Origin of the sequence: Allomuricauda sp. MMSF_3307, from assembly GCF_030733585.1 — a bacterium.
Classification (GTDB): Bacteria; Bacteroidota; Bacteroidia; order Flavobacteriales; family Flavobacteriaceae; genus Flagellimonas.
Map to the genome: position 1 here is coordinate 460,093 of NZ_JASHIQ010000002.1, position 57,671 is coordinate 517,763.

At 44.0% G+C, this 57,671-nt stretch carries 51 protein-coding genes (2 of these 51 only partly in view); 16 read left to right on the top strand and 35 right to left on the bottom strand.

From position 1 onward, the window contains the following. The 7 genes from RBB12_RS06445 to purL all read right to left on the bottom strand — a co-directional run. A protein-coding gene (locus RBB12_RS06445) for an acyl-CoA dehydrogenase family protein (protein ID WP_306013202.1) crosses the window boundary here: on the bottom strand, window positions 1–506 show its beginning. Its footprint begins 1,306 nt before the window's first position; only the first 506 of its 1,812 coding nucleotides appear in the window; it begins with the start codon at window positions 504–506; its stop codon lies beyond the left edge, outside the window. 40 nt (window positions 507–546) lie between these two features. Next, on the bottom strand, window positions 547–906 hold the full coding sequence (locus tag RBB12_RS06450; RefSeq protein WP_313882851.1) for a four helix bundle protein: 360 nt from the start codon (window positions 904–906) through the stop codon (window positions 547–549). Window positions 907–941: 35 nt separating this feature from the next. Continuing rightward, window positions 942–2,132, bottom strand: a complete 1,191-nt coding sequence (locus RBB12_RS06455; RefSeq protein WP_306013201.1) for an acetyl-CoA C-acyltransferase — start codon at window positions 2,130–2,132, stop codon at window positions 942–944. Between the two features lie 78 nt (window positions 2,133–2,210). Beyond that, the gene (locus RBB12_RS06460) at window positions 2,211–4,616 is read right to left on the bottom strand and encodes a 3-hydroxyacyl-CoA dehydrogenase/enoyl-CoA hydratase family protein (protein ID WP_306013200.1); all 2,406 of its coding nucleotides are present in this window, start codon (window positions 4,614–4,616) and stop codon (window positions 2,211–2,213) included. A 15-nt stretch (window positions 4,617–4,631) separates the two neighbouring features. Further along, window positions 4,632–5,081 (bottom strand): MarR family winged helix-turn-helix transcriptional regulator, encoded by a 450-nt coding sequence (locus RBB12_RS06465; protein WP_293282168.1) that lies wholly within the window; start codon window positions 5,079–5,081, stop codon window positions 4,632–4,634. A 457-nt stretch (window positions 5,082–5,538) separates the two neighbouring features. Continuing rightward, complete coding sequence (locus tag RBB12_RS06470; RefSeq protein WP_306013199.1) at window positions 5,539–7,308, bottom strand: AMP-dependent synthetase/ligase; 1,770 nt, start codon at window positions 7,306–7,308, stop codon at window positions 5,539–5,541. Between the two features lie 126 nt (window positions 7,309–7,434). Continuing rightward, on the bottom strand, window positions 7,435–11,106 hold the full coding sequence (gene purL, locus RBB12_RS06475; RefSeq protein ID WP_306013198.1) for a phosphoribosylformylglycinamidine synthase: 3,672 nt from the start codon (window positions 11,104–11,106) through the stop codon (window positions 7,435–7,437). Window positions 11,107–11,301: 195 nt separating this feature from the next. Here purL and RBB12_RS06480 point away from each other — a divergent pair, with 195 nt between their 5' ends. Beyond that, window positions 11,302–11,460, top strand: coding sequence for a hypothetical protein (locus tag RBB12_RS06480; RefSeq protein ID WP_306013197.1), 159 nt, complete (start codon window positions 11,302–11,304; stop codon window positions 11,458–11,460). A 74-nt stretch (window positions 11,461–11,534) separates the two neighbouring features. Continuing rightward, window positions 11,535–13,127, top strand: a complete 1,593-nt coding sequence (locus RBB12_RS06485; RefSeq protein ID WP_306013196.1) for an amidohydrolase — start codon at window positions 11,535–11,537, stop codon at window positions 13,125–13,127. 379 nt (window positions 13,128–13,506) lie between these two features. Here RBB12_RS06485 and RBB12_RS06490 read toward each other — a convergent pair whose 3' ends face one another. Continuing rightward, on the bottom strand, window positions 13,507–14,721 hold the full coding sequence (locus RBB12_RS06490) for an RsmB/NOP family class I SAM-dependent RNA methyltransferase (protein WP_306013466.1): 1,215 nt from the start codon (window positions 14,719–14,721) through the stop codon (window positions 13,507–13,509). A 59-nt stretch (window positions 14,722–14,780) separates the two neighbouring features. Here RBB12_RS06490 and RBB12_RS06495 point away from each other — a divergent pair, with 59 nt between their 5' ends. Beyond that, window positions 14,781–15,815 carry an oxidoreductase gene (locus RBB12_RS06495; protein ID WP_306013195.1) on the top strand — a complete coding sequence of 345 codons (1,035 nt, stop codon included), beginning with the start codon at window positions 14,781–14,783 and terminating at the stop codon, window positions 15,813–15,815. 11 nt (window positions 15,816–15,826) lie between these two features. On the opposite strand, the gene RBB12_RS06500 is transcribed toward RBB12_RS06495, so the two are convergent. The 7 genes from RBB12_RS06500 to RBB12_RS06530 all read right to left on the bottom strand — a co-directional run bounded on the left by RBB12_RS06500 (window position 15,827) and on the right by RBB12_RS06530 (window position 22,841). Beyond that, window positions 15,827–16,270: a hypothetical protein gene (locus RBB12_RS06500; RefSeq protein WP_306013194.1), complete on the bottom strand. Its 444-nt coding sequence runs from the start codon at window positions 16,268–16,270 to the stop codon at window positions 15,827–15,829. Beyond that, the gene (locus RBB12_RS06505) at window positions 16,267–16,794 is read right to left on the bottom strand and encodes a hypothetical protein (protein ID WP_306013193.1); all 528 of its coding nucleotides are present in this window, start codon (window positions 16,792–16,794) and stop codon (window positions 16,267–16,269) included. Before RBB12_RS06505 ends, RBB12_RS06500 begins: the two co-directional genes overlap by 4 nt. Window positions 16,795–16,827: 33 nt before the next feature. Beyond that, window positions 16,828–17,370 (bottom strand): RNA polymerase sigma factor, encoded by a 543-nt coding sequence (locus RBB12_RS06510; RefSeq protein ID WP_306013192.1) that lies wholly within the window; start codon window positions 17,368–17,370, stop codon window positions 16,828–16,830. Window positions 17,371–17,723: 353 nt separating this feature from the next. Further along, a complete protein-coding gene (locus RBB12_RS06515; RefSeq protein WP_306013191.1) occupies window positions 17,724–19,550 on the bottom strand; it encodes an ABC transporter ATP-binding protein in 1,827 nt (608 codons plus the stop codon). 4 nt (window positions 19,551–19,554) lie between these two features. Then, the gene (locus RBB12_RS06520; protein WP_306013190.1) at window positions 19,555–21,261 is read right to left on the bottom strand and encodes a phospho-sugar mutase; all 1,707 of its coding nucleotides are present in this window, start codon (window positions 21,259–21,261) and stop codon (window positions 19,555–19,557) included. Window positions 21,262–21,319: 58 nt separating this feature from the next. Next, on the bottom strand, window positions 21,320–22,267 hold the full coding sequence (locus RBB12_RS06525) for a glycosyltransferase family 2 protein (protein WP_306013189.1): 948 nt from the start codon (window positions 22,265–22,267) through the stop codon (window positions 21,320–21,322). Window positions 22,268–22,310: 43 nt separating this feature from the next. Further along, window positions 22,311–22,841, bottom strand: coding sequence for a DUF4199 domain-containing protein (locus RBB12_RS06530; RefSeq protein ID WP_306013188.1), 531 nt, complete (start codon window positions 22,839–22,841; stop codon window positions 22,311–22,313). Between the two features lie 158 nt (window positions 22,842–22,999). Between RBB12_RS06530 and RBB12_RS06535 the strand changes: the two genes are divergently transcribed. Then, entirely contained in the window at window positions 23,000–23,269 is a 270-nt protein-coding gene (locus RBB12_RS06535) for a type B 50S ribosomal protein L31 (protein WP_166522010.1), read from the top strand. A gap of 80 nt (window positions 23,270–23,349) precedes the next feature. Beyond that, the gene (locus RBB12_RS06540; protein WP_306013187.1) at window positions 23,350–24,531 is read left to right on the top strand and encodes a GlmU family protein; all 1,182 of its coding nucleotides are present in this window, start codon (window positions 23,350–23,352) and stop codon (window positions 24,529–24,531) included. An 81-nt stretch (window positions 24,532–24,612) separates the two neighbouring features. Here RBB12_RS06540 and RBB12_RS06545 read toward each other — a convergent pair whose 3' ends face one another. From RBB12_RS06545 to RBB12_RS06585, 9 genes are all read right to left on the bottom strand, one after another. After that, window positions 24,613–25,323 (bottom strand): hypothetical protein, encoded by a 711-nt coding sequence (locus RBB12_RS06545; protein WP_306013186.1) that lies wholly within the window; start codon window positions 25,321–25,323, stop codon window positions 24,613–24,615. Window positions 25,324–25,390: 67 nt separating this feature from the next. Then, window positions 25,391–26,470: a family 16 glycoside hydrolase gene (locus tag RBB12_RS06550; protein ID WP_306013185.1), complete on the bottom strand. Its 1,080-nt coding sequence runs from the start codon at window positions 26,468–26,470 to the stop codon at window positions 25,391–25,393. Between the two features lie 194 nt (window positions 26,471–26,664). Further along, window positions 26,665–27,744 (bottom strand): sensor histidine kinase, encoded by a 1,080-nt coding sequence (locus RBB12_RS06555; RefSeq protein ID WP_306013184.1) that lies wholly within the window; start codon window positions 27,742–27,744, stop codon window positions 26,665–26,667. Further along, entirely contained in the window at window positions 27,741–28,439 is a 699-nt protein-coding gene (locus tag RBB12_RS06560; protein ID WP_306013183.1) for a hypothetical protein, read from the bottom strand. The genes RBB12_RS06555 and RBB12_RS06560 overlap by 4 nt, the downstream gene beginning before the upstream one ends. Window positions 28,440–28,638: 199 nt before the next feature. After that, a complete protein-coding gene (locus tag RBB12_RS06565) occupies window positions 28,639–29,130 on the bottom strand; it encodes a VOC family protein (protein WP_306013182.1) in 492 nt (163 codons plus the stop codon). 231 nt (window positions 29,131–29,361) lie between these two features. Further along, entirely contained in the window at window positions 29,362–29,652 is a 291-nt protein-coding gene (locus RBB12_RS06570) for a helix-turn-helix domain-containing protein (RefSeq protein WP_306013181.1), read from the bottom strand. Between the two features lies 1 nt (window position 29,653). After that, window positions 29,654–29,992, bottom strand: coding sequence for a type II toxin-antitoxin system RelE/ParE family toxin (locus RBB12_RS06575; RefSeq protein ID WP_306013180.1), 339 nt, complete (start codon window positions 29,990–29,992; stop codon window positions 29,654–29,656). Window positions 29,993–30,190: 198 nt separating this feature from the next. Further along, window positions 30,191–32,236 carry an amidohydrolase family protein gene (locus tag RBB12_RS06580; protein WP_306013179.1) on the bottom strand — a complete coding sequence of 682 codons (2,046 nt, stop codon included), beginning with the start codon at window positions 32,234–32,236 and terminating at the stop codon, window positions 30,191–30,193. Between the two features lie 73 nt (window positions 32,237–32,309). Further along, window positions 32,310–33,419: a hypothetical protein gene (locus RBB12_RS06585; protein ID WP_306013178.1), complete on the bottom strand. Its 1,110-nt coding sequence runs from the start codon at window positions 33,417–33,419 to the stop codon at window positions 32,310–32,312. Window positions 33,420–33,621: 202 nt separating this feature from the next. Here RBB12_RS06585 and mtaB point away from each other — a divergent pair, with 202 nt between their 5' ends. Further along, on the top strand, window positions 33,622–34,950 hold the full coding sequence (gene mtaB, locus RBB12_RS06590; protein ID WP_306013177.1) for a tRNA (N(6)-L-threonylcarbamoyladenosine(37)-C(2))-methylthiotransferase MtaB: 1,329 nt from the start codon (window positions 33,622–33,624) through the stop codon (window positions 34,948–34,950). 48 nt (window positions 34,951–34,998) lie between these two features. Here mtaB and RBB12_RS06595 read toward each other — a convergent pair whose 3' ends face one another. Next, window positions 34,999–35,292: a GNAT family N-acetyltransferase gene (locus tag RBB12_RS06595; protein WP_179384006.1), complete on the bottom strand. Its 294-nt coding sequence runs from the start codon at window positions 35,290–35,292 to the stop codon at window positions 34,999–35,001. Window positions 35,293–35,457: 165 nt separating this feature from the next. Between RBB12_RS06595 and RBB12_RS06600 the strand changes: the two genes are divergently transcribed. Both RBB12_RS06600 and RBB12_RS06605 read left to right on the top strand, forming a co-directional pair. Then, window positions 35,458–36,120 carry an alpha/beta fold hydrolase gene (locus tag RBB12_RS06600; protein WP_306013176.1) on the top strand — a complete coding sequence of 221 codons (663 nt, stop codon included), beginning with the start codon at window positions 35,458–35,460 and terminating at the stop codon, window positions 36,118–36,120. 48 nt (window positions 36,121–36,168) lie between these two features. Then, window positions 36,169–37,137, top strand: a complete 969-nt coding sequence (locus tag RBB12_RS06605) for a lytic transglycosylase domain-containing protein (RefSeq protein ID WP_293289475.1) — start codon at window positions 36,169–36,171, stop codon at window positions 37,135–37,137. Window positions 37,138–37,144: 7 nt separating this feature from the next. Here the strand turns inward: RBB12_RS06605 and RBB12_RS06610 are convergent, their stop codons facing one another. The 3 genes from RBB12_RS06610 to RBB12_RS06620 all read right to left on the bottom strand — a co-directional run bounded on the left by RBB12_RS06610 (window position 37,145) and on the right by RBB12_RS06620 (window position 39,031). Further along, entirely contained in the window at window positions 37,145–37,804 is a 660-nt protein-coding gene (locus RBB12_RS06610) for a peptidoglycan DD-metalloendopeptidase family protein (protein WP_306013175.1), read from the bottom strand. Window positions 37,805–37,848: 44 nt separating this feature from the next. Continuing rightward, a complete protein-coding gene (locus tag RBB12_RS06615) occupies window positions 37,849–38,355 on the bottom strand; it encodes an N-acetyltransferase (RefSeq protein ID WP_306013174.1) in 507 nt (168 codons plus the stop codon). Between the two features lie 160 nt (window positions 38,356–38,515). Next, window positions 38,516–39,031, bottom strand: coding sequence for a DUF2892 domain-containing protein (locus RBB12_RS06620; RefSeq protein ID WP_179384002.1), 516 nt, complete (start codon window positions 39,029–39,031; stop codon window positions 38,516–38,518). Window positions 39,032–39,197: 166 nt separating this feature from the next. Between RBB12_RS06620 and rpmH the strand changes: the two genes are divergently transcribed. Further along, window positions 39,198–39,356, top strand: coding sequence for a 50S ribosomal protein L34 (gene rpmH, locus RBB12_RS06625; protein WP_072882462.1), 159 nt, complete (start codon window positions 39,198–39,200; stop codon window positions 39,354–39,356). A gap of 95 nt (window positions 39,357–39,451) precedes the next feature. Then, the gene (carB, locus tag RBB12_RS06630) at window positions 39,452–42,304 is read left to right on the top strand and encodes a carbamoyl-phosphate synthase large subunit (RefSeq protein ID WP_306013173.1); all 2,853 of its coding nucleotides are present in this window, start codon (window positions 39,452–39,454) and stop codon (window positions 42,302–42,304) included. 38 nt (window positions 42,305–42,342) lie between these two features. Here the strand turns inward: carB and RBB12_RS06635 are convergent, their stop codons facing one another. Beyond that, on the bottom strand, window positions 42,343–42,957 hold the full coding sequence (locus tag RBB12_RS06635; protein ID WP_306013172.1) for a hypothetical protein: 615 nt from the start codon (window positions 42,955–42,957) through the stop codon (window positions 42,343–42,345). A 190-nt stretch (window positions 42,958–43,147) separates the two neighbouring features. Between RBB12_RS06635 and RBB12_RS06640 the strand changes: the two genes are divergently transcribed. From RBB12_RS06640 to RBB12_RS06655, 4 genes are all read left to right on the top strand, one after another. Beyond that, window positions 43,148–43,549: a hypothetical protein gene (locus RBB12_RS06640; protein WP_179383999.1), complete on the top strand. Its 402-nt coding sequence runs from the start codon at window positions 43,148–43,150 to the stop codon at window positions 43,547–43,549. A gap of 140 nt (window positions 43,550–43,689) precedes the next feature. Further along, a complete protein-coding gene (locus RBB12_RS06645; protein WP_306013171.1) occupies window positions 43,690–44,772 on the top strand; it encodes an efflux RND transporter periplasmic adaptor subunit in 1,083 nt (360 codons plus the stop codon). Window positions 44,773–44,792: 20 nt separating this feature from the next. Then, on the top strand, window positions 44,793–48,065 hold the full coding sequence (locus tag RBB12_RS06650; protein WP_306013170.1) for an efflux RND transporter permease subunit: 3,273 nt from the start codon (window positions 44,793–44,795) through the stop codon (window positions 48,063–48,065). Then, a complete protein-coding gene (locus RBB12_RS06655) occupies window positions 48,055–49,482 on the top strand; it encodes a TolC family protein (protein WP_306013169.1) in 1,428 nt (475 codons plus the stop codon). The genes RBB12_RS06650 and RBB12_RS06655 overlap by 11 nt, the downstream gene beginning before the upstream one ends. Window positions 49,483–49,674: 192 nt before the next feature. Here the strand turns inward: RBB12_RS06655 and RBB12_RS06660 are convergent, their stop codons facing one another. From RBB12_RS06660 to gndA, 6 genes are all read right to left on the bottom strand, one after another. Further along, window positions 49,675–50,847, bottom strand: a complete 1,173-nt coding sequence (locus RBB12_RS06660) for an amidohydrolase family protein (RefSeq protein WP_306013168.1) — start codon at window positions 50,845–50,847, stop codon at window positions 49,675–49,677. Window positions 50,848–50,959: 112 nt separating this feature from the next. Further along, window positions 50,960–51,490: a YybH family protein gene (locus RBB12_RS06665; RefSeq protein ID WP_306013167.1), complete on the bottom strand. Its 531-nt coding sequence runs from the start codon at window positions 51,488–51,490 to the stop codon at window positions 50,960–50,962. A gap of 29 nt (window positions 51,491–51,519) precedes the next feature. Then, the gene (locus tag RBB12_RS06670; protein WP_306013166.1) at window positions 51,520–52,554 is read right to left on the bottom strand and encodes an amidohydrolase family protein; all 1,035 of its coding nucleotides are present in this window, start codon (window positions 52,552–52,554) and stop codon (window positions 51,520–51,522) included. A 30-nt stretch (window positions 52,555–52,584) separates the two neighbouring features. Continuing rightward, window positions 52,585–53,073 carry a DUF4440 domain-containing protein gene (locus tag RBB12_RS06675; RefSeq protein ID WP_306013165.1) on the bottom strand — a complete coding sequence of 163 codons (489 nt, stop codon included), beginning with the start codon at window positions 53,071–53,073 and terminating at the stop codon, window positions 52,585–52,587. Window positions 53,074–53,190: 117 nt separating this feature from the next. Then, window positions 53,191–54,042 carry a ChaN family lipoprotein gene (locus tag RBB12_RS06680; RefSeq protein ID WP_306013164.1) on the bottom strand — a complete coding sequence of 284 codons (852 nt, stop codon included), beginning with the start codon at window positions 54,040–54,042 and terminating at the stop codon, window positions 53,191–53,193. Window positions 54,043–54,052: 10 nt separating this feature from the next. Continuing rightward, window positions 54,053–55,462: an NADP-dependent phosphogluconate dehydrogenase gene (gene gndA / locus RBB12_RS06685; protein ID WP_306013163.1), complete on the bottom strand. Its 1,410-nt coding sequence runs from the start codon at window positions 55,460–55,462 to the stop codon at window positions 54,053–54,055. A gap of 160 nt (window positions 55,463–55,622) precedes the next feature. Between gndA and zwf the strand changes: the two genes are divergently transcribed. Both zwf and pgl read left to right on the top strand, forming a co-directional pair. Further along, window positions 55,623–57,155, top strand: coding sequence for a glucose-6-phosphate dehydrogenase (gene zwf, locus RBB12_RS06690; protein WP_306013162.1), 1,533 nt, complete (start codon window positions 55,623–55,625; stop codon window positions 57,153–57,155). A gap of 101 nt (window positions 57,156–57,256) precedes the next feature. Next, window positions 57,257–57,671, top strand: the 5' portion of a protein-coding gene (gene pgl / locus RBB12_RS06695) for a 6-phosphogluconolactonase (RefSeq protein WP_306013161.1). It continues 311 nt past the right edge of the window; 415 of the gene's 726 nt are visible here — the first part of the coding sequence; it begins with the start codon at window positions 57,257–57,259; the stop codon falls past the right edge of the window.

Consider the following 57,671-nt stretch of genomic DNA (forward strand, 5'->3'; position numbering starts at 1 on the left):
GCTTTGGTTTTACCGGAGTTGGCATCCGAACCTGCTCCTGGTTCTGTTAAGCAATAGGCGCCAAACCACTCACCGCTGGCCAATTTGGGAACGTATTTTTGTTTTTGCTCCTCAGTTCCATATAGGGTTATTGGCATAGTTCCAATTCCGGTGTGCGCTCCAAATGCTGTGCTGAATGACCCTGTGGCCCCAGAAATGTAGTCACACACCAACATGGTGGACACAAAGCCCATTCCCATACCACCATACGATTCTGGTACGGCTACGCTCAGCAGACCTAGCTCACCTGCTTTTCGCATGCATTCTTCGGTGTAGGCGTAGTCTTTTTTCTCAAAACGCTCCCAGTGTGCCCATAGCTCTCTGTCTACGAACTCCTTGGTGCTTTCGCGCATCATCTTTTGCTCTTCATTGAGGTCTTCAAGGGTGAAAACGTCCTCACATTTGGTCTCTTTGACCAAAAATTGACCACCCCTTAAAATTTCTTTGTTTATTGTTTCTGTGCTCATACTTTATAAGATTTAAGATTCAGGAGACAAGAATCAGGACTTACTTTAAACCATCTTGAAACCTTGAAATCATTTTCTGTAGTTGTTGAATTTTAGATTCTAAAAGTTCAAATTTTTCTTTTGAAATATAATTCTGACCCGATGCAACAATTAATTGCGTTTCCCACTCAAAACTAGAACCAAGGCTATTCTCAATATATTTGTTGAAATGCTTGTTTGTTGATTTACTGGTTCCCTCGGCTATATTTGAAGGAATAGAAACAGCGCAACGAATTAATTGTGAAGAAAGGTTGAATCTTTCCACATCGGGAAATTCATCAATGATTTTATAGGTTTCCTTCACCAGGTCCATTGCTTCTTGCCAGATTTTGAGTTTTTTGAAATTATGTCTTCCCATCATCTTGGTTCTTGTTTCTTGACTCCTGGTTCTCGCGATTAGTTCAAAAACTCAAATATTCCCGCCGCTCCTTGGCCAGTACCCACGCACATGGTTACCATGCCATACTTTCCTTTCATGTCGCGTTTTCGCATCTCATCAAAAAGTTGAACGGATAATTTGGCCCCAGTACAACCAAGGGGATGACCTAGTGCTATGGCTCCACCGTTAACGTTTACGATGTCTTGGTTGAGTCCCAACTCGCGAATTACCGCCAAGGATTGTGAAGCGAAGGCTTCGTTCAATTCGATAAGGTCTATTTGGTCTTGTTTCAATCCAGCCTGTTTTAGGGCCTTTGGAATAGCTTTTACGGGGCCAATTCCCATAATTCTTGGTTCCACACCTGCAGCGGCATAATTCACCAATCGGGCAACAGGTTCTAGATTCAGCTCTTTTACCATTTCCTCGCTCATCACCATTACAAAGGCCGCGCCATCGCTCATTTGGGATGAATTACCTGCCGTAACGCTTCCACCTTCGGCAAATACGGGTCTCAATTTGTTCAAGGTTGGGATGTTAGTCCCTTTCCTTGGACCTTCATCTTTGTTGACCGTGTAGGTCTTTGTCTCTTTCTTTCCTGCCTCGTTCACAAAGGTGTGTTCCACCTCAATGGGCACGATTTGGTCCTGAAAACGATTTTCCTCCTGTGCTTTCAGCGCTTTCATATGGGAGTTGAAGGCGAATTCGTCTTGGTCTTCACGGGAAACTTTGAATTGCTGGGCCACAGCTTCGGCTGTAAGTCCCATGCCCCAGTAGTAATCCTCATGACCTGCCTTAGCAGTAGCGTAATCCGGGGTAGGTTTGTAACCTCCCATGGGAATGTAGCTCATGCTTTCTGCACCACCTGCAATGATGCAATCCGCCATTCCTGATTGGATTTTCGCCGTAGCAATGCCAATGGTCTCCAATCCAGATGCGCAATAGCGATTCACGGTCACCCCGGGGACATCTTCGATGTTCAATCCCATCAGGGAGATGAGCCGTCCCATGTTCAAACCTTGTTCGGCTTCGGGCATGGCATTTCCAACGATAACGTCATCAATACGCTTTTTGTCGAGCTGGGGCAGCTCGTTCATCATGTACTCGATGGTTTCGGCGGCCAGTTCGTCAGGTCGCTTAAACCGAAACAGTCCCTTTGGCGCTTTGCCCACGGCTGTTCTATATCCTTTTACTATGTATGCTGTTTTCATTCTTTCTTTTTGATTTTTAGATTCAAGAACCAAGAGTCAGGATTTTAGGTCTTGGCTCTTTTGTCTTGATTCTTGTGTCTAATTTCTCAAGGGTTTCCCCGTTTTCAACATGTGCTGGATGCGTTCCAATGTTTTTCTTTCGGTACAAAGGGATAAAAAGGCTTCCCGTTCCAAATCTAAAAGATATTGTTCGCTTACCATTGTCGCTTCGGAGAGGTCGCCGCCAGCCATGACGTAGGCCAATTTATCGGCAATTTTTTTGTCGTGTTCCGAAATGTAGTGTCCCGCTTCCATAGAATCGGTACCTACCAAGAACATACCTAAAGCTTGTTTTCCAAGCACTTTGACATCCTTGCGCTTCACAGGTTTGGTGTAGCCTGCATCAGCCATGATTTTCGCATAGGCTTTTGCTGTTGCTATCTGACGGTCTTTATTGACCACAACCACGTCTTTTCCTTTTTGAAGGATACCCAAATCGAAGGCTTCGTAGGCCGAGGTAGATACTTTGGCCATACCGATGGTCAAGAAATACTCCTGAAGCACATTGAGCTCCACATCATTTTTTCGGAAGGTATCCGATGCACGGAGCGCCATTTCTTTGGAACCGCCGCCACCTGGAATCACGCCCACACCAAATTCCACTAATCCAATATAGGTTTCGGCCGCGGCCACTACCTTATCAGCATGAAGCGAAAGTTCGCAGCCTCCTCCCAGGCACATACCGTGGGGAGCAGCTACGGTTGGAATGGAACTGTAGCGCATGCGCATCATCGTATCTTGGAACATTTTGATGGCCATATTGAGCTCATCGTATTCCTGTTCCACAGCCATCATAAAAATCATTCCGATGTTGGCGCCAACGGAGAAATTGGCCGCTTGGTTTCCGATAACCAAACCTGCAAAATCCTTTTCGGCAAGGTCTACCGCTTTGTTCAAACCGGCGAGTACGTCGCCACCAATGGTGTTCATTTTGGACTGGAATTCACAGTTTAGGATGCCATCACCCAAATCCTCAATAACCACACCGCTATTTTTAAAGACCTCCTTGGTTTTTCGGATATTGTCCAAAATAATAAAGGCATCCTGACCTGGAACTTTCTCCATAGTCTTCGTGGGAATATCGTAGAAATAGGTGTTGCCTTCTTTAACGGTGTAGAAGGAATCCATTCCCGCTGCTTTCATCTCCGCTACCCAAGGGGCTGCTTCCAGACCTTCTGCCTTGATAAATTCCAAACCTTTGTCGAGTCCCACAGCATCCCAAATTTGGAATGGCCCGTGTTCCCAACCAAAGCCGGCTTTCATGGCGTCATCTATTTTGTATAATTCGTCCGTAATTTCTGGAATACGGTGGGTCACGTAGGCGAATAGGGCTCCAAAGCTCTTACGATAGAATTCTCCGGCCTTGTCCTTACCATCAACCAATACAGGAAAACGGTCTATGACCTTATCAATGGTCTTGGTGAGTTCCAAGGTTGCAAATTTTGCACTCTTTTTGGAACGGTAATCCATGGTATCCAAATCCAAGGTCAGGATTTCACTCTTGCCATTGTCTCCTTTTACCTTTTTGTAGAATCCTTGTCCGGATTTACTGCCCAACCATTTATTGTCCATCATGGTTTGGATAAAATCGGGCAGCTGGAACAGTTCATGGCGTTCATCGTCCTTGCAGTTCTCATAAATACCATTGGCCACATGCACAAGAGTGTCGAGTCCAACTACATCAACCGTACGGAAGGTGGCGGATTTGGGTCGACCAATAACTGGACCTGTCAGCTTATCCACTTCCTCCACCGTCATGCCCATTTCCTTAACGGCATGGAACAGACTTTGTATACTGAATATTCCGATTCGGTTACCGATAAAAGCTGGGGTGTCCTTGGCAACCACTGAGGTTTTGCCCAAGAATTGTTCCCCATACCCATTTAAGAAGTCCAATACATCGGCCGATGTTTTTGGTCCAGGTATGATTTCGAAAAGTTTAAGGTAACGTGCGGGATTGAAAAAGTGGGTGCCGCAGAAGTGTTTTTGGAAATCCTCGCTTCTTCCTTCGCTCATGAATCGAATCGGGATTCCCGAAGTGTTGGAAGTAATCAGCGTTCCCGGTGTACGGTGCTTGTCCAAGGTTTCGAATACTTGTTTTTTAATGTCCAAGCGCTCCACGACCACCTCGATGATCCAATCTACATCCGCTACTTTGGAAATATCGTCTTCCAAATTCCCGGTAGAGATACGATCTGCAAATTTTTTATGGTAAATAGGGGAGGGTTTGGATTTGAGGGCGGAAGCCAAGGAATCGTTTACCAATCGATTACGGACCACCTTATCTTCCAAGGTAAGTCCTTTGGCCTTTTCTTGGTCGTTGATTTCACGGGGAACAATGTCCAAGAGCAATACCTCGACCCCGATGTTCGCAAAATGGCACGCTATGCCACTTCCCATAATTCCGGAACCGATTACGGCAACTTTGTTTATATGCCTTTTCATGTGCGCGTTTGAAATTTAATTATTAGTTGTTTTTAGATAGATTTTCTTGTCTGAAATGAGTTTGTTGATGGTTTCTATAACTTTAAAGAAACCCGATAGGTCCTCTTGCGAGGTATGTTCTTTGACAACCTTGTTAAAACGTAGTACCACTTCTTTGGACTCTTCCCTTTTTTCCAGTCCCAGCGGCGTCAAGTAAATTAGGACTCCACGTCCGTCGTTAGGGTTACGTTTTCGTTGTATGTATCCTTTCTCTTCAATATTTTTCAATATTCTGGACAAACTGGTCGCTTCCATCCCCATTTTTGGTCCCAAGGTGGTACTGGGCGTCCCACCTTTAGGATCAATGCTCAACAGCGTAAAGCCTATGGCCATGGTGAGCCCATAGTTTTTGGCCTCTTCGTTGTACATTTTACTGACAGCTTGCCAAGTAGCCCTAAGGGCGTGATCAATGGTCAAATCTTTCATGGAACTGGTTTGGTGTTCTCAAATATATAAAAATTTATTATGCATGCATAATAAATTTAGGTTAAGTGCAACTAAATTTTCTTCCAAATGGAAGCATGGTATATCAGATATTATTTTTGAGATACTCTGATTGACACCATCGTTTTGAAAACTCTAGACGAACTAAGGCTAAATCACCTGTTTAATTTGGTTCAAAGCGTCGCTATAAGTTGATAAGATCGCATGGATTCAAACTAAAAAACCAACGGATTTCCGTTGGTTTTTTTATTACTGGCAACTATCATTTGAGAGATGCTTCATCCCGATAGCTTTCGGGACGTTCAGAATGACAGTCATTTTTGGAACCTTCTTTATTGAATATAATAACGGTACATGAGATTTCTCACATTCGTTCGAAATGACAATTAATCAGTAATTATTGCTCACTGCTCACTGCTCACTGCTCACTGTTAACTGATCAATGTCCGTAAATATCGTTGTAAAGTTCGAGGTACATTTCCTTGATAGGCTTACGCTTGAGCTTCATGGTTGGGGTTAGGTGTCCATCTTCCACGGTCCAAATATCGGGGGTGAGCCTAAATTGCTTTACCTTTTCCCATTTGGCAAACTCTTGGTTTGCCCAATCCACTTCTTCTTGGAAACGTTCAATCACCTTTTCATTTTTCACAATATCGGCATTGGAACCCAGTTCCAATTTATGCCGCTTGGCCCATTCCTTGACAAAGTCAAAATTGGGCTGGATAAGGGCAGCAGGCATTTTTTCACCTTCGCCCACGACCATGATTTGCTCTATAAAACGGGATTGCTTAAATCGATTCTCCAACAACTGCGGAGCTACGTATTTACCACCAGAGGTTTTGAACATTTCTTTTTTGCGGTCCGTGATGCGCAAAAAGCCTTCGGTATCTATCTCACCGATATCCCCGGTATGGAAATACTCCCCGGTCATCACTTCCGCTGTTTTTTCAGGATCTTTGTAGTAGCCCATCATCACATTGGGCCCCTTGCACAGGATTTCACCGTCTTCGGCAATTTTCACCTCTACACCATCAATAATTTTTCCAACCGTGCCTATCTTCCAACCTTTGTTGCGCTGATCGTTCACGGCAATTACGGGAGATGTCTCGGTGAGTCCGTAGCCTTCCATGACGGGCATGTCGGCAGCAGCAAAAACCCGTGCAAGACGCGCTTGCAGGGCTGCGCTTCCAGAAACCATTACGGAAAGGTTGCCTCCCAAACCTTCTTTCCATTTGCTGAAAATAAGTTTGCGTGCCAATCCCAATTTCTTTTCGTACCACCAACCATTGGCACCGTAAGGCTCAAATTTAAGCCCGGTTTCCACAGCCCAGAAAAACAATTTCTTTTTGATTCCGGTAAGTGCTGCCCCTTTTGCAATAATAGCGTCGTAAACCTTTTCCAAAAGTCGGGGCACAACGGTCATCACGTCCGGTTTTACTTCTTTTACGTTGTCACTGATCTTATCCAGACCCTCGGCAAAGTGAATCTCAATACCGCAATATTGGTATAGGTAAAGAATCATACGTTCAAAAATGTGGCAAACTGGCAAAAAGCTCAATGCGGTGCCCCCGGTTTCAAAAGGTACCCTCACTTCGCTCGATATTACATTGGATACAATATTGTTGTGGGAGAGCATTACGCCCTTGGGTCTACCCGTAGTTCCCGAAGTATAGATCAAGGTGGCCAAATCTTCGGCCTTAACGGCTTTCTTTAATGCTTCCACTTCATCCTGATTGGAGGTATCACTCCCCATTTCAAGCACTTCTTTCCAATTTTTGCAATCCTTCAGTTCGTCAAAAGAAAAGACTTCCTTCAGATTTTTTGCCTTGGATTGGATGGACTTTACCTTTTCAAAAACCTCTTCGCAGGAGACAAAACATAACTTAGCCTCTGAATGGTTCAAAATGTACTCATAATCATCTTCGGAAATGGTGGGATAAATAGGTACGTTCTGTGCCCCGATTTGAAGAATGCCAATATCAATAATGTTCCATTCCGTTCGATTGGTCATGGAAATGATGGCAACCTTGTCGTTGGGTTTAATGCCCATCCGCAGCAAAGCGCGGCTAACCGCATTGGCCTTATCCACATATTCCTGTGTGGAGGTCGCTATCCATTTACCGTCACTTTTGGTGACCAATGATTTTGCTAAGGGATACTTCTCAAGTTGATAGTATGGGAAATCAAATAATCGGGTAACAGTTTGCATAGTAAGTTTGTGTAAAGCGTTTGCAAAATAGCAAATCAGACTTTAAGAATGAAACAGATTTAACAATTACCTAAGGTAAATTTTACCAATTTCCCAATTTATTGCCGAAAGTAACCCTGTGGATTTTTAATCTTCCAAGTTCTCCAACCAAACTCTCGCATTCACAAATGCTTGAAGCCAAGGTGAAACCACATCCGTTCTATCCTTTGGATAGTGGGCCCAATTCCAGGGGAAGGTAGACCGTTCAATATGGGGCATGGTCACCAAGTGCCTACCTGTTTTGTCGCAAAGCATGGCCGTATTGTAATCACTTCCATTGGGATTCGCCGGGTAGCCCTCGTAGCCATATTTGGCCACAATGTGATATTGGTCCTCTGCATGTGGCAAACTGAACTTGCCTTCACCATGGCTTATCCAGACACCCAAGGTAGTACCCGCCAAATTGGACAGCATCACCGAATTGTTTTCTTGGATTTTGACAGAGGTGAAGTTGCTCTCGTGCTTGTGCGAATCATTGTAGGTCATTCTACCATGGGTTCCGTGTTCCGGGTTGATGAGGTCCAGCTCCATGAACAATTGGCAACCATTGCAGATTCCCACCGATAGCGTATCAGGTCTCGCAAAGAAATATTTAAGGGCTTTGTTGGCCTTTTCATTGTATTTAAAGGCACCTGCCCATCCTTTGGCACTTCCCAATACATCGGAGTTGGAGAAACCGCCCACAGCACCAATAAACTGGATGTCTTCCAAAGTTTCACGGCCTGTAATCAGGTCGGTCATATGCACATCCTTCACATCAAAACCTGCCAAGAACATGGCGTTGGCCATTTCGCGCTCGGAATTGCTTCCTTTTTCGCGGAGAATGGCTGCTTTGGGTCGATGACTGAGCGTAGTCGAAGTCATCGGGAACTTGCCGTCAAAATCTTTTGGAAAAACATATTGGAGCGGCTGCTCTTTATAATTGTCGTAGCGATTTTTGGCCAAACCGTTGGCAGTTTGTTTGTTGTCCAACAGGTAGGAGGTTTTGAACCAAGTATCCCTCAAAGAAGCAATGTTCAGTCCTATTTCAACGCCGTTGTTTTTGATGTTCAAGGTGTTTTCCGATGTTGGTATACCGATTTTGGTAAATTCAATACCTGCAGCTTTCAGTTCATCTTCCACCGAATCATCTTTGGCTTGGAACACCACACCACTGTTTTCTGAGAACAGAAGTTTGATGATGTCAGCTTCGCCCAAACTGGACAAATCCAAATCAGCTCCCAAATCAGTATCTGCAAAGCAAAGTTCCAACAGGGTGGTAATCAAACCACCTGAGGCTACATCGTGACCAGCCAAAACCTGACCGTTTTTAATAAGCTTTTGCAAGGTGTTGAAAGCACTCTTCAAGTAGTTGGCATCCAGAACAGAAGGTGCTTCATCGCCAATTCCGTTCAAAATTTGGGCGAACGATGAACCGCCTAATTTATGGCTGTCCTTGGACAGGTTGATGTAATAAATGTCACCGCCATTCTTTTGCAGCACAGGCTCTACCACTTGGTTGATGTTGTCGCAATGGGCCGCAGCGGAGATGATGACAGTCCCCGGGGACAATACTTCCTCATCCTTATATTTTTGTTTCATGGAGAGGGAATCCTTTCCAGTGGGCACGTTGATGCCCAAATCGATGGCAAATTGCGATAAGGATTCGACCGCGGCATACAATCGGGCATCCTCACCTTCGTTTCTGCAGGGCCACATCCAGTTTGCGGATAGCGAAACAGATGTAAGACCATTCTGTAAAGGTGCCCAAACAATATTGGTCAAGGATTCCGCTACGCTGTTTCTGCTTCCTGCCACCGGGTCGATCAACGCAGAAATAGGGGAGTGCCCAATACTCGTCGCAATACCTTCTTTTCCTTTAAAATCGAGGGCCATCACACCACAATTGTTTAAGGGCAACTGCAATGGTCCCGCACATTGTTGCTTTGCAACGCGACCGCCCACACAACGGTCAACCTTATTGGTCAACCAATCCTTGCAGGCTACGGCCTCCAATTGCAATACTTGCTCCAAATACTCATGGAAATGCTCCAAGGAGTAGGCCAGGGCCGGATATTTTTGTTGGGAGGTCTTGTCCGCCATGATGGTTTTTGGCGAACTCCCGAACATATCGGAAAGTTCTAAATTCATCGGGGTTTCGCCCGTGGTCCCTGAGGTAAATTTAAAGGTATGGTCGCCCGTAACCTCGCCTACATTGTACATGGGAGAACGCTCCCGGGCCGAAATTCGGTCCAAAAGGTCTAGGTCTTTCTCTCCGATGACCAAGCCCATTCGCTCTTGGGATTCATTGCCGATCAATTCCTTTTTGGAAAGGGTAGGGTCGCCCACAGGCAATTTATCGGTATCGATGGTGCCTCCTGTTTCCTCTACCAATTCGGATAGACAGTTCAAATGTCCGCCAGCACCGTGATCGTGAATGGAAACAATGGGGTTATCGTGACTTTCAAACAAGCCTCGGACAGCGTTCGAAGCTCTTTTTTGCATTTCTGGGTTGGAGCGTTGCACGGCGTTCAATTCGATGGCGGAGCTGAATTCCCCGGTATCTGCGCTAGATACGGCAGCACCGCCCATCCCGATGCGGTAGTTGTCCCCACCTAGAACGACTATTCTGTCTCCTTTGCTTGGGGTATCTTTTAAAGCTTGGTCGGTTTTTCCATAACCAATACCACCCGCCATCATGATCACTTTGTCGAAGCCCAACTTTCTGGCCTCTTCTTGATGCTCAAACGTCAATACTGAACCTGCAATCAATGGTTGACCGAATTTGTTGCCAAAATCGGATGCCCCATTGGAAGCTTTGATCAAAATATCCATGGGTGTTTGGTACAGCCAATCCCGCTCTTTCATCGCTTTTTCCCATGGACGATTTTCTTCTAAACGGGAATAGGAAGTCATGTAAACCGCGGTTCCCGCCAAAGGCAATGATCCTTTTCCGCCTGCTAAACGGTCCCTGATTTCCCCACCAGAACCTGTTGCAGCACCATTGAAAGGCTCTACGGTAGTCGGGAAATTGTGGGTTTCGGCTTTTAGGGATAAAACGGAATCAAATTCCTTTTCTTCGTAAAAGTCAGGTTTGTCTGCACTTTTTGGTGCAAACTGAATAGCTTTTGGACCTTTGATGAAGGCCACGTTGTCTTTATAGGCCGAAACAATATCGTTGGGGTTGGCTTCTGATGTTTTTTTGATCAGCTTGAACAGGGATGAAGGTTTCTCAACCCCATCGATCACAAAAGTGCCATTGAAAATCTTGTGGCGGCAGTGCTCGGAATTTACCTGACTGAAGCCAAAGACTTCGGAATCCGTCAACTTGCGTCCTAATTTCTTCGCCAATCCTTCCAGATAGGCCACCTCTTCCTCGCTGAGTGCCAATCCTTCTTTTTCGTTGTACGCTGCAATATCATCAATCTCCATAATAGGCTCAGGAACAATGTTGATGGTGAAAATATCCTGGCCCAAACTGGCGTATTTTTGGGAGAGCATCGGGTCAAAATCGGTATAATCTGCTGAAACAGCGCGGAATTCCTCAATTCGGATAATCCCCGAGATGCCCATGTTTTGGGTGATTTCGGTAGCGTTGGTACTCCATGGCGTAACCATAGCGGCACGTGGGCCAACAAAAAAGGCGTCGAGTGACGCCGCTTCAATCTTAGGCTGGTTGCCAAACAACCATGTCAGTTTGTTCGTGTCTTCCTGAGTGATTTCCTGAGCGGTTTGGACGGCAAAAACCTTGGTCGCCTTGTCCCCAAAAAAATGGATCATACAATCTTTGCGTTGAACGGTTTAAGAAAGTGCAAAAATACGATTTTACGGCGTAATTCGAGATACCAAAGGCGGGTTTTGTTAACGAACCGCTGTTGATAGCGCATCCGTCAGATCAAAAGGGGCATCCGTCAATTCATCGTCCCAAAAACCCATTGATTTTCATACGTTTGATTTTGGTTCAACGAAATTGACATGAAATCCATCAAAAAAACGAAGTTTTCGGACAGGTTCATAGTAGGCATTTTGCTATTGATTTTGGGAGGTATTCTTTTGATGCTTCTGGATGATGACCCCAACTGGGTGGTTTTTTTCAAACATTTGATCAAAAATATCCTTCGGAATGTATTCTGATAGTCCATGAGGAAGGAAAGATTAAAGTTGTTTCACTATCTTAGAAGCATTATAGCTAACTCAAAACCAACCTTATGAAAACGACCAACCTCCTATTGTGCGGGATACTTCTTTTCGCAGGCATAATGACTGCCACAGCACAAAAAAAATACTCTAAAAGTCAGATTAAAAAGTTAAAGGCCGAAGTGGAAGCCCTTGTGGAAGCGAATCACAAGCAAACACAGGTCATGGTGGACAAAATTTTCAGTTTTGCGGAGCTTGGTTTCCAAGAAGAGGAAAGCTCCAAATACCTTACGGGCATTTTGGAAGAAAATGGTTTTACCATTGAACATTCCATTTCCAATATTCCCACGGCATGGTTTGCTACGTGGAGCAACGGCGAAGGCCCCGTGATTGCTCTGGGAAGTGATGTAGACTGTATCCCAAAGGCCTCACAGTATCCAGGTGTGGCCTATCATAAACCCATTGTGGAAGGCGCCCCGGGGCATGGTGAGGGCCATAATGCAGGTATTCCGTTGAACATCACCTCCGCTTTAGCGGTTAAGCAAGTGATGGAGCGGGAAGGTATCGGGGGAACCTTGGTGGTTTGGCCCGGTATCGCCGAGGAATTGGTCGCAGCCAAGGCTTGGTATGTGCGTGATGGTCTTTTTGATGATATCGATATGTGCATTTTTACCCACGTGAGCAGCAATTTGAGCGTTTCATGGGGACCTACCCGTGGTACGGGCCTAATTTCTGTGGAATATTTGTTTGAAGGCGAAGCAGCACATTCGGCCGGAGCTCCATGGCGAGGTCGTAGCGCCCTTGATGCAGCGGAGTTGATGAATATTGGATGGAACTACAAAAGGGAGCATCTGCACCCATTGAAGCGTTCCCATTCCATTTTTACGGATGCGGGCGACCAGCCCAATGTGGTACCTTCCAAAGCAGCTATTTGGTTCTATTTTAGGGACGTCACCTACGAAGGCATTATGGAAATGTATGCCGAAGCCAACGATATCGCCAAAGGTGCAGCTCTAATGACCGGCACAACCATGACCTCCCGCGTGTTGGGAACCGCTTGGCCAAGACATTTTAATAAGGTAATCGCCGAGACCATGTATGAAAATATCAAACAAGTGGGGCTGCCCAATTGGTCCGAAGCTGACCAAAAACTGGCCAAGGCCGTTCAAACGGAAATGAAGTCCAAAAAAATCGAGGGCTTGCCCACTGAATTATCAGAAATTGGACTGCCTGTCTTGGAACCCGTGAGTGGAGGTTCGGACGATATCGGGGATATATCTTGGAAAGTGCCTACGGTTACCATGCGTTTTCCGTCCAACATTCCTGGACTGCCGGGTCACCATTGGGCCAATGCCATTGCCATGGCGACCCCCATTGCACACAAAGGGGTAACTGCCGGTGCCAAAGCGGAGGCCATGACCGTGATGGATTTTCTGTTGAAACCGGAATTGCTCACCCAAGCTTGGGACTATTTCAATAATGAACAGACCAAGGAAACCAAATACGAGCCCATGATTGCTGCGGATGATATGCCGCCCACCTATTTGAACAAGGATAAGCAGGATATGTTTAGGCCCGCTTTGGAGGAATTCTACTATGACGAAACCAAGTACGATACCTATTTGGAGCAGTTGGGCGTGGAATACCCTACGGTGAAACAATAAGTAAATCATTTGTCATATCGAGCGCAGTCGAGATTTTAAAAGCGTTCTCGACTGCGCCTGTCTGACGACAAAGGCAGGTTCGAACTGACGAGTTAGATGTAAAGCGTGGTGCGGAACTGGTTTTGACATGAGCAACATGGTTGCGATTGAGAAATCTTATTTTCTAATTGGTTCTTGTAGATTTCTCACGCTCCCGTTTGGTGTGTTCGAGTGTTTACGGAGGGAACCTATCGAGAACTTTTTTCAGCAATCCATTTCCGAGCAAAGTTTAAATCACTTCTCGATACAATTTTGACTTCGTCAAAACCACTCGAAGTGACAAACAGTGCTAACCTGACAATCCGCACTAGATGCGTAATCCATGTTAGTCAGCCGTTCATCATGCCTTTTTCTTCAACAAAGCCATGTAAAACCCATCAAAACCGGTTTCTGAAGCGTAGATATTTCGTTCTTTGATGAACTCGAAATCCTTTCCATTTTCGGATTCCAAAAAGGTTTTGACTTGTTCGGAATTTTCTTGTGGAAGAATGGAACAGGTGGCGTAGACCATCTGTCCGCCTTTTTTGACCATTTTGCTGTAATTCTGGAGGATGTCCTGCTGCACGCCCATAATGCGTTCCACAAATTCGGGTTCCAATTTCCATTTGGAGTCAGGGTTCCTTTTAATGACTCCCAATCCAGAACAGGGCGCATCCAGTAGTAATCGGTCTGCGCTGTTATGCAATTTTTTGATGACCTTATTGGAATCGATGACCCGGGTTTCCATATTGTGTACCCCATTGCGACGTGCTCTTTTCTTCAGTTTTTTCAATTTACTTTCATAAATATCCAAAGCGATCAATTGCCCTTTGTTCTGCATTTGGGCTGCCAAGTGAAGGGTTTTTCCGCCTGCTCCGGCGCAGGCATCTACCACCCGCTGGCCCGGTTCCACTTCCAAAAAGGGGGCGACCAGTTGGGAAGAAGCATCCTGAACTTCAAACAATCCATCCTTGAAGGCTTGGGTAACGAAAACATTTTGGCGCTCAACGAGTTTTAGGGCATCGGGATAACCTTCAATAAATTCAGTGGCAATATCCTCCTTGGCCAAGAAGCTCTTCAACTGTGGTTTGGGAACTTTTAGGGTATTGGTGCGGAGAATGACATCGGCTTGCTGATTTTGAGCTGCAATTTCTTTGGTCCATAACTCACTGCCCAGTGATTTTTCTCCCAATTCATCCATCCAATCCGGGACGGATTCCCTGAACTTTCGGATTTTGGACAATTCATCAAACCGACCTTTTATGCGACGCTCCGGTGTGCCTTCCAATTGTTTCCAATCCGGGATGCGAATCCCGCGAAGCACACACCAAACCCCGAACAAACGGAACAAATGCTCTCTGCTATACGGCTCGTGCACTTCGGCAATTTCAGAGTACAGGCGTTTCCATCGAACAATTTCATAGGTGGTCTCTGCGATAAAGCCACGGTCGCGGGAGCCCCAGCGTTTATCATAGCGCAATACTTTTTCAATCACCTTATCGGCATATTCCCCCTCATTAAAAATCATATGGAGGGCATCAATTACGGCAAATACCAAGTTTCTGTGTAAACGCATCATCTTAAATAAGGTTGCAAAGGTATGATTTCTGCGTACTTTTAAGGAAAATAAATACCATGAGAGCCATTCTTTCCCTTTTTGTTGCCTTACTTATTATTTCTTGCGCAGAAGAACGCAAGGAGCAACCGTTTCAATCGGTAACGGTAACTCCTGTTTTTGAGGATTCGGTGAGTATCCGGGCCATTACGTTTCTGGATGGAAGAACCTTGGCATTTGCTGGTAGCAATGGAATATACGGCACGGTGGATGTAAATTCCAACAAAGTGCGAACCAATACGCAGTATTACGATTCCATCACCCCAAGTTTTAGGGCTGTGGGAGGCACCACTGAAGACTTTTTTATGCTTTCTGTGGAAAGTCCGGCGTTGTTGTACAAAACAGGGGAACAGGGCAAAATGGAATTGGTGTACACCGAAGCGGGCGAGGGTGTATTTTATGATAGCATGGCTTTTTGGAACGATTTGGAAGGCATTGCCGTGGGGGATACGGTAGATGGTTGTCTTTCCATCATCATCACTAGGGATAGAGGCAAAACATGGGGTAAATTAAGCTGCTCTGAGCTACCGGAGGGTATTGAGGGTGAAGGGGCCTTCGCAGCCAGCAACAGCAATATTGTGACGAAAGGGGATAAGGTTTGGATAGGCACCACAGCCGGCCGCGTGTATTTCTCCGGTGATAAAGGTGCAACTTGGTCCATCCAACAAACTCCCATTGTTTCTGCTGAACCGACCCAAGGGATCTATTCCATGGACTTTTTTGATGAAGAAGTTGGATTTGCCATTGGAGGCGATTACACCCAACCTGAATCCAATGTTGCCAACAAAATAAAAACCACAGATGGTGGGCAAACATGGCAGTTGATAGCTGATGGTGAAGAACCGGGCTACAAAAGTTGTGTGCAGTTTGTGCCCAATTCCGAAGGTAAGGGCCTTGTGGCCATTGGGTTTACGGGAATTTCATATTCATTTAATGGGGGTGAAACGTGGCGGGAACTAAGCGAAGAATCCTTTTTCACGCTACGCTTTCTTAACGATTCCACTGCTTATGCCGCAGGCAGCAAACGAATTGCGCGATTGGATTTTAAAAAATAGCAAACACATTTTTATCCGCCACCACGCCGTTTTCGGAATTCTTGAATCATTTGCCGCTTAAAGTCTTCTTCGGCCTTGACCAATAGGAGAACCTTTTTGGCGGGAATCACGGTTCTTAGTTTGGATAAAAACTCTTGGTCTACCTTTTGTTTTTCAAATTGTAGTTCGAGCAATCTGTCCAACAATCGTTCAGAATCAGTGTTGGAAAGGTCCTGTGCCCGTGCGATATTGACCTCTAATTCCGCACGTTCTTTGCGTCGGATTTCTTCCAGGTTATCCTCGTGTTCGTTGTAAATGGGCCAAAATTGTTGGGCTTCTTCGCTGGTCAACCCCACCCGTTCCGTAATAAAGGCCACTTTTAGGGTTTTGATGCGGTCTCGCACAGGCCCTTGTGCATGCATTAGAAAAGAGAAAAGCAATAGGGTGCAGCTTATGAGTGTTCGTTTTGTCATCATGGGGTCGCTTCTAAGTTTAATTCTTCAATATCTTCCACATTTTCATCCAAATAATCCATAAGGATGTCATCTTCCAAATCATCGGTCAACACATCGTTGAGTTGAATATCCGTTACGGAAACCACTTCGGCTATTTCATAGGAACTCATTTCTAGGTCGGTCTGTTCAAAATAGGCCTCTATTTCTGCATTGGCCAGATCATCAAAACTGATGGGCTCGGTATTTGGATTCCAGTTGATGCCAAACAACAGCACCATTAAGGCAGCAACGGCTGCGGCTCCGTAATAAAATTTACGGTTAGGCTTGAACGAAATCACCTTTGGCTCCTTCTCAACGGACTTGGACAAAATAGTTGGGGTAAGCCCATCCAAATAGCCATTGGGAATCACAAAACCATCGGTTTTGGGAATACGGCTTTCCGCTTCTTTCACCTCTTGGTCGTGGATTCTATCCATCAAACGGTCGTTGAAGCTTTCGAAGTAGCCCTCGGGAGTTTGAAAATTATTTTTTTTGTCCTTTTTCATATCGTTGTTTTGACTGCTGAATGTGCCAAAGGTTTAATTTTCCTTAAGATACGTTTCTATTTTTTTAACCGCCAAATGGTAGGAGGTCTTCAATGCGCCCACAGAGGTCTCCAAGGCTTCCGAAATATCTGTATACTTCATTTCCTGAAAATACTTCATGGTAAACACCAATTTTTGCTTATCAGGTAGGGTAGAAAGCGCTTTTTGCAGTTTCAGCTGTATCTCATCACCTTCAAAATACACATCTGCCTGCAGGTTTTCCACCATTCTGTCCTTCAATTCTTGGTCGCTGATTCCAATTTTCTTCGACCGTTGCTTCAAAAATGTCAAGGATTCGTTGGTCGCAATGCGGTACATCCACGAATAGAGCTTGCTGTCTCCCTTAAATTGGTCGATGTTCCGGTAGACCTTGATAAAAGTGTTCTGGAGCACATCGTCCGTATCGTCATGATTGAGTACAATCCTTCGGATATGCCAATACAAACGTTCTTTGTAAGTGTTTACCAACACCTCAAAGGCTTTTGCACGGCTGGCTTCCTGCTGGAGCTCTTGGACCAAAGTTTCCTCAGCGATCAATATTCTTATGTTTTGATGCTTAGACTAAGGTACAAGGAAAAGGTTTAATTCTTCAATGAACAATTTTCAATGAGCAATAAACAATAAGCAATTAACAATCTGCAATGGTTAAGGGATAAAGGGTAAAGGATTCAAAGGTGGGGCAATTGTCATTTCGAGCGCAGTCGAGAAATTTTTTGTTTGGGAGACAGAATAAAGGGTTCCGGGTATTTAGGAATATAAGAACTCCCTTTTTGACCTTAATTTCATGGATTATTGCGAATAAACACCTCTCGGTATTAAATCTAACAGGGGGCATTCTGAGCGAAAGGACGTTAAGAGTCAGAAATCCAAAAACCTAATTATCAAGTTATTTAGGAAGGAAATGATTGCATCTCCACCAATTTTTTATAGCTTTTCGCGGATTTCATGAGCTCTTCGTGGGTGCCTTGTTCCACAATTTCGCCTTTGCTCATCACCACAATGGTATCCGCATTTTGTATGGTGGACAGTCGATGCGCAATAACAATCGAGGTTCGGTTTTGCATCATTTTTTCCAGGGCATCCTGCACCAAACGCTCACTTTCGGTATCCAAGGCCGAAGTAGCTTCGTCCAAAATCATAATGGGTGGATTTTTGAGTACCGCCCTTGCAATGGACAAGCGCTGTTTTTGCCCGCCGCTCAATTTGTTTCCGCTGTCGCCAATATTGGTGTCATAACCATTGGGCAAATCCATAATGAAATCGTGTGCATTGGCCACTTTTGCGGCTTCCATAATTTCGTCCATGGTGGCATTTTCCTTGCCCAGAGCGATGTTGTTCTTGACAGAATCGTTGAATAGAATGGAATCCTGGGTCACCAAGCCCATAAGTCCACGTAACGACTTTTTGGTGATGTTTTTGATGTTGGTTCCATCAATCAAAATGTCACCTTGGTTCACGTCGTAAAAACGGGTCACCAAATTGGCCACGGTGCTTTTTCCACTTCCGGATTGCCCCACCAGTGCAACGGTTTTGCCTTTATCCACCTTTAGGTTGAAGTTTTTGAGGACATAGTCTTCCTCGTATTTGAACTTTACGCCTTTCAATTCAATTCCAGAAGTAAAGGATGATTTTTCTTCGGCTCCTTCCAAATCTTTGATGGGATTATCGGACTCAAGGATTTCCAGAACACGTTCTGCAGCAGCATTTCCTTTTTTGACCCCGTAGGAAGCTTTACTGATGGCCTTAGCCGGGGTTAAAATATTATAGGCCAGGCCCATGTAGGCAATAAATGAAGAGGCATCCAAAGTTTTATCCACCAATACCATTTTACCACCAAACCACAGCAACACGCCAATGACCAAAATACCTAGAAATTCTCCGGTGGGTGAGGCAAGGTTTTGCCTATTCAACAACGAGTTGGAAAAATGAAAAAAGCGGGTAGTCGAATGTTTAAAGGTCTGATAAAACCGGGATTCTGAATTAAAGGCTTTGATAACGCGAAGTCCGCCCAAGGTCTCCTCCACAATGGATAGGAACTCACCCTGTTCCTTCTGTACACGGTCCGATTTTTTCTTTAAGGATTTCCCGATTCGGGATATGATCATTCCCGCTACGGGGATAAAAACAAAAACAAAAATGGTCAGTTTTGTGCTGATGCCGAACATCACCAAAATCGTGAAGAATATGGTGAGCGGTTCACGCACGATCAACTCTAAAATGGACAAAAAGGAATGTTGTATCTCCAAAACGTCAGAAGTGATTCGTGCAATGACGTCCCCTTTGCGTTTTTCCGAAAAGAAGGAAATGGGCAGGTCCACAATTTTCTGGTACATTTTGTTTCGGATATCCTTGAGTACCCCATTCCGAAGAAAGGTAATGAAGTACATCGCCAAATAATTGAAAAGATTTTTCAACAAAAACAAAGCAAGTACCAATCCAATGACCAACACCAATCCTTTCATCTCATCATCACCAGAATAGGCGGTAACCCGATAGTTGATATAGTCCTGCAAATAATCCTTGAGCGAAGAAAAACCCTGATAAACGGGTTTGGTAAACACTTTCTGCTCTGGTTTGAACAGCACGTCCAACATGGGAATCAAGGCCGCAAAGGAGAGGGCACTGAAAAGCGCGTAAAGAATATTGAAAAAAATATTCAGGGCTCCGTATCGGCGGTATGGTGCCGCAAACCGAAGAATCTTTTTAAAGTAGTTCATTCACTTATAAATTCAGCTCTGAGAGGATACCATCTATTTTGGTTTCCAACTGCGAATTTACGGATTTATAATCTGCCGCCTTCTCCAATTTTGCATTTGTGCTGATGTAAAACTTCACTTTGGGTTCGGTTCCGCTGGGTCGGGCCGCAATTCGGGTGCCATCCTCCGTTTCGTAAATGAGCACGTTGGATTTGGGCAAGTGCAGGGTGTACTCTTCTCCTGTCTGCACATTTTTGACGATGGAGGTGTTATAATCCTCAATGTACAGCAGTTTGGAACCTTGCACGCTGTCCACAGGGTTTTCCTTGAAATCCTTCAGCATTTGTTTGATTTCTTCCGCACCACTCATTCCTTTTTTGGTGAGGGAAATCAGTTTCTCCTTGTAGAACCCAAATTCCACGTAGGCATCTATCAAATCCTGATAAAAAGAGCTACCATTGGCTTTGGCATTGGCAGCGATTTCACAGGCTAGTAGGGTAGAGGTAACGGCATCCTTATCGCGGACAAAGTCGCCCACCATGTACCCAAAACTTTCTTCGCCTCCGCCAATAAATTGGGAGTTGGGGAAGTCCTTGATCATTTTACCGATCCATTTAAATCCGGTCAGCGATGTTTTGAACTCCACTCCGTAGGCTTTTGCCATTTGCTGCATCATGGGTGTGGACACAATGGTAGTAGCGATGAACTCATTGCCCTTGAATCCTTTGGCCTTGTATTGGTCCAACAGAAACTTGGTCATGAGCACCATGGTCTGGTTCCCGTTCAGCAGTTCCATTTTCCCTTCGAGGTTGCGCACGGCGATGCCCAAACGGTCACTGTCCGGGTCGGTGCCCACAACCATGTCAGCCCCGATTTCCTCGGCTTTGGCAATGGCCATGGAAAGGGCTTCCGGCTCTTCTGGGTTGGGCGATTCCACGGTTGGAAAATCACCATCGGGCTTTGCCTGTTCCTCGATAATGGTCACGTTTTTGTATCCTGCACGCTTCAATACCTCTGGAATGGCAGTGATGGAGGTGCCATGTAACGAGGTAAACACGATTTTGAAGTCATCTTTACCTTTGGCTCCAAAGCTTCCGTTCTTTACCGATGCTTCAAAAAAGGCTTCATCCACTTCTTCATCAATGTGGTGGATTAACTTTTCATTCTTATCAAATTTGATGTCCTCAAACGAAAGGGCATTGATTTCTGCAATGATTTCCCCATCCTGAGGCGGTACAATCTGTCCACCATCGGCCCAATATACTTTGTATCCGTTGTATTCTGGAGGATTATGGGAGGCCGTAAGTACAATTCCAGCATGACAACCCAAGTATTTTACGGCAAAGGATAGTTCCGGAGTGGTCCGCAGATCGGAAAATAGATGCACTCGGATGCCATTGGCAGAAAATACATCGGCCACGGTTTTGGCCAAGGATTGCGAATTGTGGCGGCAGTCGTAGGCAATCACCACTTTTAAATCATCATCGGTGTACGATTTTTTGAGATAATTGCTCAATCCCTGCGTATTTTTTCCTAGCGTGTACTTGTTTATCCTATTGGTGCCAACGCCCATTACACCGCGCATGCCGCCCGTACCAAACTCCAAATCCTTATAAAAACGTTCCTTCAGTTCTTCGGGATCGTTATCCATAAGGTGTTTGATTTCCTTTTTCGTGTCTTCGTCAAAAAAGTCGGTTAACCAAGATTGCGCTGTTGCTGTAATGGAATCCATAGTTGTTTATCGTTGTTTAGATTTCTAAAATACAAAGTTTAGAGGGTTTGGAAACACCTTAAAGGTTAATTTTATCCGAGATATTGTATCGCGTATCGTTTTTTCGGGAACGAACCATGATCTCGCCCAAGAAACCGGCCAAAAACAGTTGCGTACCAATGATCATGGCCGTCAAAGCGATATAAAATTGCGGGCGTTGCGTGATCAAACGACCAGTGGGGTTCAAAAACAGCTTGTCGATACCCAGGTAGAGTGCAAATCCAAAGCCTACCACGAACATCAATACGCCCCAAGCTCCAAAGAGGTGCATCGGCCTACGGCCAAACTTGGAAACGAACCAAATGGTAATCAAATCCAAAAAGCCATTGATGAAGCGTTCTGCTCCAAATTTAGTGGACCCATATTTTCGGGCCTGGTGTTGCACTACTTTTTCCGTGATATCGGAAAACCCGGCATTTTTGGCCAAAACAGGAATATAGCGATGCATTTCGCCGGAAACCTCAATAGTTTTGACCACTTTGTGGTTAAACGCCTTCAGTCCACAGTTAAAATCGTGAAGTTTGACACCGGATGTTTTCCGGGCGGCCCAGTTGAAGAGTTTGGAGGGGATGTTTTTGGTGATAACGGAATCATACCGTTTCTTTTTCCATCCCGAGACCACGTGGTGCCCGTCTTGCGTGATCATGGCATAGAGTCCGGGGATTTCTTCGGGATTATCCTGCAGATCAGCATCCATGGTAATCACCACATCGCCTTCGGCGGCCTTGAAACCGGCATGGAGGGCCTGCGACTTGCCGTAATTCTTTAAAAATTGGATGCCCTTAACGTTTTCATTGCTTTGGGAGAGTTCGGAAATGGTCTTCCACGACCCGTCGCTGCTGCCATCATCAATAAAAATGATTTCATAAGAAAAATGATTGGATTGCATCACTTGCACAATCCAATCATGTAGTTCTTTTAGCGATTCTTGCTCGTTAAGTAAGGGAATTACAATGGAAATCTGCATTGTTCGATTCTGGAATTCCCTTCAAAAGTAGCATTTTTTGTCTTTAGTATGATGGAGGGGATTTTTTTAAAGCTAATGCAGGTATTAACGAGCCTACAAAACCAATAAATAAATTAAATATTAATCCCCCGGCAATTTGCAAAAAAGGATTTGGATCTTTTTGACTTTCAATTTGCTTTTGTACTTGCTCCGGGGGCATTCCAGCCTCCAACAATACATTGGTTGAGTACTCCAAGGCTTTTTGCTCCATTTGCGGATCAATCACTTTGGTGAGTACAAAACTGAATATAATTCCAATAATTCCAGAAATCAATGCCAAACCTACTCCTATCTTGAGTCCTTCGGCTAATGATGCATAACCGTTATTTTTCTTTTTAAACTCTTTGATTGCAAAAATAGAACCGACAACTACGAACAATATCCCGAGGATTAACGTAAATATTATTCTTTTTAAATCGATTTGATAATGCATGTCCTGAGAATAGAGCATCAAATTGAATACAATACCTATGACACCTAAAATAACTCCATATTTTAGTGCAAATTTTCCAGTTTTAGCTTGTTGTTCTTCCATTGTTTAAAAATTAGTGTTGCTTACAGAGGTTAGTTATCGAATGCTTACATTTGTTACATATAAATTTACTTTTATTTTTTTAGTCATTTTAAGTTGGAGGTGTCAAAGAAATCATTAAATTTGCACCCTGAAAATTCTGAGATTAAGCATTTAAGACGATGAGAAAAGGTATACACCCAGAAAACTATAGATTGGTTGCTTTTAAGGACATGTCCAACGACGATGTGTTCATTACAAAGTCCACTGCTGAAGCGAAAGAGACCATCACTGTTGATGGTGTTGAATACCCTTTGGTAAAATTGGAAATTTCAAGAACATCACATCCTTACTACACTGGTAAGACCAAATTGGTGGATACCGCTGGTAGGATTGATAAGTTCAAGAACAAGTACAAGAAATTCAAGAAAGAAGAGAAGGAGGCCGAGTAGGTCGCACCTTTCATCGAAATATAGGAACGCCCTCGATACTTTCGGGGGCGTTTTTTATTTTTGATATATAAAGCTGAACCATGAACTATATCCTATCCGACGGTTACCACCGCGAAGACCTTTTCCCGTTTACGTTTACACGTCCCGTCGCAGGCATTAGGGTGGGTATCCTCACCATTCACGAGAAGTGGGAAAAATGGCTGAACGCTTCGGTAAGCTTTCAAACGGAGGAATACCTTTCCCAAAAGTTTCCTTTGACCCCCGCAAACGAAAATATGGTGATCAACGGGAGCTATTTACCAAGCGCAAAATTGGTGGAGGCCATTGGTAACCTGAACATAGGCGAAGCTTTGATAGGGGGCGAGGGCTATATCGCCTACGTGACCGAGAACTTGGAAACGGGTTTTGAAGAATCGACTTATACGGCCATTCCTTTTGAGGGGGAGGTACTGACCATTAAAAATACCTGGGATATTTTTTCCAAGAATGCCGAAGCACTTCAAGCGGATTTTGATTTGGTGACCCAAGGCAGGAAAAGTCAACCGATACCCGACACCAACCAGGTCAAGTGTCCAGAAAATATTTTTATCGAAGAAGGCGCTACGGTGGATTTTTGTATTCTGAATGCCTCCACAGGGCCCATTTACATTGGTAAAAACGCCTTGATGATGGAGGGCTGCACTGTTCGCGGAGGACTGGCACTGTGCGAGGGAGCCATTTTAAAAATGGGCGCCAAGATTTATGGAGCCGTCACCGCAGGACCGGGCTGCAAATTGGGGGGAGAAGTGAACAATGCGGTCCTTTTTGCCAACTCCAACAAGGGACACGATGGCTTTTTGGGCAATTCCGTTTTAGGGGAGTGGTGCAATATTGGGGCGGACACCAATACATCCAACCTCAAAAACAATTATGCCCCTGTACGACTTTGGAACTATAAAACAGGTGGTTTTGCCAAAACAGGCCTACAGTTTTGCGGACTGATGATGGGCGACCACAGCAAATGTGGCATCAATGTGATGTTCAACACAGGAACTGTAGTTGGGGTGAGCGCCAATATTTTTGGCAGTGGCTTCCCTAGAAACTTTATTCCCAGCTTCAGTTGGGGCGGTGCTACGGCAGGCTATACCACCTTTAGGACGAACAAGGCCTTTGAGGTGGCCGAAGCCATGATGAAGCGCCGAAATATGGAATTTAACGAAACCGAGGCCCAAATTTTACAACATGTCTTCGAGTTGACGCAGCAGTGGCGGAATTTTTCCTAAAAGAAAAATTTTGATTCCGAAGGAAATCCAGATATTGGCAACACTACACCATCCATTTCAATGGTGAACCCAGATTTTCATTCAGTTCTTGCTATAATCGCAGGGTGCATTGATCACAATTTGTTTGTTTATGGTTTGAGAGGCACTCAGCCGTTCCCTTGAATCCAAATCTCCATAAAAATCAGTGATGTACGTTTCAAATAGCAGTCCGTTGGGAAGGTCAGGTGCTGTCTTCCATTCCTCGTAAGCTGTAGGGAAATCCAATAAGGGCATATGTTCAACAGTTCCCTTATCGACTATGTAAAACTGCGTTGCCAGTTTGAGCCGTTTTATCTTTTTTGGTCTAATAGAGGTTAGTTTGTAGCGATAGTAGGATTTGTTGCCTACAATCGTATCGGTCAAAGTGACAAAATCATAATTTTTGACCTGATATTGAAACGGATTTTGGTATTGCCTCACCAATTCACAGGGTACTTTAAAAAGTTGATTTTCATAAAAAACCGACTTTGAGATTTTAAAACGAAACGCTACCCCTTCATGATCCCTAAAATCCATCATAAAAGTGAGGCTGTCCAATTCGGTCAAGATTGCCCTGTAATTGTTTCGTTGTGAATGGGTCAGGTATATTTTGGTGTAGGTGGTATCCGTTTCCCTGAAAATACGGGAATTTTTGCGAAGCGAATCTTTAAAATAGGTCACCTCATATTCCAAATGATGGTCAAACTCATACGTTTTCTGAGAAAAAGCCAAATGTGAAATGAACAGCGTAAGCAATAGAAAAAGCGGTTTCATAAAGATTGATTATGCGTCCCATATCGATGGTCTTAAATGTAGCCAAATCTTCTGAACCTCACGAATCTTATTCCAACTTCCCGATCAATCCCCAACCGTTGGCCTTGTCGATGACGACGCAGTGTAGCGTATTGCTGCCTTTTTCAAGATGCAATGGGATTTTGTTCGCTCCGAGGCCCAAATGCCCCTGAAATTGGTTGTTTTTGGACCGAAAGGCGTTGTTTCCGTAAAAAATGGGTGCTCCATTTAAATATAGGATGATCTTATCGCTATAATCGAACGAAAACCATTGGGTGAGTGCTTGGTTGGTGCTTATGGTGGTCGATGCCACGGTATACACCTCTGGATTGCCCTCAAAATTTCCCGAACTGGGTTTGGGGACATATTTGGAGATGGGCAATAGGCCCGAAGTTTCCGTTCGTACCCTTTGGGTAGGCATTTGCGCAAAACTGGCGGGGTCGATGTTCCCTTCCTTGTATAGTTTGGCCTCGGTGAGTTCCCATTCAGTGATCATTCCTACGGGAGGGGTGCGGATAGGGTAAGGCTCCTTGGCGACGGCCTCGCCTGTGGGGGTAACCCTGATATTGGCAAACCGGTTTCCGAACAAGGCCCAAATACCAATGGTGCCGGAGAGGTTCCCCGATTTAAGATGTTCCACTTGCAGCACTTGCTCACCGTTCACAAAAACAGTGGCAGCAAGGTCCTGTATCTCAATGCGCAACTGGTTCCACCCTTCGGTAAGAAAGGCCACCTGTGCCTGATGTTCGGGGTAAAGCTGCCAATTGCTCTCTCCATGGTAGGTAGGCGTGTACTGCACGGCATCCACTTGGCGGGATTTGTGCATGCGCATATAGATTTCCTCAAAGTTTTGCCCTTGTTTGCGGAACAGAAAGCCGGCAAAGCTGCGTTTTTGGTTGGCATACACCTCCAGTTCCAGCACGCCGTTGGAGAAGTCAAAGTCATTGGCAAAGGCCTTACCGTTGAGCAGCAGGGTAGGGCGACCATCAAAGGTTTCGAAAGTAAGCTCACTGCCCGGTTCGGCGGTCCATGCGCTGGGTTGCAGGGGAATGTTTTGTGTGGTTTGGCCGTGGAGCAAGTGGGTGGCTACCAGTATTATCACCCAAACGGTGTTGCGTAAAAATGTCATCTGTTCGTTCTTTGATATGCTATTTGGTCGGAGGGGTTTGGGATTCCTGACGAAAAAATAACTTGGTAATAATATTCTAAAGTTTACTTAAGATTTACTAGGCTTAGCAGGGCATTAAGAATTATAAATTTTATGAAATAAACTCGGAAAGCATACTAACGTAAAATTTTGAAGTAAATAATTTATTCTTATCATCATTTTTTTTGGATTGTCAAGGTAAAAATATTCCATGCGAGATCAATATTTTTATCTTTTGATACCTCTTTATCTGAAAATTCAATTTTTGAATTGAAATGCTTAGCCAATTGTTTAGCGTTGTAGAGCCCCATTCCAGTGCCTTCTTTGGACTGCCTATTAGAACTAGAACGAAAACCTTTCGAAAATAGATATGGCTGTTCAGTTTTTGGTATTGCTCGGCCATAGGAGTGAACCTGGATTAAGATTTGCTCTTTGTTTTCAGAAATGATGACTTTTGGTCCTATTTTTTTTGGAAATTCAGAATACTTTAATGCATTTTCAACTAGTATTTTGATAAGTATTTCGAAATATTCTTTATCTCCATTTATCTTACTTAAACAACTACCAGTGAATTCTATGTCAGCTCGATCTTTCTTAAAATCATTTCGATAAATTTTGACAATTTTGCTAACTGACCGATGAGGCATGAATGCTCTTTCATCATTTAATTTTAGGTTATCAAAAAAATCAGGGATATAGAATTTGACATTGTCTAAAATGAATTTTATTAACCTACTTCCAACATAGATTTTTTTGATGTTTTCTGATTGTTTTTCAAATTTATCATCCCATTCAGCTTCACTATCAATTTTCATAATAGTATCGACATTGGCAGCTATTTTAGAATTAAGCCCCCTGATTTCATGTAAGTTCTGAGTTACTATGTCAATAGGAATGTACTCTTTGAAATTCACAAGGTCATATTCAAACTGTATTTGCTTTTTCAAGTAGTCGAGTTCGAATTTGTTTTGAGGGTGCTTCTTTCCTAGATTTCGATATTTCGCTTTTTGCTTTGTTGGAGTTACAAGACCAACGTAACATATAAAATCTAGATTAATATATGTAAAACCTAAAGGGTCGACGCCTGTTTCGATATTGCTAACAGAACTCTTGGCAAGTAATTTTGAATAAAAGCTTTCTAATATTTTCTTATTTACCTCCTTTTTATATTCTCTAGGTAAATCGCAAAACCTACCGTCTCTAAACCTTATTTCTTTGCGATAATTTGAAACATATGGATATCCAAACTTCGTCATGAAATAAGACTTTTGATTGAGTTAACAATAGATAGTAAATTCTCTATGCTATCAATAATTTTTGGATTGTCGTTCAATTTTTTAAGCTCTGATAAGGTGGTTTTCTTGTTAGCTCCATATGTATCAACTATAATTTTTATCTGTTCAATCGTATTGGCATTGGTTAGTTCCGAAAGAATCTTTTGTTTTTCAATTTCGAAATGATATTTCGGAGAAAACGCTTTTTTAATTCCTTCGTCTAATTTTGATTTAAAATCGAGAAATTCAAGATCTTTACCAATAAAATCATCGGCGACACTAGCTTCATCTTTATATTTTGTAATTGACCATTCAGCTCCAGTAAACATAATTACTACGATATTTGGACAATTGTTTTTTAAGTATTTTAGTATACCCCAACCTTCTGAATTGGGAGAGATTTCTTGTCCAACGCCTTGAATGTCTAATATTACGACATGATGTTTTCTTCGGGTGAAATCATCAATATTATCAATGTCTGAATAATGAACTATGTTGTAACCATCCTGCCGTAATCTTTCTACGTGCGGTATTTCTTCATCATCGATAAATGCTACTCTTGCTTTTAATTTAGCTTCTTCAAATTCTTCAGGGGTAAGCTCTTTAAGTGGTGATGGAGTTGGTTTTTTCTTTCCAAATAATTTTGATAACATCCTAAAAAAAATAAAAGTTTTCATTAAAAGTAAAAATTACAATCATCATTCTAATTGATGTAATAATTCACATTATAAAATGAACATTGAAGGGTGTAAGTTAACAGAAAACCCCTACAAATTCCGTTTTCTATCCGATGAAGTAATTAACAGTCTTATCAACACAACCCATTGTCTTCAAGTGGGTTGGGTGCGTTTTATGGGAAAGGGGAATGTATTTGTTCTAGCCATTCAACTCCGCCAACAGGTCCTGGAGGTCGAGGCGTCTGGTGTACATTTGAATGCTTCCATCGGGTTCTTGTGGCCAGTCCGCTCGGGGTCGGTCCCAATAGAGTTCCACACCATTGCCGTCGGGGTCGTCCAAGTACAGTGCTTCGGAGACACCATGGTCCGCCGCTCCGGTCAAAGGGTAGTCGGCCTCCCGTAAACGTTGTAAGATCTGCGCCAAGTCCTTACGGGTAGGGTAAAGGATGGCAGTATGGAACAGTCCTGTGCTGTTGGGCGGTGGTGGTGGCCCGTTTTTGCTCTGCCAAGTGTTTAGGCCAATATGATGGTGGTAGCCTCCGGCCGAAATAAAGGCAGCTTGGTCGCCCATGGTGGTAATGATCTCAAAACCTAAAAGCTTATGGTAAAAGTCCAAGGCGCGTTGCAGGTCCGCCACCTTTAGGTGCACATGACCTATTCGGGTGTTTTTGGGCAGTTGGTAGGGTTCCATAAAATTCGATTTAGATGATAAAAAGAGGCTGTATAAGAGGCGATCATTTTTGAACTTTGTCAGGTTGAGCGCCTGCCTGCGGCAGACAGGCAGACGAAACCCACTGATTATCAATGTGTCCTTAGTTCTCGACTGCGCTCGAACTGACAGATAAAAGCTTTTCAGACCGCCTCTTTAGTTGTTATTCGTTTTCCTAGGGTTTGTCCATAAAAGGGTGGGTGCGGTACTTGTTTATTGAATTGAGATGTTCAGATTTTTTCCTAGTCCAAGTTCTATCAATTTGTAATAGGTTGAAACTTGGATATCGCTCAAACCGCGCTCAATCCGTGATATGTAACTTTTTTTTGTCCCAGTCCTTTCCGCAAGCTCTTCTTGAGTCATGTTAGCTTCTTTTCGTGCTTCCTTGAGCATTGCCCCCAGTCGGAAAGCAAGAGCTTCCGCATCATATTTGTCGCGCTTTTCAGTTCCCTTTTTTCCGTATTTTTGAATAAGTATGTCTTCAAAATCAGTTACGTTTTCCATATTAGCCTATCTTATTTTTTATATATTCTTTTTTCAATCGTTCGGCAAGTTTGATGTCCTTTCTCGGCGTCTTTTGGGTTTTCTTCACAAGACAATTGGTTAGCACGACTACGTTTCCATCATCGAAAAAGCAAAAAATCCGAATGCTCCTGAACGCGGTGATAACCCGAACTTCATATATACCATCACTGTTTTCCAGTGATTTGAAAAACTTTTTTGGGACTTGTTTTTCAAATCGAACCAAGTCAAGAACAAATTCTATCTTTTCCTGTACCTTGGGTTCCTGCGATTTGTAAAAGTCCAAGAAGTAGTTTTTGTAAGCTATAATTCTTCTTACCACAGCACAAAGTTAACTAATTAGTTTACAAGTAACAAATGGGATTTTGAGAAGTGACCATGATTTTTTTGCCGTTGCCCACATTTAATTTGTGCTAGGTTTTATGGATCACATCAATGGATGATGAATTACCTATAGGAATAGAATTAAAAAACCAGTAGCGAAAACTACTGGTTTTTGATGTTATCGGACCTACGGATTTTATTCGCTTACCTCAGGTTTGTCCGTAAAAGGAGTAATGCCAAAGGCAGGATAGACATCGCTGGGGTAGTAAAAGGTTCCCCCGCGCGATACCAAGGATATGGTCTTTATAGCCTTGATATTGTCCACCGGGTTGCCGGGCACCAAGAAGAAATCGGCCCACTTTCCCGGTTCAATGCTGCCCAAGTTTTCGTGGCCCAAGTACTGCGCCATATCGTAACTGGCCAGCTTGAGCACTTCGGCCGGGGTGTAACCCAATTGTTCGGTGTACAGTTCCAGTTCGCGGTGCAGGTTAAAGGCGCCGCCCAAATCGGTTCCCGCTACGATCAAAATCCCTTTGTCCTTCATCATTCTCAAGGTTTCCACGATTTTGTCATAGGCTTCACGATAGGCCTTGTCCTCCTCGGCATCGGCAATCTGGGCCAGTGCCACTTTAAGGCTTCGCTGCTCGTTCGGTGGCATATTGTCCACATAATCCAAGGCACCGGGCGTCACTTCTCCGTTGCGGGAAAGCATCAGGCGCTCGTGGATGGCCAGGGTAGGGTCCATGGCCGTTTCGTTGGCCACAAAAAGGTCCATGGTTTCCTGCACTTTGTCACTGTTGAGGTCAAGTTCAGGAAAGCGTTTCATGGCGGTAAGGCGCAATAGGGTCCGGGTGTCCTCTTCGGGCTCCAAAACCCAGCCGAGCATGGTTTGGTTAATGTGGGTCATTTCGTCGTACCCAGCGCGTAGCATGGCATTGGCGTTGGAGAAAGCGGGCACGTGTCCTGTAACGAACAGGCCTTGGTCGTGCGCTTTTTTCACGATGGCCGGGGCCCAATCGCCGTTCATGCTGTTGTATAGTTTGATGCCGTAAAACCCAAGACTATCATAGGTATCCACAGCCGCCAAGGCTTCTTCTTGGGTTTCCACTAGAATACCGTTGTTGCTACTGTACGGACTTTTTCCTTCGATAAATCCGAGTCGGGTTACGCGGGGTCCTGCCAACACACCGGAATTGATTTTTTCGATGAGGTTGCTGAGCACTTCGGTATTGTTCCCCATATCACGGAACGAGGTCACTCCCGCCAAAACGTTCAGCAACGCACCGTTGTCGCCGGTATGGGCGTGCATTTCGTAAAGTCCGGGCACCAAAGTGCCTCCGTTCCCCTGAATCACCACTTCGTTGTCGCCGGTGGCATCAGCCGCTTCAATAGCGGAAATCTTTTCACCTTCCACTACTACGGAAACGGGCTCGGTAAGGGATAGCGTTTTGGGGTCGAACACCTTTACATTGGCAATACGTACTTTTTTATCGTAGTTGTGGGCGTATTTCTTTTGCAGTTTTTCATAGCGCTCGGCGGAATAGTTTTCGGCCAATTGACGCAGTTCTTTTTCTTCGGGTTCGTAGCCATCACGAATTACGATATAGCGGGGCGAGATAAAGGCAAAAAAACGGTCGCTATCATCCATGATGAAATAGGTGGGGTTCATCTCTGCACCGGAGAGTGCATAGGTGGTCAGGGCCAATTCCCCTTCGCCGGAGGCATGGGGCACGGTCAAATCCTCCATTTTGGTCAGCGTTAGGTTCCCTGCAGGCAAAACGGGTAGGGTATTGTTCGGGGCGTCCATGAGCATCCGCGCGGACAACACTGCGGAATACGGACTGCCAAATTGGTTTACGTAGAGCTGTGGCGCATCCAAAGAGGCACTTCCAGAGCCTGTGGCATCGGTCCAAGAGGCTTCTCCTTCCGATTGGGTAAACTGCTCGTCCACGGCATTACCAAAGGTGGTATTTCCGGTGACTTTCCAGCTTTTCGGATAGCCTTCGGCGTTGAGCACAATGGTCTCCTTCATGGTCGGACCACGGCCGTTGTTCTTGTAATCATAATCAATTTGAATCGTGTCGCCAAGGGTGTTGACTTTCATATAGCCGACCTTGGTCTCGCTAATGATTACGGAATAGTTTTCCTCGCCTTGGTAGTCGGCCAAGGAGGAAGTGTGTTCTGTTTTACAGGAATAGCCCGCCATTAGGACAAGGCCGATCAGGAATAGTCGAAGTTTCATAGAGTTGGTTTAAAATCGGTTTAAGATAACGATTTTAAATCAACGCTTAACCACGAATATCTGGCCAAATGGATTATAACCTGTCAACCAAGGTGGAGTCGTTATATTTTTGAAATTGAATGAGCTCTGAATTGTAATCCACCTTAACTTTAAAATGCTTGAGCAAGGACCCCCCAATGGCACCTTTTACGACTTTGTCCATGGATTGGGCCATCATTTCGGACCAAACATGATCTGGTCGCCTGGAAAATAACACGGGGCCTACTTTGTGGCCCGCAATTTTTACCACGGGAACCTCAATGATTCCTTGGCTTCCATCTGATTCGGGATAGTATTTCCAATCGGGATGATCAGTTCTCCATTGATCAAAAATACTGGCAGCAATAAAAGATCCTGCCAAGGTGTTTTTTTCGGTATTGAAGTACTCCTTGCCTTTATCGGATAACACAAAACTGGCTCCAGTATCGAACAATACTTCAATCTCCTCACCCTCAATTTCAATCTGCATCCTAGGGTGCCCATACACAGCAACTCCATGGGTGTTTTTCTTAAATCCTAATGAAAGCACATTAGGTTTCTTGCTATCCGTTGATTTTATTGGAGTGTTGACCCATACTTCTTGTTTAGGATAGTCAAAAGTCCATGCTCGCCCCATAAAAAAGCCCTGTCCCAAAAAAGCATCCAACATGGGCATTTTATCTATTTTTTGCTGAAGATCGTCAGTTAAGGGCGGTATGACCAGATATGGTTCTTGAACACTGGCAAAAGGCTTTCTTAGAATGAAATTTGGAATAGGCGAAGGTGAGGGAAACTTTTCAATGTTTACCATGTCATTGAATGTTACATAACTCATTGGCATTAATCCTTTGACTAATCCCTTCTTTATATATGGGGCAATTTCTGGACGGTCTTGTCGGGATGGCATTAACATGCTAATACCTCCTCCAGTATCACAATACGCCAGAAGTGTATCTTTGGACTCTAAGGGTAATTTGACCAAAAAGCGAGCACTGTCCAAGAACACGGACGGCAGTTTCATGGTTTTTAGGTCAGTTTTGGTTAAACCAGCTTCTAAGGATTCTGAATAATTGCGGTCCAGTTTTCTAACCACAAAGAATTGGATAGCGAACAGCGTAATAATCACCCCTATGGGGATGAACACATACCTAATGATTTTTTTCATTCGTAAACTAATAGTTTTAAAAATACATCGGGGTTATGCGCAATCAACTGAATCAATGAGGATTATCAATTCCTTGCCAAATTAGTAAAAACTTTGGTATGTTTTTCCTAAAGGCCCCAAACAACTTTTATGAATTGCTGATGACTTGCGATAACTCCCAACAAATCACTATCTTTGCGCCCCTAAAACGCTAGGCAGGCTTATGAACAAAAAGGTTGCATTTTACACGCTGGGCTGCAAGCTCAATTTCTCTGAAACTTCCACCATTGCCAGGGGTTTTGAAAAGGAGGAGTTTGAGCGTGTGGACTTTTCGGAAGCTGCGGATGTGTATGTGATCAATACCTGTTCGGTAACGGAAAATGCCGATAAGCGATTCAAGACCATTGTAAAGCAGGCCCAAAAAGCCAATCCCGAAGCCTTTGTAGCGGCAGTAGGTTGCTATGCGCAACTAAAACCGGAGGAATTGGCGGCTGTGGATGGCGTTGATTTGGTTTTGGGTGCCACGGAGAAGTTCAAAATCACCGATTATCTGAACGACCTTACCAAAAATAATAGGGGAGAGGTACACTCCTGTGAAATCGAGGATGCCGACTTTTATGTGGGCAGTTATGCCATCGGAGATCGTACCCGTGCCTTTTTGAAGGTCCAGGATGGTTGTGATTACAAGTGTACCTACTGTACCATTCCTTTGGCTCGCGGGATTTCACGTAGTGATACCTTGCAGAACGTACTGAAAAATGCCAAGGAAATTGCTTCACAAGACATTAAGGAGATTGTGCTGACAGGAGTGAATATCGGTGACTACGGGAAAGGTGAGTTTGGCAATAAAAAGCACGAGCATACCTTTTTGGACTTGGTGAAGGCTTTGGATACCATCGATGGGATTCACCGTCTCCGAATTTCTTCCATTGAACCCAATTTGCTTAAAAATGAGACCATCGATTTTGTAGCGCAAAGCAATTCCTTTGTGCCCCATTTTCATGTGCCCTTGCAGAGTGGGAGCGATGATATCTTAAAAAAGATGCGACGTCGGTATTTGTCCAATCTGTATGTGGATAGGGTAAAGCGCATCAAATCAACAATGCCTCATGCCTGTATTGGTGTAGACGTGATTGTTGGCTTTCCCGGGGAAACAGACGAGCACTTTTTGGAAACCTATCACTTTTTGAACCAATTGGACATTTCTTATTTGCATGTGTTCACTTACTCGGAAAGGGACAATACCGTGGCTGCCGAAATGGAAGATGTGGTCCCCAAAAAGGTACGCAACAAGCGCAGCAAAATGTTAAGGGGATTATCGGCCAAAAAGCGCAGGGCCTTTTACGAGAGTCAATTGGGAAGCATCCGTACCGTGCTGTTCGAAGGGGAGAACAAAAAAGGCTATATTCACGGGTTTACCGAGAACTATGTTAAGGTAAAAGCGCCATGGGATCCTTCTTTGGTGAATACTTTGCACCAAGTGGAGCTAATGGATATCGATACGGACGGACTGGTGCGTTTTGAGTTTGTTTCCGATGCCATCACAGCATAAAAAAACCTCCCGGTAGAGGAGGTTTACATTTTTCCGAAGATGGTTAGATCAGATACGGATACCAACTGGTAGCATTTCCTTGTATTGCCTGTTTTTTCTTAAAAATCCAGCAATTTGGGGGCTTGTGGGAACAACTCTTAGGTTGTTCTCTTGAATTTCGTTCAAAACCGCTTTGATGAAATCCTCTTTAAAGCCCTCTTGTGTAATTTCTTCCGGAATAACCAGCTTGGTCAAAAATACTTTACGCTCTTGTGAAGAGTACTCAATTTTGGCTAAATGCCCATTGACCTTAGTTTCAAATTGACGCAAGAAACTATTGTCAGTGATTTCCATTGTTGTCATATAGTACTTGTTTTTTTAATGACTTGGCGGAACTACCCGAAAAAGGCATTTCCATTCCCCCTGAATTATAAATATCTATTACATAAGCGGGGTTGGCTGCAAAAGGGATACAAAATTAGTCAAAATATTGTTAATTTCCTAGTCCTTATCGATATTTGGTGCCATATGTCCGATGATAAAATCCATATCTATCTCATGCCGGGAATGGCAGCCAACCCTTCCATTTTTGAAAATATCAAACTGCCAGACGACCAATTTGTAATGCATACCTTGGAATGGTTTGTACCCGAAAAAGGGATGAGCTTAAGGGAATATGCGGAGCAAATGTGCGATAAAATTAAGGAACCCCATCCAGTGTTGTTGGGCGTTTCCTTCGGGGGCATGTTGGTACAGGAAATGGCCAAAATCAGGTCGACACGCAAAGTGATTGTGGTCTCATCCGTTAAGAGCAAGCACGAACTGCCCAAAAGAATGCTGTTTGCCAAATACACCAAAGTACACAAGCTGTTGCCAACGGGCCTGGTGAACAATGTGGAACTATTGGCCAAATATGCCTTTGGCGAAACGGTGACCAAGCGCTTGCACCTGTACGAAAAATACCTCTCCATTCGGGATAAGTATTATATCGATTGGTCCATCGATCAAATCGTGAATTGGGACCAAGAAGTTCCCCCTGATCATGTGGTTCATATTCAGGGCGAAAAGGATGCTGTTTTTCCCATTTCCAACATCAACGCTTGTATTTCCGTTAAAAATGGCACCCATACCATGATCATTCATAGGGCCAAATGGTTTAATGAGCATCTCCCCACAATTATTTTGGAATAATTTCGTCTTTATAATAGTATCTTTACGTAACAATTTAAAAGGGAAGACATGAAATATCTTAAAAATATATTGGCATTTATCGGATTGATAGCTGTGGTAAGCACCTTGATTTTTGCCGTTCAGTCGAATGCAATGGAAGAACAACCCGTAAAAACGGTGACCCAACCTGAAACCACGGATAAAAATGTGGCGGATACCTACCAAATCAGCGCCATAGAAATACCAAAGGATTTGAATTTCGCAGGTGAGCCGGTTCCCCAAGACGACCCTGAGATCATGGAGCGTGTTGACCGTGAATTTTTGGTGAATACCTATTGGCAGTCGAACGCCCTCTTATTGATGAAGCGTGCCAATAAATACTTTCCGATCATGGAGCCCATTCTTAAAAAGAATGGCATCCCGGATGACTTTAAGTATCTGGCGGTTGCCGAAAGTGGTCTTGAAAACGTGGTTTCCCCTGCAGGCGCTACTGGTTTTTGGCAGATCATGAAAGGAACTGGCCGCGAATATGGTTTGGAAGTAAACGATAACGTGGATGAGCGCTACCATATTGAAAAAGCGACCCAAGTGGCATGTGATTACCTTAATAAATGGAAAGACCGTTTCGGTAGCTGGACGTTGACCGCTGCGGCCTATAATGCAGGTCCTGCCGGTATCCAAAAATATATGGACATCCAACAGGTGAACGATTACTATGATTTGTTATTGGGACAAGAGACCGGCCGTTATGTGTTCCGTATTTTGGCCATCAAGGAGATTTTATCCAATCGTGATAAGTATGGATTCCAGTTGGAAGAAGACGATATGTACACCAAAGTGCCCACCTTTACCGTTGAAGTAGATACTGCGGTAACCAATTGGGCCGATTTCGCGGAGCTCTACGAAATCAACTACAAGGTTTTGAAGCGACATAACCCTTGGTTGCGCGAACCGCATTTGAACAATGCTTCCCGTAAAAAATATACTATCGAAATCCCGAACAAGGGGTATTATCGCGTGGGGAGTACTGGAAAATAGTTTGGACTTAGTATTTAAATAGAAAGTAAGGCGAAGGGAAATAGGTTTCTACCTGTGGCAGTAACGCTGGTGAAATATACCCCCAGTCGGAATATCCCGCATCCATAGCCTCTTGTGTGAGCATCTGAAGATGAACGTGGCAAAACCAGCCGCCGCTATCACTTTCTTCTCCTATGTGAGTAAATTTTTGACCGGCCTTTATTTTGTCCCCAACTCGGACCAAGTGTGGTGTTTTTAAGTGTCCATACAACGAATAAAAAACTACTCCATTCATCTCATGTTTTAGAATGATATAACCTCCGTAATTACCAAGGGTAGTTTCTTTTGCAGTTTTGTATACTTCGGCTTCCAAAGGAGAGAACATGGGGGTATCGTATGGCACAATGATGTCCAGACCCAGATGATAATACCGTTGTTCCTCAATAATATTGGGGTAGGACCGCAACAGACTTTTCCGTTCTTCCAAATACTTGCCAATGCCCCATTGTTGCTTAGATGCCTCCAACTCATCAAAAACCTTTTGGTTGAACTGATGGAAATCCGTGAGCGGGTACTCTAGTGTTTTTGGGTTGTTGGATGAAAAATCAAAGATGTACGGCTTTCCTTTTAGGAAATCACCGAATAAGGGGTGGATATCGACCCCATTGAGGCAAAGTGGGTAATACATTGGTCAACTTTTCGTAAAAACAAACAAATGTAACCATAGAATGATTACGATAGCCTTTTCTCCAAAACAACCATATGTTTGCATTGAATACCATCTTCAAAAATGGGTTCGGGGTAGTGGTCTACAAAGTAGTTTTTGATAATGTGCTGAATTTCAAATCCAGATTTTTGATAAAATGCAAGTTGACCAATACTGGAATTTCCCGTGCCTACTGTCAGTTTGTGATACCCTAATACCCTGCTTACATTTATCGCGTGTCCCAAAAGTGCTTTTCCATAACCCTTGCCTTGTAGTGAGGGCATTAGTGCAATATTTTTAAGTTCAATGTTGGTAGCGTCCAATTCCAGCAGCACCATCACTCCAATAGTCTCTTTTCCTATCTTGGCCAGGTAACAGGTCCCGTTTTTAAGGTATGCTTCAATATGGGTTTTTGATGGGTCGGCCAGTTCCAACAATTCATAAGGGATTGGTTGGGCAGCTCCTAAAACTTCAATATGTACATTGGATGGGTTCAGTAGAAATAAAATTTTAAAGTAAATAACTGTACCCAAGTATAGTAAATAGTTGCTTTAAGCGATTGTTAAAATCAACGGATACCCCTTTTCAATTGACGGATGACCCGTTTGAATGAACCAATGCGATTTTGTGTCCATAATCAAAGGGGACTTTCAGGTAGGAAGGGAAATTTTTTTTGATGGTTGAAGGTTATGATTAAATCTTCTTCATCTGCTGCTGCATCATCTTGATCTGTTCCGTAAGCATGTTGTTTTTGTCCAATTTCTTGGCTTCCTGCAATAAAGTAGTTGCTTCACGTTTTCTGCGCTTTTGCATGGCAATGCCCGCTAAGCTCAATTTGGCCATGGCCACGTCATAGTCCATGGTCAACCCCAGCTTCAAGGCCTTTTTAAAGTACTTTTCGGCTTGTGTCAGGTTTTTTTGTGAGTAAATGATGCCGTGTAGATAGTTGTAGTAACCCTGTTGTTTTTTGATCAAGGCAGCTTGCGGGTTCTTGATCTTGGCCAACCATTGTTGTGTGCCCTCCAAGTCCTGCTTCCTCATTTTAAGAAAGGCCAAAAGAATGAACTCATTCCGGAAGTAGAGAAAAATGAATACGAGGGATAGCAAAATCAGTGCGATTCCGTTGCCAATATTACCCTCTATAAACTGGTAAACGGCATAAGCGATGATAAGGACGGCAATGACGAGCTTTATATTTTTATTGAACATACAGTCTGGTGATTTTTACCTTTAGTTAAGTGCCCGCAAAAGTACTAAAAACTAAATTAAATATTTTAGGTTTGGACTTGCCAAAGTAAAAAGTCTTCGTATATTTGCGCCCAGAATTTTTAGGGGAGAAAGCTTCCCATCAACAAATCCATAAAACAGTTCGGAAATGAAAAGAACGTATCAACCATCCAAAAGGAAGAGAAGAAACAAGCATGGTTTTAGGGAGCGCATGGCGACTGCCAATGGTAGAAAAGTTCTTGCGAGAAGAAGAGCCAAAGGAAGAAAGAGATTAACTGTTTCCTCTGAGCCAAGACATAAAAAATAATGATAGTATTTATTATTTAAATTAAAGGTGTTACTTTTCTAGGTAACACCTTTTTTTTGACATATAAGCAGATAACCGAGAAACCCCTATAGAAAATGCCCAAAAGAAAAGATTTAAATTCCATTTTGATTATTGGTTCTGGTCCTATCATCATCGGCCAGGCATGTGAGTTCGACTATTCTGGTTCCCAGGCCCTTCGTTCCCTTCGGGAAGACGGGATTGAAACCATTTTGATCAATAGCAATCCTGCTACCATCATGACCGATCCGGCCATGGCGGACCACGTGTACCTAAAACCGTTGACCACAAAATCCATCATAGAAATACTAAAAAGACACCCAAATATTGATGCGGTATTGCCAACCATGGGCGGGCAAACTGCATTGAACCTTTGTATCGAAGCAGATGAAAAGGGTATTTGGGAAGATTTTGGCGTGGAAATTATAGGGGTGGATATCGATGCCATCAACATTACCGAAGACCGTGAAAAGTTTAGGGAGTTGATGTTAAAAATTGGAATTGGAATGCCGCCACAGGCGTCCGCAACATCGTTCCTTAAAGGAAAAGAGATTGCTCAGGAATTCGGTTTTCCTTTGGTAATCCGGGCTTCTTTTACCTTGGGAGGTGCAGGGGCTGGTATCGTTTATGATCCAGAGCATTTTGATGATATGTTGAGCCACGGCTTGGAGGTATCACCGATTCACGAAGTGATGATCGATAAGGCTTTGATGGGCTGGAAAGAATATGAGCTGGAGCTACTACGCGACAAGAACGACAACGTGGTCATCATCTGTACCATCGAAAATATGGACCCCATGGGTATCCACACCGGGGATTCCATCACCGTGGCGCCTGCAATGACCCTCTCGGATAGGACGTTCCAGCGCATGCGGGATATGGCCATCCACATGATGCGCAGTATAGGGGACTTCGCCGGAGGATGTAACGTACAGTTCGCCGTAAGTCCCGACGAAAAAGAGGATATTATCGCCATCGAGATCAACCCGAGGGTTTCCCGATCTTCCGCTTTGGCTTCCAAGGCAACGGGGTACCCGATTGCTAAAATTGCGGCCAAACTGGCGATAGGGTATACGCTGGACGAATTGGACAACCAAATCACACAGTCCACTTCGGCCTTGTTCGAGCCGACATTGGATTACGTAATCGTAAAAATACCACGTTGGAACTTCGATAAGTTCGAAGGTTCCGACAGGACTTTGGGGCTTCAGATGAAATCCGTAGGAGAGGTGATGGGTATAGGACGCTCTTTCCAAGAGGCCCTGCACAAAGCCACACAGTCGCTCGAAATCAAACGAAACGGTCTGGGTGCCGATGGCAAAGGCTACAAGGATTACGAAACCATCATCGAGAAATTGCGAGTGCCCAGTTGGGACAGGGTATTTGTGATTTATGATGCCATTCAACTTGGAATACCCTTAAAACGCATCCACGAAATCACAAAAATAGATATGTGGTTCCTAAAACAATACGAGGAACTGCACTTCTTGGAGATGGAAATATCAAAATATACCATAGAAAGCTTGCCAAAAGCACTATTGTTGGAAGCGAAGCAAAAAGGTTTTGCGGACAGACAGATTGCCCACATGTTGGATTGTTGGGAGAGCGAAGTGCATAGCAAACGAATGGATTTGAACATTAACCGTGTGTATAAATTGGTGGATACTTGTGCCGCTGAGTTCAAGGCGGTTACACCGTACTATTATTCCACATTTGAGGAAGAAATCGAAACGCCAAGCGGAGAGCGCTACGTGGCCAACGACAGCCAGGTGACCGATAAGAAAAAGGTGGTGGTGCTCGGTTCTGGGCCCAACCGAATCGGACAAGGAATCGAGTTCGATTATTGCTGTGTGCACGGTGTTTTGGCCGCTGCCGAATGCGGTTACGAGACCATTATGATCAACTGTAACCCAGAAACCGTCTCTACGGACTTTGATACGGCGGATAAATTATACTTTGAACCTGTTTTCTGGGAACATATTTACGATATCATCCTTCATGAAAAACCAGAGGGTGTCATTGTGCAGTTGGGCGGACAGACCGCGCTGAAGCTTGCAGAGAAACTGGACAAGTACGGTATCAACATCATCGGAACAAGTTTCCAATCGCTGGATTTGGCGGAGGATAGGGGGAGTTTCTCCACCTTGTTGAAGGATAACGGCATCCCTTATCCAAAATTTGGGGTGGCTGAAACAGCCGACGAAGCCTTGGACTTGGCGGAAGAATTGAAATTTCCGTTGTTGGTGCGTCCATCCTACGTATTGGGAGGTCAGGGGATGAAAATTGTAATCAACAAGGAAGAGCTGGAAGCCCATGTGGTGGACTTATTGCGAAAAATACCGAACAATAAATTGCTTTTGGATCACTACTTGGATGGAGCCATTGAAGCTGAGGCAGATGCCATCTGTGATGGTGAGGATGTGTACATCATCGGAATCATGGAGCACATTGAGCCCTGTGGAATCCACTCGGGCGACTCCAATGCTACCTTGCCTCCCTTCAATTTGGGTGAGTTTGTGTTGCAGCAGATAAAGGATCATACCAAAAAGATTGCTTTGGCACTCAATACGGTTGGCTTGATCAACATTCAGTTCGCTGTGAAGGACGATATTGTGTACATTATCGAGGCCAACCCAAGGGCATCGCGTACAGTTCCCTTTATTGCGAAGGCCTACAAGGAGCCTTACGTGAATTATGCCACCAAGGTGATGTTGGGCGAGAAAAAAGTGAAGGACTTTAACTTTAACCCGCAGTTGGAAGGTTATGCCATTAAACAGCCGGTATTCTCTTTTAATAAGTTCCCGAACGTAAACAAGAATCTGGGACCTGAAATGAAGAGTACAGGAGAAAGCATTCTGTTCATTGATAGTTTAAAGGATGATGAGTTTTACAATTTGTACGCCAGAAGAAAAATGTATCTGAGCAAGTAAACCATCTCTTTATCCATACAGACCTTTAAAGCGGTTAGCTAGTCTATCAATCGAAAAGATTCGGCAATCGTTTTAAAGGTTTTTTTATGTTCTTTTTTTCTTTCCTTCAAAGTCCATCCCATCACCATATACACCTTTTCCCCACCATCAATAAAGGTCAAGAAATAGGAAATCTCGTTGTCCATACCATTCACCTTGGCATCGAGCTCAACGGATTCTGCGTCCAGGCCATGTATCAATCGTGATGTATTGGCGGATTTATGGATGATTTGGGTGGTACGCGATAAAATTTGTAGCCGGGCATCCCTGTAATTTTGTATGACAGAGAGCGAATCATCATATTGTCCCAAATCGCGATAAACCTCTTCAAAATCAGCTTTTGGCTCATCAATCACCAAAAGATATGCTTCCTTGATGAGGCTTTGGAACTGCAAAGAGGCTTCTTCATTCAATCCTGTGGTTCCCGTCATAAAATTGGGGACATCAATGTTATAATTTCCATTTATGGAATATGTATGAAAGGTGTCCGTACCAAAGGTGTCCACTTCTTTTTTGTTCTTGGAATCCTTGCACGAAACCAAGAAGAGAACTAGTACAATTACGGGAACAAGGTAACGGTAACGCATATAGAAACCTTTGTTTTTCAGGTACAACGAAGATAGAGTTTTAATGCTTTTGTGCCAATTTGGATAATTTTTGACAAGTCAATTTTATATTTATTTGATTTTTCAGCAGTCTTTAGGAATTTTTCATCAAAAAAAATCACCAATAAATCGATTTTAACCATAATTAACAACAACCATTTGTTCGGGAAGTTCAGGTAACATAGCTTTGCTCCTCGAAATGAAAAAGGCATTCATAAAATATTTGTTTCCACTTGTTGTCCTATTAGTAAGTGGATTCGTCAATTTATATGCAGATTCGCAAGAGAATATCCCTGCGGAGGATGCCTGCTATCTTCAGACTTTAGAAAACCAACATTCCTCTGAAACACTTCACTCCCTTGAACTGGGATTGGAAAAAAGGTACTGCACCGAAATAGATGTTGAGGAACAGGAAGAACGCGAAGAAGAAGTAGCTTCCCATGGTTTTTCTATAAAATATGGCAAGTCCTTTGCCGCTCATGAATTTGCCGCCTCTTGGGGGCAACTCTTTTTGGAATCCAACACCAACTATGGGTTATCTAGACCCAAGTCAGCTTCATCCATAAAGAAGCATGTGAGGTTCCAAGTATTCCGAATTTAGAATTCACAGCCGGCAAGGCCTTACTTGTGCTTTGCAACCAGCAACCCTTTGGGTAAAAATCAATAACCAAGGGTAGGTCCCTTTATGTGGATTCGGACTTCCCTTGACCTTTTCAAAACATTTTTTAAACCAGTAAAACTATGAGGAGATTTTCTATCTTCATCGGCTTGTTTGTAGTGTTGTGCTATGCGAGCTGCGAATCCAAAAAACACGAAAACAAGGAAGAGACCAAGTATCTCGTATCAAGTCCAATCCAAATGGACACGTCTATCACCAAGGATTATGTCTGCCAAATCCATTCCGTTCGCCATATTGAACTTAGGGCTTTGGAAAAAGGGTATTTACAACATATTTATGTGGACGAAGGGCAACATGTAAAAAAGGGACAACAAATGTTCCACATTATGCCCAATGTGTACCAAGCCGACCTACAAAAGGCTAAAGCGGAAGCTGAAGTCGCTGAAATTGAATATAAAAACACCAAATTACTGGCAGACGGGAACGTTGTTTCAGCCAATGAGCTGGCCATGGCCAAAGCAGAATTGGATAGGGCCAAAGCAGAGGTTAGTCTGGCGGAAACCCATTTGGGATTTACAGACATCCGCGCCCCTTTCGATGGCATAATGGACCATCTCGAAGTTAGGGAGGGAAGTCTTTTGGATGAAGGAGAGCTGCTGACCAAACTCTCCGACAACTCTAAAATGTGGGTCTATTTCAATGTGCCCGAAGCAGAGTATTTGGATTACATAACCACTACCAAAAAGAATGAAAAGCAGGAAGTGGAGCTTTTGATGGCCAACAATAAAAAGTTCAATCAGTCCGGGGTAGTGGAAACCATAGAAGGGGAATTCAACCACGAAACCGGAAATATTGCTTTTAGGGCCACTTTCCCCAATCCTGATGGGATTTTGAGACATGGAGAAACAGGGAGTATTTTAATGAAGGTCCCCTTAAAGGAAGCTATGCTGATTCCCCAAAAGGCCACTTTTGAAGTATTGGACAAAAAATTTGTCTTTGTGATCGATGAAAACGATACCGTTCAACAAAGGGAAATCGAAATCGGTGCTGAATTGCCTCATCTTTTTGTTGTTGAAAAGGGACTCTCCTTGAACGATAAGGTACTCTTGGAAGGTATCCGAATGGTTCGGAACGGGGAAAAGATTCATTACGAATTCGAAAAGCCCGAATCCGTATTGTCACACCTAGAGTTGTATGCTGAGTAACAATCCCATAATCATAAGCAATGTTTAAAAAATTTATACATAGGCCGGTATTGGCCATTGTGATTTCGGTCATAATCGTGTTTACGGGACTGTTGGCCATAAAACAACTGCCTATTTCGCAGTTCCCACAAATCGCCCCCACCACGGTCAATATATTTATTGCCTATCCAGGTTCTAGTGCCGATGTTCTTGTAAAATCAACCCTTATTCCCCTAGAAACGTCCATTAACGGAGTACAGGGTATGCGGTACATCGCTTCCGATGCCACAAGTGCTGGTGAGGGAACGCTTAGGGTGATTTTTGAACCGGGCACCGACCCCAACCAAGCAGTAGTAAGGGTAAAAACACGGGTCGACCAAGTAATGCCGTTGCTGCCGGAGTTGGTACAGCGAGAAGGGGTGATCATTACCCCGGTGCAGCCCAGTATGTTGATGTATGTGAACCTGTACAGTGACGCCAAGAACAATGATGAAAAGTTCCTGTACAATTATGCATATACCAAAATTATTCCCGAAATACAGCGAATCAATGGTATCGCCAGTGCCCAAATTCTGGGTAGCCGCAAGTTTGCCATGCGCGTTTGGTTGAAACCCGATAGAATGCGGGCATATGACGTTTCCGCCGAAGAAATCCTCACGGCCATGGAAGAGCAGAGTATTTTGGCCCGTCCAGGTCGCTTGGGGCGTAGCTCGGGGAAACGTGCACAGTCACTTGAGTATGTATTGGTATATCAAGACCGATACAATGAACCTGAACAGTACAAGGATATCATTATTAAAGCCAATGATGAGGGTGAGATGCTGAAACTTGGTGATGTTGCCGATGTAGAACTCGGAAGTGAGTTCTTTGATATTTATTCCAACTTGGATGGCGATCCATCCGCTTCCATAGTGCTAAAACAGACCTTTGGCAGTAATGGTAGTGATGTTATCGATGCCGTAAAGGAAAAGCTCGTGGAGCTTGAGGAGGAAATGCCCCCAGGAATCGATTATAAGATAAGCTATGATGTGTCCAATTTCTTGGATGCTTCTATAGAACAAGTGCTACATACCCTACGAGATGCATTTATCCTTGTTGCAGTGGTGGTATTCCTGTTCTTGGGCGATTGGCGTTCGACTTTGATTCCGATCATTGCGGTACCGGTATCACTCATTGGAGCTTTCTTTGTAATGCAGCTCTTCGGACTGTCCATTAACCTGATTACCCTATTTGCCCTGGTGTTGGCCATCGGTATTGTGGTTGATGATGCCATTGTGGTGGTAGAGGCCGTCCATATGAAGATGGAAAAGGAAAATTTGACAGCCTACAAAGCATCTTATGAAGTGTTGGGAGAAATTGGGGGAGCCATTATTGCCATTACCATGGTTATGGTGTCCGTATTCATTCCCATTTCCTTTATGACGGGCCCAGTTGGGGTATTCTATCGACAGTTTTCCATCACCATGGCAGGTTCCATAATAATTTCAGCATTGGTGGCACTTACCCTTACACCGGTATTATGTGCCATGATGTTGAAGAACAACCATGGAAAGACGAGAAGAAAATCACCCATAAACCGATTTATTGATTGGTTCAATCGCAAGTTTGAAAAACTCACAGGAAGATATATTGGTGTATTGAGCAAGATTGTGAATAGAAGGGTGGTCACATTTGGTGTGTTGATCGTTTTCTGTGCCGGAATATTCTTTACCAATCAGACACTTCCTGCAGGATTTATTCCCAATGAGGACCAAGGAATGATCTATGCGATCATCCAGACGCCTCCCGGTGCCACGTTGGAACGGACCAACGATGTGGCTAGAAAGCTCCAGGCCATTTGCGAGGAAACCGAAGGTGTGGAATCTGTTTCATCTTTGGCGGGATATGAAATCATGACCGAAGGGCGGGGCTCCAACGCTGGTACCTGTCTCATCAACTTAAAGCCATGGTCACAGCGGGAACATTCCGTTCATGAGATCATGGAAGAATTGGAGGAGGAAACCAAAGACCTAGGAGCGGTCATCGAATACTTTGAACCGCCAGCCGTACCCGGTTTTGGTTCATCAGGTGGTTTTGCCATGCGTTTGTTGGACAAGACCGATGGTACAGATTATCATGAGTTTGAAAGAATCAACAATGATTTTATGGATGCCTTGCGTGAACGCAAAGAACTCGCAGGTTTGTTTACGTTCTATGCTGCCAATTATCCGCAGTATGAGTTAAAAATCAATAATAAAGCGGCGATGCAAAAAGGAGTTTCCATAGGAAAGGCCATGGAAAACCTGAACATTCTTATTGGTAGTACCTACGAGCAAGGGTTTATCCGTTTTGGGCGATTCTTTAAGGTGTATACCCAAGCTGCTCCTGAATATCGTAGTATGCCATCCGATTTGGAAAAACTCTTTGTCAAGAACGAAGAAGGGGAAATGGTGCCCTATTCTGCGTTTATGAGCATGGAAAAAAGATTGGGCCCCAACGAGATTACCCGATATAATCTATACAACTCGGCTGCCATTCGAGGTTTGCCAGCTTCAGGTTTTACAAGTGGCGACGCCATAAAGGCCATAGAGGAGGTTGCAGAACAAACCCTGCCAAGGGGCTACGACATTGCCTGGGAAGGGCTTAGCTACGATGAAGCGCAGCGTGGAAATGAATCACTCTATATCTTTATAGTGGTACTCATCTTCGTGTACTTGGTGCTCGCCGCGCAATATGAGAGCTTCTTGCTGCCCTTGGCGGTTATCCTATCACTTCCAGTTGGTATTTTTGGCTCTTTTTTCCTTTTGAAGGCCATGGGGCTCGCCAATGATGTGTATGCCCAGATCGGAATTATCATGCTGGTGGGGCTGCTGGGTAAAAATGCTGTTTTGATCGTGGAATTTGCCGTTCAAAAACGTCGCGAAGGTTCCAGCATTCGGGATGCGGCCATAGAAGGAGCCAGACAACGTTTCCGACCTATTTTGATGACATCCTTTGCCTTTATCGCAGGCTTGATTCCATTGGTAATAGCCACAGGTGCCGGTGCCATTGGAAATAAGACTATTGGCGGTTCGGCGATGGGGGGAATGATTGTAGGAACCATTTTCGGGGTCCTATTGATTCCTGGTCTGTATTACGTATTTGCAAAAATGGCGGATGGAAAAAGTTTGATCAAGGATCAGCATGACGAACCGATGTCGGAGGAGTTTTTCCATCGAAATGACACGGTGTTCAAATTGAAGGCCCGCCTGCGCTTGATGAATCAACGTTTGAAAAAAATGACGACTGCAAAAAATGGAAACAAGAATAAAAAAGGCAATCAGGATGAATCATAGAAAAACACTTTTAATTGGAATGATAGGGATGATTGTCCTTTATTCCTGTGTGCCCACAAGAGAAATCAGGGATGAGGACGTAGCAGTCCCAAAAAACTATCAAAACCAATCAACCGATACCTTAAATACTGGTTTGGTGGAATGGAAGGAGTTTTTTAAAGACCCCAATCTCATTGCCTTGATCGATACTGCCTTGGTCAAAAACCAAGAGTTGAACATTATGTTGCAACGAGTGGATATGGCCCAAAATAGGATTCAAGCCAAAAAAGGGGAGTATTTACCCTTTGTGAACATCCAGGCGGGAGCTGAGGTCGACAAAGTAGGTGAGTACACCCGAAATGGCGCCGTTGAAAAAAACCTAGAGGTAAAGGAAGGCGAAGAGTTCCCCGAACCCCTGACCAATTATGGGGTCGGGGCGTTCGCTACATGGGAGCTCGATGTATGGAAGAAGTTGCGCAATGAGAAGAAGGCCGCCGTATACGAATACCTTTCCAGCATAGAGGGCAAAAACTTTATGGTGACCAACTTGGTCGCGGAAATTGCCGATTCATATTATGAATTAATGGCATTGGACAACCAAATGGTCATGATAGACCAAAACCTGGAGATACAGCAGAATGCCCTTCGTATGGTGAAATTGCAAAAGCAAGCCGCCCGTGCTACGGAGTTGGCAGTGAAGCGTTTCCAGGCCGAGGTAATGAAAAACCAAAGCCATAAGTATGAAATCCAACAGCAGATTGTGGAAGTGGAGAACCGATTGAACTTTTTGATCGGACGTACCCATCAACATATCAATAGGGCCTCCGATAGTTTTATTGATGCACCTATCGATACCATGTATGCCGGAATACCATCGCAATTGTTGCAAAATCGTCCCGATATCCGTAAAGCCGAATATGAACTGGCAGCCGCCAAATTGGACACCAAGGCGGCCAAGGCCAATTTTTATCCGCAGTTTACGATAAAGGCAGGTCTAGGGCTGGAAGCCTTTGATACGAAATACCTGACCACTACTCCGGAATCCGTTCTATATTCGGCCATTGGTGATATGGTAGCGCCTTTGATCAACAGAAATGCAATAAAGGCTCAGTACAAAAGTGCGACCGACCGACAGTTGCAAGCTGTTTTTGAATATGAAAAGGCCATTTTGAATGCCTATATCGAGGTGGCCAACCAGTTGTCCAATATCGATAACTTAAAAAAGAGCTATGAATTAAAGGATGGTCAAGTTCAGGCCCTAACGGAATCCATAGACCTCTCTACACGATTGTTCCAATCGGCAAGGGTGGAATACATTGAAGTGCTTTTGGCACAGCGTGAGGCTTTGGAATCCCGAATGGAATTGGTTGAGACCAAAAGAGACCAGTTGTTGGCCCAGGTAAATATGTACCGCGCCTTGGGCGGCGGCTGGAATTAGAAGTCCCAAATCGATAGTTTTACCTACTGTTTTGGCTATTGATTTACCCAAATGAAGCCCGGTTTACATTTGTAAATCGGGCTTCTGATTTTTATCGAAGTTTGATTGATAGTTGCTAGGTTCCCTGGGATAAAACCATGCTTTCACATTGCCTTTTACGAGGCAAATACAGTTTTTATGTCGTAGTAAGTCTTATTCCCTTTTGCCATTTTTCCACACTTCGCCAATGTTTTGAAGATTTGCGATATCTTCCAAAGGGCTGTCGTTCAATACAACAAAAGTGGCTTTGCTGCCCACAGACAATTCGCCTATGGGCAAATTGAACGCTTTCGCGGCGTTTCCGGTTGCGGTTTTAAGTATTTCGGTGTTTGATAGCCCCGCCATTTGGTACAGGTCTAACTCCAAAAAGTAATCTTTGCCAAAATCCACCTGACCCTCTTGCGCATCGGTACCAGCTACTAGTAAAATGTTGTTTTCGTGATATTTTTTTATGATGGCCGCCCTTTCCGCTGCGTTTAGGAGGTTGGCGTTGACCCACTCGATCATAAATGGGGGAAGACCATCCATGGATTTTAGGGATATTCCGCCAGTGGGGACAATAAAGGCGCCGCTTTGTTGTATAGTTTGATAGTAGGAGTCATCAATCGGCAATTCATCCTTATAGTCCACCATATGTACAAAACCATCGGGTTTAAACGCAGCAATCTCCAGCATTCCTTCTACCGTAGTGGCATGGACAACCACTTTATATCCCTTTTCATGTGCATAGTCAATGATTTCCTTGATTTGTGGGTAATCCAATGTAGGTTGCGCGGGATTGCCCATAAAACTGCGGTTTTCATGAATCACCTTGATATAATCGACCCCATTTTGAATACGGTTGTCCACCCACATTTTAATGGACACGGAATCGTTTATGGTTTCCATACCGGGACTGAACTGTGTAGGATGGCCACTGGGAACCGTGGCGGCATGCCCAGCGCCATACAAGGAAGAAAAACCGACGGAATCACGGGTTATCTCTTTCCAGTCGCTCTCCCTGTCTTCGAGTCCCGTATGCATATTGAGCAGAGTCAGTATTCCGTGTTCATACCCTTGCTGTAAATGTTCCAATTCGGAGGCGTGAACATGGGCGTTGACCAATCCTGGAACAATAAATTTACCGGCTCCATTTATAATGGAGTCACCCGATATTTTTTCGGAGGTAATCGCAGCAATGGTGTCATTGTTGATGCCAATATGTACTCTTCCCATATCCTTGTGACCATCGAATAAATGGACATTTTCAAAAACCATATCATACGTTACGGGTTGGGAACAGCTGCCCATAATGGCAAACAGCAATAGTAATAGGAGTTTTTTCATTTTTGGTACTTTTTGTAATTGTTGTCGGTCATTATTTTAGCGCTTGGGCATCTTAGATGCAGAACCTCTTTTGGAAAAAATATGGTCTTTTTTATTTGTTCGAACGTGAACCTTACTCTACCATGGTCGAATCCGGAGCTTGGCTGGGCATGGGAAGCTCGGTAACGGGTGCGTCCCAGAGAACTTTCCATTCCCCTTCCATTTTTTCCCAGAGCACCAAATAGTTGCCTTTATCTTCCATTGCGGGAATGGGTGAGGTTTCATTGGGTGTAAATGTTAAGCTGTATTTGCCGTATTCTGTCGCCAAATGGCCACTGGCCTTCACTTCTTGGGTATTGAGGTCCAACTGCCATTTTCCGAACTGGATATTTTGTTTCCACGCTGCTTTATAGGTCTCAATCCCTACAATTGCGGGTTGATTGGGCATAAATTGAATGCAATTATCTGCAAAGTGCACAGCAGCGGAATCAATCATACCCGAAGCGTAAAATTCTTGGATTTTTTCATTTTTTGCTTCAATGATTTTTTGGATTTCAGCAGAATAGGCTTCCCCTGACATTGGTTCAGCTGTGGTTTGCTCACAACTAGCAGCAAACAGAACTATCAGCAATGTTGAAAGAATACAGACGAATTGATTTTTCATAATGATATAGTTAATGGGTTATTTGATATTCAATTTTTGGACAGCCTCAAAAAGCGGGCTGCGTTGTTGTAAAAGATATCTGCCTTCTGTTCATAGGTCAGAAAATCAGCATCATTTATAATGGCAATGGATTCTTCTATCAATTCTGGCCAAATAATCATATCGGAACCGAACATGATACGCTTTCCAAAGCCAGCATCTATCAATTTTTTAAGATGACTTTGATAAAAGTATTCTCGTGGATAGCACCATTGTATACCTCCCAAATCCACATATAGCTGTGGGTAATGGTACATCATCGCAATAAGTTCGTCAATGAACGGCTCCCCATAATGGGCAATGGATATCCGCATCTTGGGATATTTTTTCAAAACTTCTTCCAATAGCAAGGGATTGGAATGGGCCACTTGGTACTCGGGATTCAGAAACAAAGGGGTTCCTGGAAGACCACTTCCCATATGAAGCAGAATCGGAACATCCATTTCCTCGGCCAAGGCATAATATGGAAACATTCTAGGGTCGTTAGGAGCAATACCTCCATATTGATTGCTTATTTCCCCTAAAATGTCCATTCCTTCATTTTGCAATAAGGACTTGAGACTGTCCACAGCGATACTGTCCCGATTAATGCGAAATTGAATCCCTCGCATAAATTGGTCGGGGAAATGGTCCATCAATTTTTTAGTTGCTTGGAGACTACCACAGGTTACGGCTGTAATCTTATAGGTTTCAACCTGATGGTTGAGTCTATCCACATATTCCTTGTAGGTTACTGGAGACCAATAGGGATTTATACAATCTGGATTCGCCGCTTTCCCCCAAAAAACATCGCCAAAGTCATTCTGAGGGTCGAAATGTTGGACGATGGTGGAAAGGGGGGTGCACATCGCCATAGGTTCTGGCGACAGTTCATTGTCCTCCAGAGCATGGAGATGCATGTCGATTATAGGCCCTTCATAGGCCCTTTGTTCGCTCGATTCGTTCTTCTTGTTTGTACTGGGGGAACATCCTAAAAGACAAATACAAACTGTAAGGAACACGTAATTCTTTACAGTGATTTTCATAATCAGAATGTGTATGTACAGGATTGAAAATTAGTCTATTACTAAAGATGATGCAAGTTCCCTGTGCAACTTCCATTCACCGTTCTTATTTTTTTTCATGATGACCAAAAAAGTATCCTCCATTTCGTGTACCGTTCCATTTTCATCGGTGTAGTATACGGAGCTTACACCAAAATCATAGGCCATGGTGTCGGACAATATCACGGTTTCCTTCGGATTCATTTTGATACTGTCATACCGAAATTTGTTTCCGTGCTGTTCCCTCAGTTTTCGATAGGCAATCCAATCCTCGCTGCCCGGGCCTACCGAGATCATATCCTCTGTGGTAAACTTGCCCAGATCTCCGTAGCGTTTTTCCTTGACGGTTTGCTCGAAGGATTTTCGCACCTCTTCAATCTTGGCCAATTCGGCCGCAACATCAATTGTATCGGTGTCAACGGGCTCCACAACCACCTTGTCCTGTTTTTCTCCACAGGAGAGGAAGGTCACTGTTACAAGAATTAATACTAGTATTTTCATGGTCGGTTGATTTTTTCCCTATCCATATATTGGGAATACGAATGGATAGGGTGTATAATTTCCTAAAAATAAGGAAATTATCCCTTGTTGGAACATACCTCTGAAAAAGTAGTGCAATTAATAGGTTGTGGTCATGTTTTGGTCCACACAGATAATAAAATCAGCCAAATTCTTGTTTTCCTCTTCTAGTTTGTGGACGTTTTCCTGTGTTACGGTGGAAATGGTTCCGTAGTCCAAATCAGGTCGTTTCAATTGCAAATACCAAAGAATGCCTTCATAATCGTTGGAATGGTAGGCCCCGTTGTAATGCAAAAACAAGGAGCCCTCCGTATAATTTTGAAGGATAAAGTGGGCCATCGTGGCATCTTTAATGGCTTGTGCCATCACCAAGGTGGGACTGCCATGGTCGCCCATCATTTCTAGAATGTTTTGGTATCCGGGCAGTTCAGGGTCATAGGCAATGGGCAAAGGAGCAATCCATGCCTTTTCTTGGGCTGGGAGCGAATCCAAGGCTTCGAAACCACCTTTGTATACCATGCTGGCGTAGCGTCTGGGCACATTGGAAGCCACAAACACCAAACTACTGTCCCTGGCAAAGTCCACCAATGGGGCATAATCCGTTTTATGGTTGTTCCAGAGTCTTGCCGTAGAGTCCAGTGCTTTGTAATCGATTTTTCCCGATAGGTAATCGTTGAGTTCATCCTGATTATCGGCCTCAATCATTTCGGCACCCAAAATGAGTTGCCGTTTGGTATGTAGGTCTGCCGTAAGCTCATATTGCAACCAATGCGCAATGGGATTGTTGTGCAGCTCCCCGAAGAGCACCATATCCTTATCCTCAAGGGTTTTGAGCATTTTTTTATAAGAGACCTTTTTCCCTTTCGCGTTGTAAATAACAAAGGGTGCTTTTTGAGCGGATACGGTCAAAAAGGAAAGGGCGAAGGCTAAAAGGAAAACCAGTTTTTTCATCTTAACACTTTTATTTCTCCCACTCCGTATGAAAAATACCTTCGCGATCTAAGCGCTCGTAGGTGTGGGAGCCAAAATAATCGCGTTGCGCCTGAATCAAGTTCAACGGCAAACGGCTGCTGGTGTAGGCATCGAAATAGGTGAGTGCGTTGGACAATCCCGGTAACGGAATGCCATTGGCTGCTCCATAACTGACCAATTCCCGTGCGGCATCTACCGTACTTTGTACTTTTTCCACAAAAGAAGGGGAGAGCAAGAGGTTTTGTAAATCTTTATCGGCTTGATAGGCTTCGGTAATATCGGCCAATAAGGCTGCTCGAATAATACAGCCTGCGCGCCATATTTTGGCAATTTCACCCAGCTCCAGTTCATAACCGTATTCTTTGGAGGCATCCGCCAATTGGTGCATGCCTTGCGCATAGGTAATGATAAAGGCAAAGTACAGTGCCTGTTCCGCTTTTGCGGTAAAATCGGGCTTATCCACCGCTTTTGGGGTAGGACGGTCATACAATTCGTCCGCTTTGATGCGTTCGTCTTTCAATGCGGATATTTCCCGCATGCTCACCGCAATATCGATAGTGGGTACTGGAATGCCCAAATCCATGGCATTTTGGGAGGTCCATTTTCCGGTTCCCTTTTGCTTGGCCTTGTCCAAGATCATATCCACGAGATCATTATCGGTCAACTCGTCCTTTTGGGCAAAGATTTCCGATGTGATTTCCACCAAGAAGGATTGTAATCGTCCTTCGTTCCATTCAGCATAGGTCTTATGAAGTTCATCGTTGGTGAGTCCGCCTGCTTTTTTGAGCAGGTCGTATATTTCGGAGGTCAACTGCATCAATCCGTATTCGATGCCATTGTGCACCATTTTCACATAATTTCCTGCAGATTTTGGTCCCAAATAAGCTACACAGGGTTCCCCGTTGTATTTGGCGGAGACCGCCTCAAAAATTGGTTTTACGTGCTGATAGGCTTCTTTGGAACCACCGGGCATAATGCTCGGTCCTTTTCGGGCTCCTTCGGCACCTCCTGAAACCCCCGCTCCAAAAAAGTTAATCCCCTTTTCCTTTAAATAAGCTTCCCTACGGTCGGTATCGGTATAAAAGGAGTTTCCTCCATCGATAATAATATCTCCTTTGTCCAAGTGGGGCAACAACCCTTCAATAACACTATCCACAACTTTTCCTGCGGGCACCAACAGCATGATTTTCCTTGGGGTTGACAACCACTTTACAAAGGTCCCTACATCGGAAGTGGCATTTACCTTATCAGGATCACCACCTTCTTTGATCAATGCGCTCACTTTTTCCTCATCCAGATCGTTGCCAAATGCAGTAAAGCCGTTATCGGCCACATTCAAAATAAAATTACGTCCCATTACCCCAAGGCCCACAAGGCCAAAATCATACGTGTCTGTCATTTTGGTATTTCTTCTTTTGATGTTAAGACAACCCAAAGGTTGTGGTTTCTTCAATTAAGAACCTAAAATAAACCTTATATTCGTCATGCTCAAAAATAATGACACCTTTTGCAATGAGCGGTGTTGAAGGAGCACAATCTGCCAGAAACCAAAGAACACTATGAAAAAGACCGATAATCAAATGCTCGTAATTTTTGGGGCTTCGGGTGATTTGACCGCTAGAAAGCTGATACCTTCCTTGTTTAACCTCTACATGGCCAAGCAACTCCCGGAAAACTTTGTGGTGCTTGGCGTGAGCCGAAGTGACCTATCGGACGAGGCATTTCGTGACCGGGTGGTCTATGAAAGCAAATACTTAGCTGCGAAAACCGAAAAGCTGGACAAGGACAAGGTAAAAGGTTTTGCGGACAAGCTGTTTTATGAGGATTTGGGCGAGAGCTACGATACGGATTATGGTGCGCTCCGCAAACGGGTAGAGTCCCTTAAGGAAAAGTACAATACTTCGGGAAATATCATTTATTACCTCTCCACACCGCCCACACTTTACGAGACCATATCGCATAATCTTTCCGAAGCGGGCATGAACGCCCAAAACAATGGGTGGAAACGTTTGATCGTGGAGAAGCCCTTTGGTTATAGTTTGGAGACGGCACAGAAACTCAACAAAGGACTTCACAAATATTTTAAGGAGCACCAGATTTACCGAATCGACCATTATTTGGGAAAGGAAACGGTACAAAACTTACTGGTGACCCGTTTTTCCAACAGTATTTTTGAGCCTTTGTGGAACCGAAACTATATCCAACGGGTGGAAATCACCAATGCCGAAAGTGTTGGCGTAGAAAAACGTGGTGGCTATTATGATAAATCAGGTGCCCTTCGGGATATGTTCCAAAACCATTTGTTGCAGATTGTTTCCTTGGTAGTGATGGAGCCCCCCATTGGTGCGGATGCCGAAGAAATCAGGAATGAAAAAGTAAAGGCATTGAAGTCGCTCCGTATCATGACAGACGAAAAGGAGCTTTTTGAAAATACCATTCGGGCCCAATATGTAGCTTCCAAAGTGGATGGAAACGATGTAAAAGGCTACCGTGAAGAAGAAGGGGTGGACCCCAATTCCACTACGGAAACCTATGCGGCCATTAAATTTTATGTGGACAACTGGCGCTGGCACGGGGTGCCCTTTTATGTGAGGACCGCCAAACGTATGCCCACCAAGGTGACGGAGATTGTCATTCACTTTAAAAAGCCGCACCATCAAATATTTAAGGGGTCCGAAATGCAGGAGATGGACAATAAATTGATTATCCGAATCCAACCTGATGAGGGGATTCTTATCAAGTTTGGTGTGAAGGTTCCGGGACAAGGATTTAAGGTAGAGCGCGCCAATTTGGATTTTTACTACGCCAATTTGGCCGAAACTTATGTGATGGAAGCCTATGAGCGCTTGTTGTTGGATGCCATGCAAGGGGATGCCACGCTCTATGCCCGCGCCGATGAGGTGGAGGCAGCATGGGAATTTGTGGACCCTATTTTGAATTATTGGAGCAGTGGAAAGGATGTTCGCATGTACGGCTATGCAGCTGGTGCCTGGGGACCTGAAAATGCGGATGATTTGATCGAAGATGACGGGTATTGGCGTAATCCCAGCGAGAACTTGGCCGATGACCCCGGTTATTGCGTAATCTGCTAGATACGATTATCAATAAGCAATAGACAATGAACAATTTTCTGTTCGAGATGTCATCCTGAGCGCAGTCGAAGGAAAAGTCGAGAACCAAAAATTAATTCAAGATGAATTTGAAAATATATAAAGACAAACAAGAGGTAGCTGAACAGTTTTCCAGCTATTTTGTGGATCAAGTGAAAGACAAGGGCACGTTTCATGTAGCCCTTTCGGGCGGGAGCACCCCAAAAATAGTTTTTGATGTACTGGCCGAAAACTTTTCGGATAAGGTAGATTGGAATAAGGTACATTTTTATTGGGGTGATGAACGTTGTGTGCCTCCTTCCTACGAGCAAAGCAACTATAAAATGACGGTGGAGCACCTGTTTTCCAAAATTGAGCTGCCCAAGGAGAATATTCATAGGATATTGGGAGAAAAAGACCCTAAAGGCGAAGCCTTGCGCTATGCCAATCTGCTTGAAATCAATTTGGATAGGGTAGAAGGCGTGCCCCAATTCGATTTGGTCATTTTGGGTATGGGCG

Excerpts from the sequence above, each read along its gene's own strand:
- RBB12_RS06450 (WP_313882851.1), bottom strand. The coding sequence starts at position 906 with ATGATGGGAAGACATAATTTCAAAAAACTCAAAATCTGGCAAGAAGCA.
- RBB12_RS06455 (WP_306013201.1), bottom strand. The coding sequence starts at position 2,132 with ATGAAAACAGCATACATAGTAAAAGGATATAGAACAGCCGTGGGCAAA.
- RBB12_RS06460 (WP_306013200.1), bottom strand. The coding sequence starts at position 4,616 with ATGAAAAGGCATATAAACAAAGTTGCCGTAATCGGTTCCGGAATTATG.
- RBB12_RS06465 (WP_293282168.1), bottom strand. The coding sequence starts at position 5,081 with ATGAAAGATTTGACCATTGATCACGCCCTTAGGGCTACTTGGCAAGCT.
- RBB12_RS06470 (WP_306013199.1), bottom strand. The coding sequence starts at position 7,308 with ATGCAAACTGTTACCCGATTATTTGATTTCCCATACTATCAACTTGAG.
- purL (WP_306013198.1), bottom strand. The coding sequence starts at position 11,106 with ATGATCCATTTTTTTGGGGACAAGGCGACCAAGGTTTTTGCCGTCCAA.
- RBB12_RS06480 (WP_306013197.1), top strand. The coding sequence starts at position 11,302 with ATGAAATCCATCAAAAAAACGAAGTTTTCGGACAGGTTCATAGTAGGC.
- RBB12_RS06485 (WP_306013196.1), top strand. The coding sequence starts at position 11,535 with ATGAAAACGACCAACCTCCTATTGTGCGGGATACTTCTTTTCGCAGGC.
- RBB12_RS06490 (WP_306013466.1), bottom strand. The coding sequence starts at position 14,721 with ATGCGTTTACACAGAAACTTGGTATTTGCCGTAATTGATGCCCTCCAT.
- RBB12_RS06495 (WP_306013195.1), top strand. The coding sequence starts at position 14,781 with ATGAGAGCCATTCTTTCCCTTTTTGTTGCCTTACTTATTATTTCTTGC.
- RBB12_RS06500 (WP_306013194.1), bottom strand. The coding sequence starts at position 16,270 with ATGATGACAAAACGAACACTCATAAGCTGCACCCTATTGCTTTTCTCT.
- RBB12_RS06505 (WP_306013193.1), bottom strand. The coding sequence starts at position 16,794 with ATGAAAAAGGACAAAAAAAATAATTTTCAAACTCCCGAGGGCTACTTC.
- RBB12_RS06515 (WP_306013191.1), bottom strand. The coding sequence starts at position 19,550 with ATGAACTACTTTAAAAAGATTCTTCGGTTTGCGGCACCATACCGCCGA.
- RBB12_RS06520 (WP_306013190.1), bottom strand. The coding sequence starts at position 21,261 with ATGGATTCCATTACAGCAACAGCGCAATCTTGGTTAACCGACTTTTTT.
- RBB12_RS06525 (WP_306013189.1), bottom strand. The coding sequence starts at position 22,267 with ATGCAGATTTCCATTGTAATTCCCTTACTTAACGAGCAAGAATCGCTA.
- RBB12_RS06530 (WP_306013188.1), bottom strand. The coding sequence starts at position 22,841 with ATGGAAGAACAACAAGCTAAAACTGGAAAATTTGCACTAAAATATGGA.
- RBB12_RS06535 (WP_166522010.1), top strand. The coding sequence starts at position 23,000 with ATGAGAAAAGGTATACACCCAGAAAACTATAGATTGGTTGCTTTTAAG.
- RBB12_RS06540 (WP_306013187.1), top strand. The coding sequence starts at position 23,350 with ATGAACTATATCCTATCCGACGGTTACCACCGCGAAGACCTTTTCCCG.
- RBB12_RS06545 (WP_306013186.1), bottom strand. The coding sequence starts at position 25,323 with ATGAAACCGCTTTTTCTATTGCTTACGCTGTTCATTTCACATTTGGCT.
- RBB12_RS06550 (WP_306013185.1), bottom strand. The coding sequence starts at position 26,470 with ATGACATTTTTACGCAACACCGTTTGGGTGATAATACTGGTAGCCACC.
- RBB12_RS06555 (WP_306013184.1), bottom strand. The coding sequence starts at position 27,744 with ATGACGAAGTTTGGATATCCATATGTTTCAAATTATCGCAAAGAAATA.
- RBB12_RS06560 (WP_306013183.1), bottom strand. The coding sequence starts at position 28,439 with ATGAAAACTTTTATTTTTTTTAGGATGTTATCAAAATTATTTGGAAAG.
- RBB12_RS06565 (WP_306013182.1), bottom strand. The coding sequence starts at position 29,130 with ATGGAACCCTACCAACTGCCCAAAAACACCCGAATAGGTCATGTGCAC.
- RBB12_RS06570 (WP_306013181.1), bottom strand. The coding sequence starts at position 29,652 with ATGGAAAACGTAACTGATTTTGAAGACATACTTATTCAAAAATACGGA.
- RBB12_RS06580 (WP_306013179.1), bottom strand. The coding sequence starts at position 32,236 with ATGAAACTTCGACTATTCCTGATCGGCCTTGTCCTAATGGCGGGCTAT.
- RBB12_RS06585 (WP_306013178.1), bottom strand. The coding sequence starts at position 33,419 with ATGAAAAAAATCATTAGGTATGTGTTCATCCCCATAGGGGTGATTATT.
- mtaB (WP_306013177.1), top strand. The coding sequence starts at position 33,622 with ATGAACAAAAAGGTTGCATTTTACACGCTGGGCTGCAAGCTCAATTTC.
- RBB12_RS06595 (WP_179384006.1), bottom strand. The coding sequence starts at position 35,292 with ATGACAACAATGGAAATCACTGACAATAGTTTCTTGCGTCAATTTGAA.
- RBB12_RS06600 (WP_306013176.1), top strand. The coding sequence starts at position 35,458 with ATGTCCGATGATAAAATCCATATCTATCTCATGCCGGGAATGGCAGCC.
- RBB12_RS06605 (WP_293289475.1), top strand. The coding sequence starts at position 36,169 with ATGAAATATCTTAAAAATATATTGGCATTTATCGGATTGATAGCTGTG.
- RBB12_RS06610 (WP_306013175.1), bottom strand. The coding sequence starts at position 37,804 with ATGTATTACCCACTTTGCCTCAATGGGGTCGATATCCACCCCTTATTC.
- RBB12_RS06620 (WP_179384002.1), bottom strand. The coding sequence starts at position 39,031 with ATGTTCAATAAAAATATAAAGCTCGTCATTGCCGTCCTTATCATCGCT.
- rpmH (WP_072882462.1), top strand. The coding sequence starts at position 39,198 with ATGAAAAGAACGTATCAACCATCCAAAAGGAAGAGAAGAAACAAGCAT.
- carB (WP_306013173.1), top strand. The coding sequence starts at position 39,452 with ATGCCCAAAAGAAAAGATTTAAATTCCATTTTGATTATTGGTTCTGGT.
- RBB12_RS06640 (WP_179383999.1), top strand. The coding sequence starts at position 43,148 with ATGAAAAAGGCATTCATAAAATATTTGTTTCCACTTGTTGTCCTATTA.
- RBB12_RS06645 (WP_306013171.1), top strand. The coding sequence starts at position 43,690 with ATGAGGAGATTTTCTATCTTCATCGGCTTGTTTGTAGTGTTGTGCTAT.
- RBB12_RS06650 (WP_306013170.1), top strand. The coding sequence starts at position 44,793 with ATGTTTAAAAAATTTATACATAGGCCGGTATTGGCCATTGTGATTTCG.
- RBB12_RS06655 (WP_306013169.1), top strand. The coding sequence starts at position 48,055 with ATGAATCATAGAAAAACACTTTTAATTGGAATGATAGGGATGATTGTC.
- RBB12_RS06660 (WP_306013168.1), bottom strand. The coding sequence starts at position 50,847 with ATGAAAAAACTCCTATTACTATTGCTGTTTGCCATTATGGGCAGCTGT.
- RBB12_RS06665 (WP_306013167.1), bottom strand. The coding sequence starts at position 51,490 with ATGAAAAATCAATTCGTCTGTATTCTTTCAACATTGCTGATAGTTCTG.
- RBB12_RS06670 (WP_306013166.1), bottom strand. The coding sequence starts at position 52,554 with ATGAAAATCACTGTAAAGAATTACGTGTTCCTTACAGTTTGTATTTGT.
- RBB12_RS06675 (WP_306013165.1), bottom strand. The coding sequence starts at position 53,073 with ATGAAAATACTAGTATTAATTCTTGTAACAGTGACCTTCCTCTCCTGT.
- RBB12_RS06680 (WP_306013164.1), bottom strand. The coding sequence starts at position 54,042 with ATGAAAAAACTGGTTTTCCTTTTAGCCTTCGCCCTTTCCTTTTTGACC.
- gndA (WP_306013163.1), bottom strand. The coding sequence starts at position 55,462 with ATGACAGACACGTATGATTTTGGCCTTGTGGGCCTTGGGGTAATGGGA.
- zwf (WP_306013162.1), top strand. The coding sequence starts at position 55,623 with ATGAAAAAGACCGATAATCAAATGCTCGTAATTTTTGGGGCTTCGGGT.